We start from the raw sequence: 44,052 nt of genomic DNA, 5'->3' as shown, positions 1-44,052 counted from the left end.
GTGCCGGTCCGGGGTGCGACCGGACCGGCACCCCGACCGGCGCGATCACTCCCGAACGGCTCCGGGGTCCCGGGGCGCGAGTGTCGCGAACGCCTGGTCGAGGAGGTCGGTCAGGTTCACCCGGCCGTCCATGTCCGTCCACTGCTCCACCGCGATGTTCAGGCAGTCCATGGCGGCGGCCGTGAGCACCAGGTAGCGGATGTCGGCCTCGCCCGACCGCCCGGCCCGCTCGGCGAGGACGCCCGCCAGGATGTTGCGCCAGTGGAACATCATCTCCAGCCGCCGGGCGCGCAGCGCGGCGGACTCACCGATGAGACGTGCCAGGGCGAGGCTGTCGGTCGCGTTCTCGTAGTAGGGCTGGACGAAGGCGCCCATCCCGTGACGCAGGACCGTCCAGTCGTCCTCGCCGGCGGGACGGGCGCGCAGCATGGTGACGGCATCGTCGCAGTTGGTCTCGAACGCGCTCAGGACGGCTTCCTCCTTGGTGCCGAAATAGCGCAGGAACGTGCTGCGCGACACCCCGGCCGCGGCGGCGACCTCACTGGCGGTGACCTTGTCGAAGCCTTCCCGGCGGAACAGTTCCACGGCCACCCGCGCCAGCCTGTCTCGCACGGCGGCTCTCGCGATGTCTCTCGTCGTCGTCATCACTGGTGCTTCGGTCACTCCTCGATCGTATCTCTGCGTGAGCACTGCCTCCATCGGCGGTCACTTGACTCATGCGTGGGACAATGTGTCACACTTGCGTAGCCGATTCCATCTCGGAGCACAACACTTTGAACAGCGTGGAATTCCAGAAGGAGACATCTGACATGAAGATCAGCGTTGACGAGGAGAAGTGCTGCGGCGCCGGACAGTGCGTGATGATCGCGCCGGAGGTCTTCGACCAGCGCGATGAGGACGGCATCGTCATCCTGCTCGACGCCGAACCCCCCGCGGACCAGTACGACGTCGTCCGCGAGTCCGCCGACGTGTGCCCCGCCGCCGCGATCCGCCTGAGCGAGAACGCGTGACGGCGCCCGACAGTGTCCTGGTGGTCGGCGCCTCGGCGGCCGGCCTGGGCACCGCCGAGGCGCTGCGCCGCAAGGGCTACCAGGGCCGGCTCACCGTGCTGGACGCGGAAGCGGGGCTGCCCTACGACCGGCCGCCGCTGTCCAAGCAGGTGCTGTCCGGAGCCTGGGAGCCCGAACGCTCGCATCTGCGCGCGCAGGACGCGCTGGACGCGCTGGAAGCCGAGTTCGTGCTGGGCGACGCGGCCGTCGCGCTGGACGTGGCCGGCCGTACGGTCCGCACCGCCTCGGGCCGGGAACTGAGCGCGCAGGCCGTGGTCCTGGCCACCGGGCTGCGCGCCCGGGCCCTGCCGGGACAGGAGGACGTGCGGGGCGTCCATGTGCTGCGCACTCTCGACGACTGCGTGGCGCTGCGCACCGTCCTGCGGGAGGCGAAGCGGGTCGTCGTCGTGGGCAACGGCGTCCTCGGCTCCGAGATCGCGGCGACCGCCGCGGGGATGGCGCTGGACACCACGCTGGTGGGGCTGCAGCCCGCTCCCATGGCCGAGCAGTTCGGGCCCCGCGTCGCGCGGACGCTGGGAGAACTGCACGTCCGCAATGGCGTACGCCTGCTCAACGACACCGGCATCGGCAGCCTCGCCCATGCCGAGGGCCGGGTCACCGGTGTCCGGCTGGCATCGGGCGAGCACCTGCCGGCGGACGTGGTGGTGGTCGCCATCGGGTGCGTCCCCGCCACCGACTGGCTGGCCGGCAGCGGACTGCGACTGGACGACGGTGTGGTGTGCGACGCGCGCTGCCGCGCCGCGGCCGGCATCTGGGCGGCCGGTGACACCGCCCGCTGGTACCACGAGGAACTCGGCACGCACGTACGGCTGGAGAACCGGACCAACGCCACCACGCAGGCCGCCGCCGTGGCGGCGGACATCCTCGGTGCCGAGGTCGCCTACACCCCCACTCCCTACTTCTGGACCGACCAGTTCGACGTGAAGATCCAGGTCTTCGGCACTCCCACGGACGACGCCGAGGTGACCATCGTCGAAGGCGAGGAGGGCGGGCGTTTCGTGGCCCGCTACGACCGGGGCGGCCGCGTCAGCGCGGTGCTCGGCTGGAACATGCCCAAGCAGGCCCGCCTGCACAGCAGGTCGCTCGGGCAGCCGTCCCCCGCCCTCGCGCCGGACGGGCCCTCGTCGGCCGTCATCGCACCGACCACGACCGCCTGAACCGTTGCTTCCCCCACTGTTACGTGGCGCACAGCCGCCATCACATGACCTGAGGACGAACATGAGCACCCCACAGCAGGCCGACGCCCTCTCCACGGACCTTCCCGACTTCCCCCACCCCCGCTCCTCCGGCTGCCCCTTCAGCGTCTCCCCCGACATGCGCGCCCTCACCGACCGCGGCACGGTGACCCGGGTCAAGTCCTGGGGCGGCACCACTCCCTGGGTGGTCACCCGGCACGCCGAGCAGAAGCTCCTGGCGGCCGACCCCCGGCTCAGCGCCGACATGACCCACCCCGGATTCCCCAGCCCCGTGGACCCCGCGGTGACCGGCCACGGCTCCACGGACCTGAGTTTCATCGGGATGGACGACCCGGAGCACGCCCGGCTGCGGCGCATGGTCAGCGGCGTCTTCACCATCAAGCGGGTCGAGGCCATGCGTCCCCTGGTCCAGAAGATGGCCGACGACTTCATCGACCGGATGCTCGCCGGCCCCAAGCCCGTCGACCTGGTCCAGGCGCTCGCGCTGCCGATCCCCTCCCTGGTCGTCTCCGAACTCCTCGGCGTCCCTTACGACGACCACGAGTTCTTCCAGGTCAACAGCAAGACCCTCGTCTCCTCCGTCGCCACCGGCGAAGAACGCGGCACCGCGCACGCCAACCTCGCCCAGTACCTCGACGACCTGGTCGGCCGAAAGATCGCCGAGCCCGGCGACGACCTCCTCTCCCAGCTGGGCGAGCGCATCAAGGCCGGTGAGCTGACCCGGTCCCAGGCCGCCACCATGGGCGTGCTGCTCCTCCTCGGCGGGCACGAGACCACCGCCAACATGATCACCCTGGGTACGCTCCTGCTGCTGCAGAACCCCGATCAGCTCGCGCTCATCCGGGACACCGACGACCCCAAGGTGGTCGCCTCCGCGGTGGAGGAACTGCTGCGGTACCTGTCCATCGTCCACATGGGCCGGCGCCGGACCGCCGTCGAGGACATCGAGATCGCCGGCGAGACCATCCGCGCCGGTGAGGGTGTCATCCTCCTCAACGAACTCGCCAACCGCGACCCGGAGGTCTTCCCGGACCCCGACGCCCTCGACATCACCCGCAACGCCCGCAACCACCTGGCCTTCGGCGCCGGCACCCACCACTGCGTCGGCCAGCCCCTGGCCCGTCTGGAACTCCAGGTGATCTACCCGACCCTCTTCCGCCGCATCCCCACCCTCCGGGCGGCGATCGACACGGAGAAGGTGCCGTTCAAGTACGACGCCGTCATCTACGGCATCCACGAGCTGCCCGTCACCTGGTAACAACAACCAGGCACACCAGTACCGCTGCCCGGTACCGCACCGGGCAGCGGTTCCTTCTGTCCCGGGCCGGAGTCAGTCGCCGAGCAGGTCCCTTGCCACCTCGACATCGGTGATCAGAACATTGATCCAGCCGCCCCGGACCGCCCCCCGGACGGCACTCACCTTCTCCTTGCCGCCCGCCACACCGATCCGGCGTTCGACCGCACGCAGGTCGTCCGGATCGATCCCGATGAGGCGGTCGTTGAAGGGCGCCTCCACGGGAACGCCCTCGGCGTCGAAGTAGCGGGCACAGACGTCGCCCACCGCGCCCAACGCCCTGAGTCGCCGTTGGTCCTCGGCGGTGATCGCGTTGCCCGAGCGGCGCAGCAGCGGCGACGGGTCCAGACTGCCGATGCCCAGCACGGCCAGGGTGAGACGGGACCACGCCCGCATCGCCTCCAGCATGGCCGGTTCCTGGAAGAGCAGGTCGCGCAGTTCAAGGCTGCCGACCAGGGCCGCGGACGGGGCGAAGACGGGCCGCGCCCCGGTGAGTTCCGCCAGGCGGCTGGTCAGGCGGGTGGCGTGCAACTGCACCTCGGGGCTGCCCGATCCACCCACCATCTGCACCACTTCCTGGGCCACCGACGAGGTCTTGGCCCGCATGACCTTGACCGATTCCAGCAGGGTGGCGCTCCAGGAGGACACACCGATGACGTCTCCGCCCTTCAGTGTGGTGTCCAGATAGGTCGCGGTCGCGGCGGCGAGGGCGGGGATGACGTCGACGCCCGCGCCCTCCACCTCGACCACCACCGCGTCGCGCAGGCCGTAGCGCTCCACGAGCGCGTCCTCCAGTTCGGCGTGCACGCCTTCGGGAGAGACCACCACGGTACGGACCACACCGCGGTCGACGGCTTCCTTCAGCAGCCGGGAGACACGTGGCTGGGACATGTTGAGATGCGCCGCGATCTCCGGCTGCCGCACGCCGCGCTCGTGGTACATGCGGGCCACCTTGACCATCAGCCTGATGTGATCCGGGCTGGGAGTGGACGACGCTGCCGCCACCATGCCTCCAATCCTGCTCGATTCCGGCGGCCGGGTAGGCGCCGGACCGCGTATCACCCTATCCTCGGGGGCGTGCCACCGGTCGCGGGAGGCGACGTCCGGACGGGCTCAGCGGCTGGCGAAGACTCCGCGCCCGGTGTCGGAGGTGTGGTGGCATGGTGTGCTTCACCTTTCGTGTGTCCCGAGGCCGCGAGCGGCCGTGAGCGTCTGGTGCCAGCGGGCGAGGGCGCCGCGGCGCCGTTCCTCCTTCCAGACGGGTGCGAAGATCCTCAGGTCGCTGTCGGCGCGGCGTTCGAGCTCGTCCGTCGTCCACAAACCGGCTTCGAGACCGGCCAGGTGGGCCGCTCCCATCGCGGAGAGTTCGTGGTGTGGAGTGCGGGCCACGGTCACGTCGCTGACGTCGGCCTGTAGTTGCATGAGCGGGTCGCTGCGGCTCAGGCCCCCGTCGGCGACGACCTGGCGCAGCCCGGGCAGGACCGCGAGGACGTCGCCCACCTGGAAGGCGACCGACTCCAGCGCCGCCCGCGCCAACTGTGCCCGGCCGGTGCCCAGGCCGAATCCGGCGAGCACGGGCACGGCCCGGGCGTCCCACCAGGGTGCTCCGACACCGCCGAAGGCCGGAACCAACGTCGTACCGCCGGCGTCCGCGTCGGACGCGAGCCGGAGCAGGTCTTCGGGTGTGGTGCCGAGCAGGTCGGCCAGCCAGGTGACGGTGCGCCCGGTGGAGCGGATGTTGGCCTCGTGCGCGTACGTCGTCCGGCCGGTGGACCACGCGACGGTGCCGCACGCGTGTTCCGCGGGCCGGCAGGAGTCGGTGACGGTCATGACGGAGGAACCGGTCCCGTAGGTGGCCTTGACGATCCCCGGCCGCCAGCCGGCGTGGGCGAACAGCGCGGCGTGCGAGTCGCCCAGCACCGCCAGCACGGGGGTGCCGTCGAGCAGCGGCCGCAGTCCGCGGATCTTCCCGAAGGGTCCGTTGGAGCGGACGATGTCGCCCAGCGCCGTCCGTGGGACGTCGAACACGCCGAGCAGTTCGTCGTCCCAGTCGCCGGTGGCGAGGCTCATCAGCTGGGTCCGGGAGGCGTTGCCGATCTCGGTGACCGACTCCCCCGTCAGCGCGTGCAGAAGGTAGGCGTCGACGGTGCCCAGGGCCAGGCCCCCGGAACCGCTGCGTGCCCGGGAGGGATCGTGCGCGTCGAGAAGCGCGGCCATTTTCAGTGCGGAGAACATCGGGTCGAGCGGAAGGCCGGTGCGCCGGCGGATCTCCTCGCCCTGCCCCTCCCCCACGAGACGGGCCGCATGTTCGACGCCGCGCTGGTCCTGCCAGCTGACCAGGGGGGCGACGGGCAGACCGGTCACCGGGTCCCACGCGATGACCGACTCGCGCTGGGTACTCAGGGCCACCCCGGCCACCGTGCGCGGATCGATGTCCCGCAGGCAGTCGGCGACCGCCGCGCGCACGCTGTCCAGGAGGGCCGACGCGTCCTGCTCCACCAGCCCGGGGCCCGGATGGGACTGGGCCAGGGGGGCCACGCCGCGGGCCGCGATGCGGCCGGCGGCGTCCACGAGCAGTGCCTTGGTGGAGCTGGTGCCCTGGTCGACGGCGAGAACGTACGGGTTCGTCACATCCGCCCCAGAACCTCGCGCGCGGCGCCGGCGATGCCCTCGGCGCTCAGACCGAAGTGGTCGAGCAGGAAGGACGCGCTGCCGGTCGGCGCGAAGCCGGGTACGCCCAGCATGCGCACCGCCACGGGGTGGTGCTCGGCCACCACCTTGGCGACGGCCGCCCCCAGACCACCGGAGAGGAGCCCTTCCTCGGCGGTGACGATCGCCCCGGTCTCCCGTGCGGCGGCCACCACGGCCGCCACGTCGAGCGGCTCGACGAACGTCATGTTGAGCACCCGGGCCGAGACGCCGTCGCCCGCGAGGAGGGCGGCGGCGCCGAGCGCACGCGAGACCATGGTGCCCACCGCGATCAGGGTGATGTCGGTGCCCTGGGCCAGGCAGGTGGCCCGGCCCGTCTCGAACGGGGTGCCGGCGGGCACGACGGCGGGCACCTTGAAGCGGGGCACCCGGAGGTAGGTGGGCCGGCCGGAGGCGGCGGCATGGCGCACGGCGGCCCGGGTCTCGGACGGGTCGGCGGGCACGATGATCTCCAGGCCCGGGACGGCCCGCATCCAGGACAGGTCCTCGATGGAGTGGTGCGTGGGACCCAGCTCGCCGTAGGCCATGCCGGGACTCTGGCCGCACAGCACCACATGGCGGTGGCTGTAGGCGATGTCGGCCTTGATCTGTTCCAGGGCACGCCCGGTCAGGAACGGCGCCGCCGCGGAGACGAAAGGGATGAAGCCGGCGTTGGCCAGCCCCGCCGACACTCCGACGAGGTCCTGTTCGGCGATGCCGACGTTGATCAGACGGGTGGGGAACTCCTCGCGGAACCTCACCAGGTTGCTGGAGCCCACCGAGTCGTTGCAGACCGCGACGATCCGCTCGTCGGCGCGGGCCAGCGCGGCGAGTTCGTCGGCGAAGTCCACCCGGCAGTCGTACACGGGGGAAGCGGATGCCTGTTCGGCCACTGTGGTCACCGGTTCAGTTCCTCCAGCGCGAGACGGACCTGTTCGTCGGTGGGCACCTTGTGGTGCCACTCGACGCGGTCCTCGATGAACGAGACGCCCTTGCCCTTGACGGTCTCGGCGATCACCGCGACCGGGCGTCCGGTGGTCGACGGGGCGTATGCCTCCTTGATCGCCCGGTGGTCGTGGCCGTCGATGACCCGGACCTCCCACCCGAAGCTCGCCCACTTGGCGTCCAGGGGTTCCAGGGCCTTGGTGTCCTCGGTACGGGCACCCTGCTGGAGTCGGTTGCGGTCCACCACGGCGGTCAGGTTGTCCAGCCCGTAGTGGGCGGCCGTCATGGCGGCCTCCCAGTTGCTGCCCTCCTGCATCTCGCCGTCGCCGAGGACGACGACGGTCCGCCAGGCCTCGCCGCGCAGCCGCGCTCCGAGCGCACACCCGGTGGCGACCGGGAAGCCGTGCCCGAGCGGCCCGGTGTTGGTTTCCACGCCAGGCACCTTGAGCCGGGCGGGATGGCCGTTGAGCGGTGACAGCGGGGCCATGAACTCGCTCAGGCGGGCGCGCGGGAAGAATCCGCAGGAGGCCAGCGTCGAGTACAGGGCCGCGGCACAGTGCCCCTTGCTGAGGACGAAGCGGTCGCGCTGCGGGTGGTCCGGTTCGGCCGGTTGCATCCGCAGGGTTCCCCACAGGGCCGTGACCAGCAGGTCGGTGACGGAGAGGTCACCGCCGACGTGGCCCATGCCGGCCGACTGGATGGTGGTGAGGATGTCACGCCGGACGGAGGCGGAGAGGTCGGCGAGCTCTCCGGCGGCCTCGGCCGGCGTGGCCGCCCGCAGCCGGGCACTGCGCCGATGGTAGGTGCGGGCGGCCTCCTCGTCGCACCGCAGCGGGGCGCCGGCCTCCAGGGTGGTTCTCACTCGGACTCGCTTTCCGCGAGCGCCCGGAAGAGCGCCCGCTTCGCGATGCGCTGCGCCTTGAGGGCGTCCTGCGCGGCCTGCGCGGCGGCCAGTTCCTCGCGGTCGAGGTAGGTCAGCGCACGGTGGAAAGCGCGCATGGTGCGGATGCCGGTGCGGGCGGCTTCGACCGGGTCCTCCCGGAAGGGGAACTGGTCCAGCTGCCAGACACCTTCCCAGCCGGCGTCCCGCAGGGCGAAGAAGAACTCGAAGGTCTCCAGCAGGTGCACCGAGCCGACGACCATGTCGTCGTCCCAGCCGCGGAAGTTGTCGTTGACGTCGATGGCGAACAGCTTGCCGCGGGCGATCGCCATCCGTGCCGCCTCGGCCGGCGTCTCGCCCCCGTACAGGGAGTGGCCGAAGTCGAGCAGGACGCCGACGTTGTCGACTCCCATGTCCTCGATGGCCAGCAGGGTGCGGGCGACGGAGGAAAAGACCATGCGGTTGCGCGGCTCGCGCGGCTTGTACTCGATGGCGAACTTCACGTCCGGGAAGCCTTGCGCGAGTTCGCGTACCGCGTCCACCGACTTGCTCCACAGGTCGGTGTAGTCGGCCTGGAAGGGGTAGTCGTACCCGTCCTGACCGGGCCAGAGCTTGACGTAGTCCACGCCCAGTTCACGGCCCACCTCGGCCGAGCCCGCGACCAGGTCGATCGCCTGGCGGCGGATCGCCGGATCGGGGTTGGTGAAGCCGCCCTTGGCGAACTTGCCGGTGTAGAACTCCGGGGTCACCGCGATGGCGCGCAGGTTCTGCTCGGCGAGGGCGTCCTTCACCTGGGCCGTGCTGATACCGCCCGGCGGGAAGGGCCAGTTGAGGTCGAGGACGGACAGGTCGCCCACCGCACCGGCCAGCTTGATGGCGTCCAGGACGGTACGCGGATCACCGTATCCGTCCGTCGCGTAGCGGTCGACGTAGGTGGCGAAGTGCCAGACGCCGGCGCCGTACACCGGTTCACCGGGATCCGCCTCTTGAATGTTTATGCGATGTTGAGTCGACATGCACGCCAAGGTACGAACCGGGACCGCGACCGTCAACCCCTCAAGCCCGCCCGCATCCGGGAGGCATCCGTGCGTGAGGGCCACCGAAGCGTTCAAGTACGAGCAGTGCCAGGCCAATCCGCAGGACGCGGTCGTCCTGTCCCATGTCAACGACTGCACGTACGAGGCACACACCCGCCCTCGCCGGCATTCCTCACGGTCCATGACGAGGGAGAGCCCCCGCATCGGTCCGCCGGTCAGCGCGCGCGGCGCCTCGGAAGCATATGCGGAGGTACTCGCCCACCGGGGTGACCGTGGGCAACGAGCGACGTGCGTTCACGCCCACGAGGTCAGACAGACGCGGTCGGACAGCCATCGGTCCCCGCCTGCGCCCTCACCCTTGAGGCATCACCTCGGTGAACACGCGCACATCCCAAGGGCCCAACGACAGCTCCGCCCCGGCGGCCTACCGCGAGGAACCGGCGACGTCCTCGAGCGTGGACGGCAGCCGCAGGCACACGGACTCACCGGACCAGTTGTGCGGTACGCGCAGACGTCGGCCGTTGCGGGCCGTGGCCCCGGTCGCGGTCACCGTCCGGCCTGAGCCTCGGCCGTCAGGTCGAGGTCTTCGTCGAGCCGCTCGTAGCGCTGGTACTCGTAGGAGTAGGCGGCGCCGAACAGGACACGCGGCGGCAGTTCGGGAGAGGCACGGCCGGTCATGTGCGGGGCTCCCCGTGGTAGCGGAAGTCGGTGAAGTGAACGGTGCCGTCCTCGGCGTACATCCCGGTCACCCGACCGGTGAAGAAGGGGGCCGACTCCACGGACCACAGCCGGCCGTCGAGTTCGGCGAGGTGCGACTCGGCTCCGGTGGCGTCCACCACGCTCAGCCGGATGCGGTCGCCGGACGACAGCCACGGCGCGCGTCCCGGTGGCGGGGTCCGCGTGGTGATGCGCAGCAGGACCCGGTCGTCCGGTACGTCGGTGCTCCAGGACTGCGTCATCGTCGGCACGTCGGCCCGTGCCGTCACGCGCAGACCGCCGCCGATGGGCGATCGCTCCGCGAGCAGGACGACCGCGAACTCCTCGTCGAAGCGCAGGCAGAGGCCGCCCCTCCCTGCGGCGGGCTCGACCCGGGCCTCGACGACGCTGTCCAGGTGGCGCTGTCTGCGGCCGACGAAGGCGGGCCTGAGCGTGTCGCTGCCGTCACCGGCGGCGGTGAGGGTGAGTGTGCCCGGTCGCCCTGTGAGCGATGCGGCCTCGCCGGGCGTGCGGCGGACGGCCAGCCAGCCGGGGTCGGCGAGGGCCGCGGGGTCGGTGAACGTGAAGTGTTCGTGGAGCGGTTCGGGCCGGGGCGCGAGCTCCACGGGGGCCGGGCAGGGCCAGCCGTCGGACCAGCGCACCCCGGTGACGTACGTCTCGCGGCCCAGCGGCGAGAACCGGCCGGCGCGTCGGGTGCCGAGCAGCACCATGAGGTCCTCGCCGTGCGGACCGAGTACGAGGTCGCCGTGGCCGGTGCACTGGACCGGGCGGTCCGTTCCCGAGGCGGACAGCAGCGGGTTGTGCGGGGCGCCCTCGAAGGGGCCCTCGATGCTCGGGCCGCGGGCGACGCTCACCGCGTGTCCGGACTCGGTGCCGCCCTCGGCGATCAGCAGGTACCAGTGGCCGTCGCGTGCGTACAGGTGCGGCGCCTCGGGGGCCACCAGGCCGGTCCCGGACCACAGTTGTCTCGGCTCCTCCAGCACCCTGCCCGCCGCGAGGTCCACTCTGGCCTGGAGGATGCCGCGGTTGGCGACCACGGTGGTGCCGTTCAGGTGGAGGCCGCTGTAGGTGACGTACGGCCTGCCCGTCTCGTCCCAGGCGAGGTCGGGGTCGATGCCGTGGACACCGTCGATGACCGTTCCCTCGCTCCAGGGGCCGGCGGGATCGGTCGCGGTGAACACCAAGCAGCCGCGCGGGCCGGTCGCCACCGAGACGATCACGTGGAAGAGACCGTCGTGGTGGCGGATGGTGGGAGCCCATACACCCCCGGCCGACGGTACGTCCGCGATGCCCACCTGTTCCCCACGAACCGCGACATTGCCGATGTGCTCCCAGGTGACGAAGTCGGCGCTGCGGTACACCGGTAGCGCCGGAAGGTACTCGAAGGTCGAGGTGACCAGGTAGTAGGTCCCGTCGACGAGGACGCAGCTGGGATCCGGGTTGAAGCCCGGGATCAGGGGATTGGGGTACGCCGTTCGCTCATCGGGGACAGGCATGGACGACTCTTTCTCGTGGGTGGGGTTCGGGTCGGGTCATTCGGTGGCGGCGTCGCGCACGCCGCCCGACCACGGCTCGCAGATGAGGGCGGCGACGAGCGCGAGAGCGCACGCCGCCCCGAAGGGCGCGGCCGCGCCGTACGCGGTGATCAGGACGCCGCCCAGCGCGGAGCCCGATACGTTGCCGACGGCGAACGCGCTGCCCATCCAGCCGAACGCCTCGGCCACCATTCCGGCCGGTACCTGCCACGACAGCCGCTCGAAGAGCGCCGACATCAGCGGGGCGACGGTCATGCCCAGCAGGAAGAAGGCGACGGTCAGCACGCCGGTCCCGGGTGTCAACGGCAGGACGAGCAGCCCCGCCGCCAGCACCAGCATCAGGGGCCGAAGGCGCGCATGGTGGTGCTTTCGCGCACCGTGGATCAACCCGCCCACCAGGGAGCCGAAGCTCCCGCAGGCGAGGATCAGCCCCGCTCCGGAGGTCACGTGCCGGCCGCTGACCAGGGCCACGATCCCCATCACCTGTGCGGCCAGCGCGCCGGTCAGCAGGAACCCGACCGCGCACAGCCGGGGCAGGCCGGGGGTGCGCCATGCCCCGGCCCGGCTGCCGGTCCCGGCCGGCGCGCGGCCCGCCTCCACGTTGCGGTCGCCCACGTAAGCGAGCGTTCCGACGAGTACCAGCCCGGCGCACCCGCCCAGCGCGAGACGGGGTCCGCCGAGCACCGCGAGGGTCGACGTGATCACCGGTCCGACGACGAGGATCACCTCCTGTGCGGTCGCCTCGAGTGCGAAGAAGGTGCGTCGCTGGTGCGGACGGACGAGTTCGGGAAGTGCCGCCCTGACCGCTGCCGTCATGGGCGGCGTGCAGAGTCCGGTCAGCAGGGAGAGGACGACGAGCAGTGCCGGGCGAGGCGGACAGACCGTCATGCCGCCCATGGCGAGGGTGTGCAGTACGGCGGTGACGGTGAGGACCCGGCGCCGGCCGTGGGTGTCGGCCAGTCTGCTGGCCAGCGGCCCGGAGACCAGCAGGCCGATCACGGAGGCGGCCGACACCAGGCTGTAGACCGCGTAGGTCGACCGCTCGGTCGTGATCATCATCAGGGCAAGCCCGCTCATGCCCTGGTTCAGGCGGGCCAGGATCGAGGTGCTCATGAGCCGGCCGACCGACGGAGTACGCACCAGCTCCCGGTAGGAGTTCGTCGGCATGATCACTTACCCACGATGCGCTCGGGGACCGCCCGGGCACGCTCTCTCCCCCGCCGGTGACCGCCCCGGGCCGGAGCCGAGGCGGTCGGGGGCGGCGTGGCGGACCGGTCACACACGTTCGACCAGGGCCTTGGAGAGGAAGGAACGCTCCGCGCTCGCCAGTACCCGGGCCTTGCCGGTGACCTCGAACGAACCCTCGACCCGCCGGTCGTCGGAGTCGAAGCCGAGGAAGAAGTCGACTCCAGCGGGTTCGACGGCGAAGTTCCTGGCCAGGTTGGTGTATCCGAGCTGTGCGGCCGCCACTTCGAAGGTCACCCGGCTCGACTCCCCCGGTGTGAGCTGCACCCGGCTGAAGCCTGCCAGCTGCTGGGCGGGCCGAGTGACCCCGGAGGTGTTGACGCGCAGGTAGAGCTGGACGACGGCGGCGCCCTCGGTGCTCCCCGTGTTGGTGAGGGTCGTGGAGATCCGGGCGACCCCCTCGGTGTCGATCTCCGCAGTGGAGGACAGGTCGTCGAGGGTGAAGTCCGTGTAACTCAGACCGTGTCCGAACGAGTAGAGAGGTGTGGCCGGCATGTCCAGGTACAGCTCGGTGGTGCTGGGCGGCAGTGGGTTGCGGAAACCGGTGCCGGTCTTCTGGTGGTGGTAGACCGGGATCTGCCCGCTGTGCCGCGGAATGCTGTACGGCAGCTTGCCGCTCGGGTTGACCGCGCCGCACAGCACCTCGGCGACGGCCTTGGGCCCGAACGGGCCCCCGTAGGGCGCCACCACGATCGCGGCCGCGTCGCGCACCGCTTCCGGCAGGGCGTAGGCCCGGCCCTGGAAAAGGACGACGACGTACGGCGTGCCGGTGGCGGCGACCGCCTCGACCAGCCGGGTCTGCTCCCGCGGCAGGGTGATGTCGGCGGTGTCGCTGCCCTCGCCCTCGGTGCGTTCGCCGTTGAACCACAGGCTCGCCCCGCCGAGGGCCAGGACGACGACGTCCGAGCGCCGGGCTATGTCGACGGCCCGGTCCATCGCGTCCTGCCCGCACGAGCGGGTCAGCGTGCAGCCGCGCTCGGTCAGCACGGTGCCGGCGAATTCGCCGATGGCCTCGTGCAGCGGGCGGGCTCCGTACTGCTCGCGGGCGAAGGTGTGAGAGTCGGCGTCCGTGAAGATGGACTTGTTCCAGGCGGTCTGCGGGGTCTCGGCGCCGACCATGGTCATCGCCTCGCCGAGGTCGACGGCCTTCACCGCGTCCCGCCAGGACGGATAGGCGTACGTCGAGAACTGCAGCCAGGCGGCGTCCGCGTGCGGCCCGATCACCCCGACCGTCCGTCCCTGCGCCGCCAGCGGCAGGATGCCGTCGTTCTTGACCAGGACTACCGAGCGGCGGGCCAGTTCGGCGGAGAGCTCCCGGCCCTCACCGGCGATCGCGGCGACGTCGATGTGCTCCTGCGGATAGGGGTTCTCGAACAGACCGAGCTCGAACTTGGCCCGCAGTACCCGCAGAACGCAGACGTCCACCGCCGCCTCGTCGAGACGCCCGGAGCGCACTTCGTCGACGAGTGCCTCGCCGTACGCGAAGGGGGTGGGCAGTTCGACGTCGAGGCCGGCGGTGATGGCCAGCCGGGCCGTCTCACCGGGGGTGGCCGCGGCCCGCTGCCGGGTGACGACCTGCTTCAGGGTGTCGTAGTCGGAGGCGACGAAGCCGTCGAAGCCGAGGGTGTCACGCAGCAGATCGGTGAGGACCTCGCGGGACACACCCACGGGGACGCCGTCGACGTCGGCGTAGGAGTTCATGACGGACTTGAGCCCGGCGAGGTGGATCGCGGCCTCGAAGGGATAGCCGAACAGGTCGCGGGTGCGCCGGTCTCCGCCCTCGTAGGCGGAGAGGTTGATGCCGCCGGAGGCGAGGCTGTAGCCGAGGAAGTGCTTGGCCGTGGCGACGACACCGTCGGCGAGGCTCTCGCCCTGGAGTCCGCGGGTGTAGGCGACGGAGAAGGCGGCACACAGGTAGGGGTCTTCCCCGTACGTCTCGTGCACGCGGCCCCAGCGTGGGTCGAGGGCGACGTCCATCACCGGTGAGAGCGCCTGTCCGTATCCGAGGCGTCGCATCTGCCGGCGCGTCAGATCGGCCATGTCGCGTACGAGTTCAGGGCTGAAGGTGGCAGCCAGTCCAATGGCTGTCGGGTACACCATGTGGCCGCCGACCATCGGACCGTTCAGGGCCTCCTGGTGGACGAGCGCGGGGACACCGAGCCGGGTCCGCGTCATGAACTGGCGCTGGATGGCCCCGATCAGCCGGGCGACCCGGGCCGGGTCGTCGGCGGAGAGAGCGGGGATGTGTCCGGGCGGCGCGTCCTTCAGCACCTCCTGCGCGCCGTCGGCCTCCGCACCCTCGGCGTCGATCAGTTTCCAGGGCCAGACGGCGGTCAGCTGGGCGCACTTCTCCTCAAGAGTCATCTCCCGCAGCAGGAGGTCGGCGCGTGCGCCGGGGGGCAGGTGGGCGTCGCGGTAGGTCTCGGGATGCGTCGGCATGGCGACGTTTCGTCCTCATCGTTCGACAGTGGGGGAAGCCGCTGGACGGGGTGGCCGCGCGGTCATGCGCCATCGGTGCCGAGAATGCGGTCCACGTGGTCCTGGAAGACGTGCGCCAGACGGAAGTGCTCCTCCGGTGCGAGCGTCCGGACGACGGTGCCGACGGGCTTGTCGAGGTAGGCGGCCAGTCCCTGCGCGACCTGCGGTTCGCCGCCCGGCGCGACCTCGGTGTCGACAGCCGCCTTGACCAGGGCGGCCCACGCCTCGTGGTCGTCGAACAGGTCGCGGACGATCCGCGCGGAGTGCCGTTCGGCCGGCGCGGGGCACGGGTCGGGCACCTCCCACCGGTGCTCGCCGTGGCCGACGGTCTCCGCTTCCGTGGCGCCGGGCAGCAGGACCTGCGCGGTGACGCCGACGGGAACCCGCGCCTCGAGACGGAACCGGCCGTCCTCGCGCGTCCACGCCACGCGGGCTTCGCCGTACGGCGTCAGATGGCGGGCCGACGCGGAGGTGAGCGCGGCGTTGGGTACGGGCGCGACGCGGATTTCGCGGTATCCGGGAGCGGCGGGGGCGAGGCCGGCCACGCGGCGGTGCAGCCAGTCCGCGACCGCGCCCAGCGCGTAGTGGTTGAACGACGTCATGTCACCGGGGTTGATGCTGCCGTCGGGCAGCATGCTGTCCCAGCGCTCCCAGATCGTGGTGGCACCCATGGTCACCGGGTACAACCAGGACGGGCAGCCCGTCTGGAGCAGCAGCCGGTAGGCGACGTCGGCGTGTCCGGTCGAGGTCAGCGCGTCGGCCACCAGGGGGGTGCCCACGAAGCCGGTGCCGATCCGGAATCCGCCCGCGCGCACGAGGTCCGCGAGGCGGCGGCCCGCCATCTCGCGCTGCGCCTCGCCTGGCAGCAGGGCCCACTCGAGTGCCAGGGCGTACACGGTCTGCGCGTCTGACAGGACCCGTCCGGCCGGGGTGACGTAGGCGTCGGCGAAAGCCGCGCGGACCTCGGCCGCCAGGGCCGTGTAGCGCTCCGCGTCCTCATTCCGGCCCAGCACCTTGGCCGCCTCGGCCACCACGTCGGCGGACCGCGCCAGATGCGCGGTGGCCACGACATCGGGATCGGCCTTGGCACGGCCGGGGAACTCCGGCGGCGCGGTCGGGTCCAGCCAGTCGCCGAACTGGAAACCGCCCGCCCACAGCCGGTCAGGACCGGCGAGTTCGGTCATCCGGTCCACCCAGGCGCGCATGCTGGGCAGTTGCCGCTCCAGCACCTCGCGGTCGCCCGAGCGCTGGTACAGCACCCATGGCACGAGTGTCGCGGCGTCTCCCCAGGCGGCCGCGGACGGGGAGTCCTCGTGCAGGATGTCCGGGACCACGAACGGCACGGATCCATCCGACTGCTGGTCCACCACCAGGTCGGCCAGCCACGAGTTCAGGAACCCCGCGGTGTCGAACAGGAAGGTCGCGGTGGGGGCGAAGACCTGGATGTCGCCGGTCCAGCCGAGGCGTTCGTCGCGCTGGGGGCAGTCGGTGGGCACGTCGACGAAGTTGCCGCGCATGCCCCAGACCACGTTCTCGTGGAACTTGTTGAGGAGTTCGTGCGAGGAACTGAACCAGCCGGTGCGCCGCAGGTCCGAGCCGATCACCACGGCCTCGATGTCGTCCTCACGCAAGCCCGTCACACCCGAGACCTCGGCATAGCGGAAACCGTGGAAGGTCAGGGACGGCTCGAGGACCTCCTCATTGCTTCCCGTGACGAGGTAGCTGTCGGTGGCCCGGGCCGCGCGCAGGGGCCGGGTGCCCAACTCCCCGTTCTCCAGCACCTCCGCGTGCCGCACGGTGACCTCGGCCCCCGGCGCCAGACCCCGCACCCGCAGTCGCACCCAGCCGACGGCCACCTGCCCGAAATCGACCAGGACCCGGCCGGAGGGCGAGGTCCATACGCGCTGCGCGGCCAGCAGGGAGGTGACGCGGACGGGCGGCCCTTCGGGGGCGACGAGCCGGCCGAAGTCCGCTTCGACCTCCTCGACCCCGCCCACGGCCGGGCGCCAGTCGCCGCCTCGCCGGCGCAGGTCGGTGCGCTGTCCGTCGTACAGGTCGTCGACGAGGACTTCGCTCTCCCGCGAGGTCCACGAGCCGTCGGTGCCGAGGACGTGCACCGTGCCGTCGGCGGTGGTGACCTCCAACTGGGCGAGCAGCGCGAGCCGGTCACCGTAAAGAGCCCGCCCCCCGTAGAAGCCGAGCCGGCCGCGGTACCAGCCGTTGCCCAGCAGCACGTCGAGGTCGTTGCGTCCCTCGCGCACCAGGTCGGTGACATCGTGGCTCTGATAGCGCAGACGGTGCTCGTAGGAGGTCCATCCCGGTGACAGGACGTGGTCGCCGACGCGGTGACCGTTGAGCGTGGCTTCGTACAGGCCGTGGGCGGTGGCGTACAGCCGGGCCTTGACCACCTCGCCCGGGACGTGCAGCGAGCCGCTGAGGACGGGCGCCGGCGCGTGCAGTCCACCGAGGCCGACCGGACTCACGAACGCCGCGCTCCAGTCGGAGCGGTCGAACAGGCCGGCCTCGATCACGGCCGCCTCGCTCCAACTGCTCCACTCCTCCTTGTGCGCGACGCGGACGCGGACCACGGCGGACTCCCGGGACGCCAACGGTGGCGCGGGCCAGGGCCGCAGTATCTGCTCACCGCTGTCCACCCGGTAGGTCTCCGTGCTGCCGTCCCGGACGACCTCCACCTCGTACGCGGTCTGCTCATAGCCCTCGTCCGCCTCCCGTACGGTCCACGACAGGCGGGGGGTACGGGTGCCTACACCGAGGACAGGGGTGGACTCGGTGTGATGCTCGAATCGAGGCGCACTGGGGGCGGCAGAGGCAGCCATGCAAGTCTCCAGACTTCTCACCACGAAGGAACCGGGTCCGAGCGAGGTGCCGGCGCTGCTGCGCGGGAGCACCCGTACCCGCACGCCCAGGTGAAAGGGGGGTGCGTGAGGACCGACGGCGTCTGTAACGTTCCAGAAACCGGAATCTAGGTGTACCCCAAAGAGGTGTCAAGAGGGTCGGAGACCGGTCCGACGGCGCTCCGCGGGCGTCCCGGTAGCATGAACCACGTGGACAGAGGCCGTAATAAACCTGACCTGCAAGAGAACGCGGACACGCCGGTGGAGGACGATGCGGCTCCACGGCGGTCCGGTGCCGCGAGCCGGGTATCGCACACCAAACCGCGTCGTGTAACGATCCAGGACGTTGCGAAGCACGCGGGGGTCTCGGTCTCCGCAGTCTCCAACGTCCTCCGGGACGACGGCGTCAGTGCCCAGATGCGGGCCAAGGTCACCGCGGCGATCGACAAGCTCGGGTACCGGCCGCAAGCGGGCGCGCGCGCCATGCGTGGCCGCTCCTTCACGATCGGGGTGATGCTCACGGAGCTCTCCTCACCCTTCCAGCCGCAGGTCGCGGAGGGGATCGCGGACGAACTGCTGCCCACTGCCTACCAGGAGATCCTGATCACCGGCGGGAACTCCGCGCAGCGCCAGCAGCGCGCCGTCGAGGCGTTCATCGACCGGCAGGTCGACGGAGTCATCGTCATCGCGCCGACCATGAGCACCAGCTGGCTGGAGCAGCTCGGAGCCAGCCTGCCCACCGTGGTGCTCGCGCGCCACGGCGGCTCCGCCCACTACGACACGGTCGTCAACGACGACCATGGCGGCGCCCGCCTGATAGTCGATCACCTCGTCTCGCTGGGCCATGAGCGCATCGCGCACACCAGTCATCCGTCCGGCGGCCTGGAGCGGCCGCACATCCTCTCCCACACGGCACGCTGCGACGGCTACATCGCCGCGATGAAGCGGCACGGACTCAATCCCGATGTCATCGAGAGCACCTACTCGGACGAAGGCGGCTACCGGGCCGCCCTCGAGCTCCTGGACCGTCCGTCACCACCGACGGCCCTCTTCGCCGGCGCGGACATCGCGGCACTGGGCGCCCTGCGGGCCATGGAGGAACGGGGCGTGCGGGTTCCCCGGGATCTCAGCCTGACCGGGTACGACAACATCTACGCGTCCGCGATCGGCCGCGTCTCGCTCACGACGATCGACCAATCCGGCCATCTCACGGGTCAGATGAGCGCACGACTGCTGCTGGAGCGGCTCGGCGGCCGCACCCAGCCGGTGCACTACGTCGTCGCCCCCCGCCTCATGACGCGCGGCACGAGCACCGCGCCGACCCGACGCACGGCGCGGCGGAAGGTACGCCAGCCGTAACGCGTGCGCAGCATGGTGGCCTGAAACGGTACAGAGGCTCAAGACAGCGCAGACCGGGTAACACCGCGCGCCCAGGCCGCCCCACCCCCGCGCTCAGGTGACCTCGCACGGAAAGTGCGAGGTCACCTCCGCTTTAGCTCCCGGCATACACCTGAATCACAGCCACGTTGCCGAAACGTTACCCTGCGATGACCGTGCGGTCTCTTGACGGGGTCAGACCCCCTACCTAGCCTCCAGTCTGGAACGTTTCACTCTTTGTTTCGTCCGATACGCGCCCCTTGATCCGGGTGCGCGGGACGCTCCCGCGCGGCCTGCGAGCGCCAAGCCGAGGCCACGCCCCATCCGCGTCCTAAGGAGCCAACGATGCGGCGCACCACACGACTCACCCTCTTCGCCCTGCCGACGACCATGATCCTGGCCGTCGGCGCTCTGAGCGGCTGTACCAGCGCGGGCTCGGCCAGCGGGGGCGCAGCCGGGCAGAAGGACACACTCACCCTGGGCATGACCGCCGACATCCAGGGCTGGGACCCCTCCAACCAGCCCAGCTACCAGGGCTGGGCCGCTGAGGCGGTGTACCAGACCCTGGTCCAGTGCGACAAGAACGGCGATCCCCAGCCGGACGCCGCCCAGAGCTGGGAGTTCAAGAAGGACAACACCGGGGTCACCGTTCATCTGCGCGCCGGTGCCAAGTTCTCCGACGGGACCCCCGTGGACGCGAAGTCCGTCAAGGCCTCCTTCGAGTACGGGGCGAAGCACAACGGCGGCGCCGGCCGGCTGACCGGGCTGAAGTACTCCACTCCCGACTCCCGGACCTTCGTGATCACCTCGCCGAAGCCGAACCCGCTGCTCGCCCTGCGCCTGTGCGAGGTCAAGCTGGCGAGCGCGAAGTTCCTGGCCACGGGCCAGGTGAACAAGGCTCCGGTCGGCTCCGGCCCGTACGTCCTGGACGAGTCCGCGACCACCAACGGCTCGGTGTACGCCTTCACCAAGAACAACGCGTACTGGAACGCCGACGCCTACCCGTACAAGAAGCTCCGGGTGAAGGTGATCACCAGTGAGACGGCCTCGCTCAACGCCCTGAAGACCGGGCAGATCGACGGCACCCTCATCACGCAGGCCACGTACAGCGAGGCCAAGGCGTCCGGCCTCAAGGTCATGACACTGCACGGCAAGACCACTCGGCTGCTGCTCACGGACCATCTCGGCAAGAGCGTCCCGGCACTGGGCGACGTGCGGGTCCGCCGCGCCATGAACATGGTGTTCGACAAGGAGTCGATAGCGAAGAGCCTCTACAACGGGCTCGCCCAGCCGGCCACGCAGATCTTCCGGCCCGGCAGCGACGCCTACATCAAGGATCTCAAGGACCCTTACCCGTACGACGTCGCGAAGGCCAAGAAGCTGATGGCGCAGGCCGGGTACGCGAAGGGATTCACCATCCAGATCCCGTTCATGCAGGGCCAGGGCCTCGAAACCCTGATACCGGTCGTCAAGCAGCAACTGGGACTGCTCAACATCAAGGTCAAGCAGGTGACGCTGTCCGGCCCCACCGCCATCACCGAACTGCTCAGTGGCAAGTACCCGATGCCTCTGTGGCAGCTCGGCAACTACGGTGAGTCCCGCCAGGACATCTTCGACTACGTCCTGACCGACGGCATCTGGAACGTCATGCACCAGCCCGACGCCACGGTGGACAAGCTCTACCAGAAGGTCGTCACCAGCAGCGGTGCGGAAGCGACCGCCGCGCAGCAGGAGATCAACCGCTACATCACCGAGCAGGCCTGGTTCGTCCCGATGGTGTACGCGGACGGCTTCTACGCCTACAGCTCCAAGATCAAGGTGCCCACGATGAGCGACTTCGCCGCCCTGCATCCGCTGCTGCGGGACTTCAAGTAGGCCGGCCGGTACGGCGATAGGAGCCCCAGTGCTGGGTGCATTTCTGAAGAAGATCGTCCGAGCCGTCGCCGTACTGCTCGTGACCAGCTTCGCCACCTTCATGCTGATGTACGGCAATGGTCCCGGGATCGCGCGTTCGGTCCTGGGGGTCCGGGCCAGTGCAGCCGACGTCCATCAGAAGATGATCGAGCTCGGTCTCGACCGGCCGCTGCTGACGCAGTACGGGGACTGGCTGAAGGGCGTGGTCACGGGCGACCTCGGGGACTCGTTCTTCACGGGACAGTCCGTGGCGTCCACGCTGACGACGCGCGTGCCGGTGACGCTCACGCTGATCGTCCTGACCCTCGTCCTGACCGCGGTGCTGAGTGTCCTGCTCGGCGTCACCGCGGCCGTGCGCGGCGGGTGGACCGACCGGATCGTCCAGTTCCTCACCGTGCTCGGTTCAGCGGTTCCCGGGTTCATCGTGGCGATCGGACTCGCCCTCGCCTTCGCCGTCTCGGTCCGCCTCTTCCCCGCGACGGGGTACGTCTCCCCCGACGTGAGTCCGACGGGCTGGCTGAAGTCGGTCACCCTTCCGGTGCTCGCGCTGCTGGTGGGCTCGGTCGCCAACTCGGCCTCCCAGTTCCGTGGCACCGTCATGGACACCCTCTCGCAGGATTTCGTCCGCACGCTGCGGGCCCGCGGAATCAGCGAGTCACGGATCATTTTCCGACATGTGCTGCGCAACGCGGGCGGCCCCGGCCTCACCGCCCTGAATCTGCAGACGATCGCCCTCATCGGCGGTGCGATCTTCATCGAGCAGGTCTTCGCCCTCCCCGGTCTGGGAGACCTCAGCAACACCTCCGCCCAGCAGGGCGACGTGCCCGTGGTGATGGGGGTCGTCCTGGTGGTCATCGTCATCGTGCTGGTGGTCAACCTGCTGGGCGACCTCGCGAACGCCGCACTCAACCCGAAAGCGAGGACGCGATGACCACATCCGAGCCCGCCGAGGCCATCGGGTCACGGCCGGAGCCCACCGCGAAGGTCCAGTCGGTCTCGCGCCGGCTCCTGGCCAGCCCCCTGGCGGTCTGCTGCCTGGTCTTCCTGTTCCTGGTGCTGGTCACAGGGCTCGCCAGTTCCTGGCTGGCGCCGGTGGGGCCCAACGTCACCGAGCTGAGCGCGGTCAACGCGGCACCGTTCACGCCCGGACACTTCCTGGGTGGCGACGCGGCGGGCCGGGACATCCTGTCGCGCCTGATCTGGGGCACCCGGCAGACTCTGCTCGCCTGTGCGGTCGTCCTGGTCGTGTCGGTGCTGCTGGGGGTGACCAGCGGGCTCGCCGCCGGCTTCTACCGGGGGCGGACCGAGGCCGTCCTCAGCTGGGTGTCGGACGTCGTCATGACGATGCCCGCGATCGTGCTGCTGATCGCCCTCTACGCCCGGACCGGCCCCAATGTCGTCGCCGCCATGAGTGTCTTCGGACTCCTCATCGCACCCTCGTACTTCCGCCTCGTCAGGTCCATCGTGGTGGGTGTCCGAAGCGAACTGTACGTCGACGCGGCGAAGGTGGTCGGCCTGTCCGACCTGCGGATCGTCGGACGGCACGTGCTCTGGGCGGTCCGCTCCCCTGTGATCATCCACAGCTCGTTCGTCCTCGCCGCGGGCATCGGCCTCGAGGCCGGCGTCGGCTTCCTGGGACTCGGTGACGCCGACAAGGCGTCCTGGGGCGGAGTCCTCCAGGACGCCTTCAACAACCTCTACACCAGCAAGACCGCAGTCCTGTGGCCGGCCCTGCTCATCAGTCTGACCGTCCTGGCGCTCGTCCTGCTCGGCAATTCACTGCGCGACGTGCTCCAGTCGTCCCAGCACACCACATCGCGGGCGCCGGGCCGACTCCGGGAAGCAGTGCGCCAGGCCCGTGAACGGGTCTCGGCGGACGCCGCCGAGCCGGCTCCGCCAGCCCCGGACTCGGTCCTGTCCATCCGGGGCCTGCGCGTCGGGTACCCGGACGGCGAAGGCGGCGTGCGGGAGGTCGTCCACGGCGTGGACCTGGACGTACGGCGCGGAGAGATACACGGTCTGGTGGGCGAGTCCGGCTCCGGCAAGTCACAGATCGCCTTCTCGACGTTGGGCATCCTGCCCCGGGAGGCCGTCGTTCTCGGCGGGAGCATCATCCTGGACGGCGAAGACCTGCTGGCGAGCACGGACCGCATGCGCGCGGCCCGCGGCCGGCGCATCGCGTACGTACCGCAGGAGCCGATGTCGAACCTCGACGCGTGCTTCACCATCGGTACGCAGCTGGTCCACGGCCTGCTCGCGGTGAAGCAGATACCGAAGCGTGAGGCGGAGCGGGAGTTGCTCGCCCTGCTGGCGCGGGTCGGCATCAAGGACCCCGAACGGGTCTTCCGGCAGTACCCGCACGAAATCTCCGGCGGGATGGCGCAGCGGGTGCTGATCTGCGGTGCGATCGCCTCCGGCCCGGATCTGATCGTCGCCGACGAGCCGACGACCGCACTCGATGTGACCGTGCAGGCCGAGGTACTGGAACTGCTGCGGGAACTGCGCGACGAACGCGGCCTCGCGATGATCCTCGTGACCCACAATCTCGGTGTCGTGGCGGATCTCTGCGACACGGTCAGCGTGATGAAGGACGGCCGGATAGTGGAACAGACCGACGTCGACACGCTCTTCGAGGCGCCCGACCAGGCTTACACGCAGGACCTGCTGGCGTCGGCTCGCCGCGTCGAGATCGTGGAGGTGTGACGGATGTCGGAGACGGTTCTGGAAGTCGAGAACCTTGTCGTCCGGTACGGTGTCCGGCGTGGTGTCCGCACCACGGTGATCGACGGCGTGTCCTTCGACCTGAAGGCCGGTGAGACGCTGAGCCTGGTGGGCGAATCAGGATCGGGAAAGACGACGATCGGTCGTGCCGTCCTCGGTCTCGCGCCGGTCACCGAGGGCCGCGTCCGCTACCGCGGCGAGACGATCAGCAACATTCCAAGGGCCCGTCGGCGCAAGGTCGCCGCCGGCATCCAGGTGGTGTTCCAGGACCCCTACTCGTCGCTCAACCCATCGATGACCGTCGAGGACATCCTGGTCGAACCCCTCCTCGCCGCCGGCACGACGGGCGGCCGGCAGCGGGTACGGGACCTGCTCGACGCCGTCGGTCTCCCCGGTGATTCGGGGGGCAGGTATCCACGGGAGTTCTCCGGTGGACAGCGGCAGCGCATCGCCATCGCCAGGGCGCTCGCCCTCGACCCCGCGGTCATCATCTGTGACGAGCCGACCAGCGCCCTGGACGTGACCACGCAGGCCCGGGTGCTCGCCCTCTTCCAGGACATCCAGCGGGAGACCGGTGTGGCGTATCTGTTCATCAGCCACGACCTGGGTGTGGTCAACCAGGTCAGCGACCGGATCGCCGTCCTCAACCAGGGCCGCATCGTCGAGATCGGCGCGGCGCGGCAGGTCTCGACGGCTCCGGACCACCCGTACACCCGCAAGCTGCAGATGGCGGCCCCGGTCGCGGATCCCAAGAAGCAACGCGCCCGGCGCGCCAAGCGGCTCGAACTCGCCGCCCAGGAACGGCGCTCCGCCGTCCCGGAGAAGTCCGACGCCCGCTGACGGTCTTGCCGGCTCGAGTGTCCGTCCGCACGAGGAGAAACCCATGAAGGAAGAAGGCAAGGACCGCGGCACGTCGACCGACAGCGCCGTACCCGGTCCGCGGTCCGCTGCCTGGTCCAGGCGACGCTTCGTGCAGGGCACGACGGCAGGTGTCGTGGTCGTGCTGGGCAGCTCGTCGATGACGACCGCCCGGGCCGCCGACACCGCGGCATCGCAGTGCACGGCACGGGAGACCGGCGGGCCGCTCCAGATCACCGCCGACTGTGCGGATCCCTTGTACGGCAAGCCTGTGATCGACAGTGAACAGGATGTGACCGAACCGGTACCGCACCACAAGGTGTCCGGCCACTTCGACGGCACGGACAAGAAGTTCACCTTCTGCCTGCCGCCCAAGAAGCAGTGGCAGGGCCGGTTCTTCCAGAAGGTGTACCCGGAGTACGACGAGAACCCGTCCGCGACCGACATCGCCTTCGGCGCGGACAGCGGTGCCTACACCGTGCAGACCAACGGGGGCGGGGGCTACCGGGTCGACGCGGCGGCGGCCAAGTTCTCCAGAACGGTCGCGGCCGAGTACTACGGGTCGAGCCGGCGCATCCACGGCTACCTCTACGGCGGCAGTGGAGGCTCCTACCAGACCATCGGCGCCATGGAGAACACCCGAGGTGTGTGGGACGGCGCCGTGCCCTTCATCCCCGGCACACCGGCGTCCATCCCGAACTCCTTCACCGTGCGCGCCATGGCCCGCCTGGTCCTGGCGGAGAAGGGTCCGCAGATCGCCGCGGCGGTCACGCCCGGCAGCGACAGCGATCCCTACGCCGGCCTCGACGAGGTGGAGCGGGACATGCTGCTGGAGATCACGCGGATGGGTGTCCCCCTGCGAGCCTGGGAGGACCACGAGTACGTGCTCGGCATGTCGGCGGCGGACGGGCTCCTCGGCTTCACCGAAGCGCTGCGTTCGATGGACCCGACCTACGCGGACGATTTCTGGGGCGAGCCGGGCTACCTCGGCACCGAGCAGTCGGCGCTCGGCGACATCTTCCGGGCCGCGCGGATCGATCACACCGCCACGATCGTGAAGGTCCACAGGGACGCGCGGAACGTGCCGACCGGCCTGGTCCTCGACAGCGTGCCTGCCAACGACAGCTCGGAGGGACTCACGCACACCGTCTACGACGCCGCCGGGACGACCGCGGCCGGGACGGTGTCCGGTGTCCTGGACCGGGCGACCCGCACCCTGACCCTCGATGGCGGCACGTCGGCCGAGGTACTCGACGCGATCGGCACCGGGCGCGGGCTTCGTACCGACAACCGCTGGACGCTCGCGTTCCGCGCCTACCACCGGTACCAGGTCCCGGAGCGCCCTGGCTTCTACACCTATGACCAATACCTCGGCCGTGACGGGCAACCGCTGTACCCGCAGCGTGACGTGCAAGTGGGGCCCCTCATCTCCACCGGTGTCAGCGACGGCGGCACGCACACCGGCAAGATCGGCGGCAAGGTCATCGTGGTCGCCAACCTGCTCGACTCCGACGCCTGCCCCTGGCCCGGCGACTGGTACCGGTCCCGAGTGCGGGAAGCTCTCGGTGAGCGACGCCTCGACGAGATGTTCCGGCTCTACTACAACGACTGCGCCGACCACCAGGAGGGCGCCGTCACCGGTACCCGCGCCGCTCGCCTTGTCGAGTTCAACGGCATGCTCCAGCACGCCCTGCGCGAGCTGAGCGACTGGGTCGAGAAGGGCGTATCGCCCGCTCACTCCACGGCCTACACCGTCTCCGCCGACAACCAGATCAAGGTGCCGTCGACTGCCAGGACGCGTCTCGGGATCCAGCCCGTCGTGCGACTGACGGCCGACGGTACCGACCACGTCCGCGTCACCGCGGGCCGGCCGGTGACGTTGCGGGGCACGATCCAGCTTCCCCCGGGAGCCGGCCGCATCGTGTCCACCGAGTGGGACTTCGCCGGGCAGGGAACGTTCGCGGAACGGCCCTTCGGCCCCGGGGGACGCAGTGTGGAGGTGCGTGCCACCTTCACCTACACCGAGCCCGGTACCTACTTCCCGGCCCTGCGCGCCACCACCCAGCGCGAAGGCCGTGAGGACTCACCGTTCGCCAGGGTGCAGAACCTCGGCCGAGTGCGGGTCGTGGTGACCTGACGCGACAGCCGCGCGCACGAGGACGCCATGCTCCGCGAGCGTGGCGCTCTCATGCGCGGGCCCCCTCTCGCCCGTCCTCACCCCCACCGCGATTCAGCAGGAAGTAACAGATGCCCTACGGTCCCGCTTCCATTCTCCGCGACGTGCTGCGCAACGAGCGGGCAGCAACCGTGATACGCGAACACCTGCCCGGCATCGAGGACGACTGGACCCACGTCCAGTTCCGGCACGGAACACTGCGGCAGGTGACGGGCGTGGCGTCGGCCACGCGCGCCAACCCCGCCGCCGTGGAAAGGCTGTACGCGGCGCTGGCCTCCGTCCCCGAGACGCCCGTCACCGGCGAGTACGTCGAAGAGCCGCCGATTGTCGTCTCCGACGACTACGAGGCGGCGGACATTCCACTCGGGAGCGCCCATGCCGAACAGCCGACGACAGTCCCACGATGGCGCGTCTTCGAGCTGGTGCTGCACGGGCCCGCACATGGGAACCCCTTCACCGACGTGGAGCTGAGCGCGGAGTTCCGCCGCGGTGACCGCACCCTGACCGCAACCGGCTTCTACGACGGCGACGGGGTCTACCGGATTCGGCTGATGCCGGACGAGGAGGGCGACTGGTCCTACCGCACCAGCAGCAACGCCCGGTCTCTCGACACGATCAGCGGCACCTTCGACTGCGGTGCGGCGGTGTCCGGGGAGCACGGTCCGGTCCGCGTTCACGGCCGCTTCCACTTCCGTTATGCCGACGGCACACGGTATCTGCCCGTGGGCACGACCGCGTACGCCTGGACCCACCAGGACGAGAAGGTGGAAAGGTCGACACTCCAGTCCCTGGCGGAAGCACCGTTCAACAAGATCAGGATGGGCGTCTTCCCCAAGTCCTACGACCACAACACCGAGGAGCCCGAGCGCTACCCGTTCGAGGGCTCGCCGGCCACCGGCTGGGACTTCCGGCGCCCGAATCCCGCCTTCTTCCGTCACCTCGAAGGACGCATAGAGCAGCTGCGCGACCTCGGTGTCGAGGCCGACCTCATCCTGTTCCACCCGTACGACCGCTGGGGCTTCTCGGACATGGGCGCGGACGCCGACGCCCGCTATCTGCGGTACGTGGTCGCGCGGCTCTCCTCCCATGCCAACGTCTGGTGGTCGTTGGCCAACGAGTACGACCTCATGTGGGCGAAAGATGCCGCGCACTGGCACCGGGCTGCGGCCGTGATCGGGGAGAGCGATCCGCACGGGCACCTGATGAGTGTGCACAACTGGGTCGATCTCTACGACAACAGCGCGGACTGGGTCACCCATTCCAGCATCCAACGGACCCCTGAGGGCACCAGCGCATGGCGGGAGCGCTGGGGCAAGCCGGTCACGATCGACGAGCTGGGATACGAGGGAGACATCGACTGGGGCTGGGGCAACCTGACACCTCAGGAACTGATCCGCCGCTGCTGGGAGGGGGTGGTACGCGGCGGATACGTCACCCACGGCGAGTGCTATCTCGACGAGGAGGACGCGCTGTGGTGGTCGAAGGGTGGCACGCTGAAGGGCGAGAGCACCGCCCGCTTGAGATTCCTGCGATCCGTACTGGAGCAGACCCCGGCCGACGCCCCCGGTATCGACCCGCTTGCCTCGGACTTCGACTTCCCGACCGGTGGCGTGGACCAGCGCTACTACCTCACGTACTTCGGCGTGAGCCAACCCCGCCGTCGCTCCTTCCTCCTCGACGAAGGGATCCGCTGCCGGGCCGAGATCATCGACACATGGAACATGACGATCACCGAGCTTCCCGACGTCTACGAAGGGTCTTTCACCCTCTCCCTGCCGGCGCTACCCTACATAGCTGTTCGCCTGCGAACCGTCGCGGACGGCGGCCAGTGACGAAGCCGTCCGGGCTCGGCCGCTTCATACCGGCGCAGCAGCGTGCGGCAGACACATGGCCTCGGAGCGCTCCATGAGCTTCACAGCAGCCAGGCCTCTCCGGAAATCCGCGAAGGGTCACGATGCGCGCCGCCCTGTCGGCGTCAAAGACGTAGCGCGTGCAGCCGGTGTGTCACTCGGTACTGTCTCCAATGTGCTCAACCGCCCGGAGATCGTGGCGGAAGCCACCCGGGTCCGCGTCCTGGAGGTCATCGAGACACTGGGTTATGTGCGCGCCGAAGGCGCCAGGCAATTGCGGGGGTGGGCTTCCCGGGTGCTCGCGGTCATGGTGCTCGATCTGACCAACCCCTTCTTCAGTGCCCTGACCGCCGGCGTCGAGGAGGTCGCTCACGAACTCGACCTCGGTGTCATGGTGTGCGCCGGCACACGTGCTCCCGCCGAAGCCGCTCGGCACATGACGCTCATGTCCTCGCATCAGGTCCGCGGGGCCGTGCTGGCATCCGGGGAGGGTGTGGGGAAGACTGTGGCGGCATTCCGTCGCAACGCGATCCCCTTCGTCATCGCCGATCAGAACGCCCCTCAGCCATCCGCCTGCTCTGTCGGGATCGACGACTTCGCGGGCGGCCGGGCTGCTGTACAGCACCTGATCGAGCTGGGGCACCGCCGCATCGCCTACGTCAGCGGACCGGACCGCCTCCAACAGGTGCGGGACCGGCGCCAGGGAGCCCTCAACGCGGTGTGCAGGGCAGGTCTGCCCGCAACGGCCCTGCGGGAGCTGCCCTGTCACGATCTGACCGTTGCCGCCGGACGGGACGCCGGTCAACGCCTCATCGCCCTGGACGCACGACCAACTGCAGTCTTCTGCGCCAACGACCTGCTCGCCCTGGGGGTCATGCAGGCCCTGTACACAGCCGGGCTGCGCATGCCCGAGGACATCGCTGTGATCGGCCACGACGACATCGACTTCGCCGCGACCTCCGTCGTGCCCCTCACCTCGGTCAGACGACCGGCTCGTGCCATGGGACGTGAAGCGGGGCGGCTCCTCATCGAAGAAACCACCAACGGCGTGCCTCATGAGCACACCCACATCGCTCTCCAGCCGGAACTCATAGTTCGACAGTCCACTGTCGGACCCACGAGCAGTCCTCCGGGATCACCGTGATCTACGCACCACCGGCACAGCGGGGGGAGCACGGCCGCGCGTCTTGGCCGGCCGACCCGAGAACGCACAGTCAGTGCGCCATCGAACTGGCCATCATCGTGCGGGCGACCCTGAAGACCTGGCGCTTCCGTCTCAGTAGCCTCGGGCAGAGTGTGAGGACGTCCACGGGCGCGGGTTTGAGTTCCGCCCACAACGCTTCACCGAGGGCGTTCAGGTAGACCTTGGTGGCTGAGTACACGGCCGAGTAGGGACACCCCATCAGGCCTTCGACCGAGCTGGTGAAGAGCACACCCCCCGCGGCCTCGCGACTTCAGCCGGGGGGCGAGTCCGTGCGCGAGCAGCATCGGCGCCAAGCAGTTGACCCTGCATCGACGAAAGGACGTCAGCGTCTCCCTCCTCGAACGTTCCCTTCGCCGAACCCGGCGTTGTTGACCAGCAAACCCACGTCCAGACCAGCCACGGCCTCGAGGATCTGGTCAGGCGCCGCCGGATCAGCGAGATCGGCCCATACCACAGTGACGTCCACCCGGTGCGCGTCCCGCAGCTCCGTGGCCAGTTGCCGCAGTCGACCGCCGCGCCGGGCGACCAGGACCACATCGAGGCCATGGCCGGCCAAGTGGGTGGCGAACGAACGGCCGAAGCCCAACGAGGCCCCAGTGACGACCGCAACCGGGCCGTACCGCTGCACGAAAACAGTCGTGCCGCATACTCCACGTCCTCAATGGTGCCTATGCCGGCTAGTGGCCGCCGCCCCGCCTGTCGGCAGCCACGGGCAATCGGTTCTAGGCATGTTGGTGCACCGTCGAAGCACAGCAGGTGGTCGATGACGAACGCAGCCTGCTCTTATGCCAGAAAGACCACGGCCGCACCCTCGATGGAAGGGAATTCCTCGTCCCTCTCCGCAACCCATTCGGCGAGCCCGTCGAACGGGCATACACGACTTCCAGGCGTCCGCCGCACCGCGTTCAAACAACTCTGAGCAGACCTTGCGCTCTTGCCCCTCGCCGCGTCCCACGATCCCGACCGCCGCCGCTTCCGCAGCGAAGGCCAGTGCCGTTTGCTGACCTGAGCGACTCCATCATGCCTCTGACCTGCGCAAATGTCCAAATAGTAGATCTTGGACTTGAACATGGTACGCATCATCGGGGCACTCCCAGAAGTAGGCTCCCTGCCTGCGTTTTTGCAGGTCAAGGGCTGTCTCGACACTCTACATCGAGTCGCCGGGAGGGGCCTTGGGGGTCGCCCTCACGCCCCCCGGCACTCCTCGCGAACGGCCGCGATCAGCGTACGCAACGGCTTCCGAGGACTCTCGTGACGCTCACCACAGCACGACTCGATCACTCGACCATCAGATCGGACACCAGCCGACCTCACTTGACTGACTAACCACTCTCCTACATGCTGTTCTCATGCCCAGACCGAGGAGCGACGACAAGCGCGCGGCAATCATGGATGCCGCCACCCGGATCATCGCCGTTCAGGGACTGGGCGCGGCGACGGCGGCGATCGCGAAGGAAGCCGGCGTTTCCAATGGGTCGCTCTTCACCTACTTCGACACCAAAGCGGATCTGCTCAACCAGCTCTACCGGGAGCTGAAGGGCGAGATGGCGGCAGCCGCGCTCGGCGGCCTGCCCGCGGCCGATCCGCGCACCCAACTGCTGCACGTGTGGTCACGATGGATGGACTGGGCGACGGCCGATCCCCACAAGCGCCGCACGCTGGCGCAACTCCAGGTCTCCGACGAGATCACGGCATCCGCCCATGAGTCCGCGAGCCGGACCATGACAGACATCGGGGAGATCCTGGAGCGCAGCCGGGCGAACGGCCCCATGCGCGACGCCCCGGCGACCTTGGTGTTCACGCTGTGCAATGCCCTGGCCGAGGCCACCATCGACTACATCATCGGCGACCCGGACGGCTCCGAGGAGCACAAGCAGTCCGGCTTCGACGCGCTCTGGCGCGTGATCGGCTGACCCCGCCCCGGGCCCCCTTCCCCCTATCCACCCACATCCATTAATGACTGACTAGTCAGATTCCTTCAGGAGTGCCATGCCCGACAAGGCTTACGTCATCACCGGCCCGACCTCCGGCTTCGGTCGCCGCACCGCCCTCGAACTGGCCAAGCGCGGCACCGTCGTGCTGGTCGGGCGCGACGCCGCCAAGCTCGATGACGTGCGCGGGAGCATCGAAGACAGCGGCGGAAAGGCCGTGTCCGTCCTATGCGATCTCGCCGACCTGACCAGCGTGCGACGCGCCGCCGCCCAGATCGTCGGGCTCGGCCTGCCGGTCACCGGCCTGCTCAACAACGCCGGCGTCTTCCCCAGCCGCCCCGGTACGAACGCCCTCGGCTGGGACATCACCTACGCGACCAATCACATCGGGCCGTTCGTACTCACCGAGACGCTCGTGCCCCACCTCGAAGACGGCACGCACGTGGTGTTCATCGTCTCGGCCGTGGAGGATCCGGAGCGCAGGCCCGCCACCATGTCGGGTTTCCGTGGTGCCCGGTACCTCTCCGCCGAGGCGAGTGCCCGTGGCGAGTGGCAGCCCGGCGGCTCGAAATTGCCCGGCGGAGACGCCTACGCCACGTCCAAGCAGTGCGGCCTGGCGACGGTGTTCGCCTTCGCCCGCGAGACACCCCGACTGCGGTTCAACGCCATCGAGCCCGGCTTCGCTCCCGGCACCGATCTCGGCCGTGACGCCAACCTGTTCCTGCGTCTGCTGTCGAAGTACGCGCTCTCGCCATTGGCCCCGCTCATCAAGTACTGGACCAACCCGGGCACCGCCGCTCGCCTGATCACCCGGGTACTCACCGACGAATCGGACGCCACCGGCGTCTATTACGACGAGAAGGGACGCCCCATGCGAGGTTCCGCACAGGTGCACGACCCGGCGTTCAACGCGCGGGTGGTCGCCGAGACCCGTGCGCTGCTGCGCACAGTTCCCGCCTGAGAGCCGGCTCCTGCCCGGGACGAAGACCGTGCAGGTCGTCGTCGACCTTGCTTCCGCCGGCGCTCGTCCTTGAGACAGCCCGAAAACGGTCTTATCCGCCGGGTGCCGGATGCACTATGACATTCGGTGTGGTCCGCCACCGCACCGCCACCGGACCACCCGCCCCGCCCCGCCCGGCAGCGTCCGTCGAAGGGAACGCGAGTGTCCGAGCAGCGGAAACTCGTCCTCGACCCCACCGCCCGCGACCATCACGCCGAGTACCGGGCGCTGCGCGCGCGGGGGCCGGCCACCCGGGTGGACGTCCTCGGGCTGACCGCCTGGTCGGTGGGTGACCCGCGGCTGCTGCGGCAGTTGCTCACGAGCGAGCAGGTGTCCAAGGACGGGCGCGCGCACTGGCCCGCGTACGCCGAGACCCTCGCCACCTGGCCGCTCGCGCTGTGGATCGCGGTGGACAACATGTTCACCGCCTACGGCGGCGATCACCGCAGGCTGCGCCGGATGGTCGCGCCGGCCTTCACCGCCCGGCGCGTCCAGGCGCTGCGGCCGGACGTGGAGGCGATCGTCGGCTCCCTCCTCGACGAGCTGGCCGCCCGGCCCGCCGGAGAGGTCGTGGACCTGCGCGAGGAGTTCGCCTATCCGCTGCCGATCGCCGTGATCGGGCGGCTGATGGGCGTCGGGGACGACCACGGCAAGGGGTTCCGCGCCATGGTCGACGCCGTCTTCGCCACCACGCTGACCGCCGAGGAGGCGGCCGCCAACACGGCCGGGCTGTACGAGTCGCTGGACCGGCTGATCGCGGCCAAGCGGGCCGCGCCGGGCGACGATCTGACCTCGCTGCTCATCACCGCCCGCGACGAGGAGGGCGACGGCAGGGGTTTCACGGACGGCGAGTTGCGCGACACGCTGCTGCTGATGATCAGCGCCGGGTACGAGACCACGGTCAACGTCATCGACCAGGCGGTCACCGCCCTGCTGACCGATCCCGAGCAACTCGGCCACCTGCGGGCCGGGCGGGCCGGCTGGGGCGACGTGGTGGAGGAGACGCTGCGGTACGAACCCGCGGTCAAGCACCTGCCGCTGCGATTCGCCCTCGCCGACATTCCGCTGCCGGACGGGCAGACCATCGCCCGGGGGGACGCGATCCTCGCCTCCTTCGGCGTGGCGAGCCGGGACCCGGGCTGGCACGGTGCCACGGCCGACCGCTTCGACCTCACCCGGCAGGTGAAGGACCACATGGCGTTCGGGCACGGCGCGCACTTCTGCCTCGGCGCCCCGCTGGCCCGCCTGGAGGTCGGCACCGCGCTGAGCGGTCTCTTCGACCGGTTCCCCGGCCTCGAACTCGCCGTACCGGCCGAGGAGTTGCTGCCGCTTCCGTCGCTGATCAGCAACGGCCACCAGGCCCTGCCGGTACGGCTGCGGCCGGCCGACGGCTGATCGCAGCCTCGGGACCGGCCCCAAGGGCAGGGCGCCGTTCCGTCAGCGATCCTCCGCTCCGCCCCGGTCGCGCAGGCGCACGCCGAGCAGCACCACGGCCAGGGACGCGGCGCCGACCGCCGCCGCGCTCCACACGCCCGCCCGGACGCCGAGCGGCAGCAGTACCGCGGCGGCGAGTGCGGCGCCGAGTTCGCGGCCGCCCGCGGTGACGCCCGAGGCGACGCCCTCCTTGCCGCGCTGGGCGCGGGCCAGGCCGGCGGCGGAGGTGGTGGGGACCAGCAGGCCCCAGCCGGCGCCCATCAGGACCAGCGGGGCGACCAGCGCGCCGTAGTGGTCGAAGACCAGCGGGATGACGGCCAGGGCGGCGATCAGCAGGGCCGACCCGAGGACCATCGCGCCCTGGACACCGAGCCGGCCGATGGTGCGGCCGGCCGCGAGCGCCGCGACGATGTTGCCGCCGGCCAGCGGCAGCAGCGCCACTCCGGCGACGAAGGGCGTCATGCCCAGTTCGTCCTGCAAGCCCATGCTGACGATGTAGAGGGTGCCGAAGAACGCGGCGGTGCCCACCACCGTGACCACGGCGTTGGCGCTGAACGGCACGTCCCGCAGCTGGCTCAGCGGCAGCATCGGCGCGGACGCCCGCCGCTCCACCCGGCCGAACAGCCACACCGCCGCGCAGGCGAGTACGACACCGGCGGCCAGCGCGGCCGGGGGCAGCGAGCGCCAGTCGTGGGCGAGGAAGGCCACCAGGCCGAGCAGCACCACCATGACCAGCAGGCCGGGCAGGTCGAGGCGGGCCCCGCCGCCGCGCAGCAGCGGCAGTACGGGCCGGCCCACCAGGGCGAAGACGACGGCCAGGGCGGCGACGGCCAGGAACATCGCGCGCCAGGACGACACCGACACCAGCGCGCCGCACAGCACCGGGCCCAGGGCCGCGCCCAGCGCGTTGGCGCCGGCCCAGATGCCGATGGCCCAGGACAGCCGGCCGGGGACGTCCTGGTACACGAACTGGATCAGCGCCAGCGCGGACGGCAGGACGAGGGCCGCCCCCACCCCTTCGCCGAAGGTGCCGACGACCAGCAGGCCCACGGTGGGGGCGGCGGCGGCCACCAGGCTGAAGACGGTGAAGATCCCCAGCCCCGCCAGGAAGATCCGCCGGGCGCCGAACCGGTCGGTCAGCGCGCCGCCGGTCAGCGACAGCATGGCGAAGGCCAGCGTGTAGCCGGAGAGCACCCAGCCGATGGCCGTGCCGCCCGCGTCGAAGGTGGTGCGGATCTCGGGGGAGGCGATGTTGAGGCCGGAGGTCAGCAGGATCACCAGCAGGGTGCCCAGGCTGGTGCTCGCCAGCACGATGCCCGGGGAACGGCGCCGGGGGGCCAGCGCGTCGCGGGCCGCGGTGTCGGACGGGGCCGGGGCCGGACCGGAAAGACTCTCACTACGCATATCACCGAGAGTATAGGTAGTTCGCGAGCGAAACAAATGCCGAGCGGAGACCGGCGGGCGTGCGGGAGTAGGGTGAAAGAACAGCCACTGGGAAGGAAGCGAACGAAATATGAGCGCTGACGCCGTCGATGCCGCGGCGCAGGAGTGGGCGGCGGCCTGGCCGCGGCTGGACGTCTCGCCGGGCGAGGTGCTCGCCCGCGTCCAGCGGCTGGCCCAGCTGATCGAGGAGGCGCAGAGCCGGCGGCTGCGCCGGCGCCCCGGCATGGTCGTCAACAACCTCGGCGACTTCGACGTCCTGCGGGCGCTGCGCCGGGCCGGGCCGCCGTACGCGCTGACGCCGACCCGGCTGCGGCAGGCCATGCTGGTCTCCGGCGCCGGGCTGAGCGGCCGGCTGAAGCGGCTGGAGCAGGAGGGGTGGATCGCCCGTACGGCCTCGCCGGACGACGGGCGGTCCTCCCTGGTGAGCCTCACCCCGGAGGGGGTGGCCGACCTGGACCGGGATCTCGAGGGGCACTACGCCTTCGAGTCCGATCTGCTGCGCGCCCTGGACGTCGAGGGGCGGCACCGGGCGGCCGGTGACCTGCGCACCCTGCTGCTCGACCTGGAGGCACGTCTCTGACGTGCCCGGCGCGGCCTCAGCCGCCCGTGCAGCGGCGGGCGAAGGCGACGGTACGGGCGTAGCAGTCCGCCACGTCCGCCTCCGCCAGGCCGACCCACAGGTGGTCGCCGCCGCCGACCAGCCGCAGGTCGGGGTGGTGCCCGGCGGCGCGCAGGGCCTCGGCGAGGCGGACGGACTGCCGGGCGGGGACCAGGGAGTCGTCGGTGCCGTGCAGGAGGAGGAAGGGCGGCGCGCCGGGGCCGGCGTGGGTGACCGGACTGGCGGCGCGGGCCGCGCCGGGCCGGTCGGCGGGGGCGCCGCCGAGCAGCAGCGCCTCGAAGGAGGCCGGGTCGTGGGCGTCGTAGGTGCCCTCGGGCCGGTCCTCGGCGAGGCCGGGCAGGTCGGTGGGGGCGTACCAGGTGACGCACCCGGCGACGGTGCCGGCCGGCTGGGTGAGCGCGGTCAGCGCGGCGAGGTGGCCGCCGGCCGACTCGCCCCACAGGACGGTGCGCGCGGGGTCGACGCCGAGGTCGGCGGCGCGGGTGCGCAGCCAGGCCAGTACGGCGGCCAGGTCGTCCTGCTGGGCGGGGTGCGGGGCCTCGCCGCTGAGCCGGTAGTCGGGGCAGACGACGGCGAATCCGGCCTGCGCGAGCCGGGCGAAGGGGCCCGGTGTCCAGTCGCGGAAGCGGGGGCCGAGGTCGTCGCGCAGCCCCGTGTGCCAGGCGCCGCCGTGCACGAAGACGACGACCGGCAGTGGGCCGGCGGCGTCCGCGGGCCGCCACACGTCGGCGGTGAGCGGGCGGCTGCCGTCCCGGACGGCGTACACCGCGCCGCGCAGCAGCGTCACTCCGTCTGCGGGGCGGGCCGGGTGCGGCAGCGGCAGTGTCGCCGGGTCGGGCGGGGCCAGCAGGTGGAAGGGGAAGGTCACGGCGGTGCCTTACGTCAGGCGGTACGGGGCAGGATGCGGCGCGCGTTGGCGGTGGTGAGGGTGCGCCAGTCGGGGTGGCCCTCGGGGGCGGGCGCCGCGTCCAGGCCCGCGATGTGCGCCTCCACCCCGGCGGCCGGGGTCCAGCAGTGGTCGCTGCCGTACAGCAGGCGGTCGGTGCCGACCAGGTTCAGCAGCGCGGGGAGCTGGCGGGGCAGGGCGGGGCCGGCCAGGTCGTAGTAGAGGCGCTGGAGCTGGGCGACGGCGTCGGGGGCGTCGGTGCCGGCCGGCATGAACATCTTCATGAAGCCGTTGATCCGGTCGGCGAGGACCGGCAGGGCGCCGCCGCAGTGCGGGACGATCACCGTGAGGTTCCGGTACCGGTCGAGGGTGCCGGACATCAGCAGGTCGGTGACGGTGCGGGCGGTGTCGAAGATGAACTCGACCATCGGGCGCGGGCGGCCGAGCGCCGACTGCTCCCAGCACACCGGCGAGGTGGGGTGCAGGAAGACCACCGCGCCGCGCCGGTCCAGCTCGGCCCAGACCGGTTCCAGGTCCGGGTTGCCGAGGTAGGTGCCGTGGGTGTTGGTCTCCAGCACCACGCCGTCGGCGCCGAGCGTGTCGTAGGCGTACGCGAGCTCCACGAGGGCGCCGTCGACGTCCGGCAGCGGCAGGGAGGCGAACAGGCCGAAGCGGCCGGGGTGGGCGCGTACGGTCTCGGCGCCGTCCTCGTTGACCTCGCGGGCCAGTGCGCGGGCGGCGGTGTCGTCGCCGAAGTGGATGCCGGGCGAGGAGACCGACAGCATCGAGGTCTCGATGCCGCAGCGGTCCATCAGCTCCAGGTGCGCCTTGGCCGACCAGGTGGGCCAGGCGGGCACGCCGTCGGGCAGCTCGTGGCCGGCCGCGCGGGCCTGGCGGACGTAGGAGTCGGTGACGAAGTGGGCGTGGACGTCGAGGTATCCGGGGGTGCTCATGCGCCGCTCCTCACTTTCCGGTGCGCCACTTGTGGTCCGGCAGGAAGTTCACGTCGTACTGCTGCGGCACGGCGGCGAACTTCTGCGGCTCGGGCACGTACGGGCGCTGCGGCGGGGAGAGTTCGTCGGTGGGGGTGCCGAGGTTCTCGAAGAACCGCTCGAAGGTGCCGCCGGGGCCGGCCGCGACGCCGACGATGCGGCTGTGGTGGCGCTCGATGCGGTAGGCGTGCGGGCAGTTCTTCGGGACGAAGCCGAAGTCGCCGACCGTGAGCAGCTTCTCGTACTGCTCGCCCTCGGTGTCCTCGACGAACAGCCGCACGGCGCCGTCGGTGATGTAGAAGACCTCGTAGGTGTCCGGGTGCGAGTGGGCCGGGATGATGTCGCCCTTGGGGCCCTCGCAGGTGAAGAAGTTGAACGTGTTCTCGGTCTGCTCGCCGCCGGCGTAGATCGTGAACATGTCGGTGAAGAGGTGGGCGCGGTCGCCCATGCCCTTCTCGATGAAGTACGGCTTGCCCGGCTCCGGCGGGATGTGGGAGCGCTGGCGGTAGCGGGTGGCGAACTCGATGGTCATGGGTGATCGGTCCTTCCTGCGGCTCGCGGACGGCTCCCGCCAACCTAGGACCGGCCGGGGAGGGTGGTCGGCATACACTCGGGCACGCGATGAAGAAAAACGGACAGTTCGCGGCCGGCCGTCCGACGGGCGGCGTTCCGACCGTGTCCTACCACCCGACGCCGGGCCGGCCGCCGGGCCTCGAAGTGCTCGATCTGCCGGGCCTCGCCGCCCGCGCCGAGGAGCGGGAGCGCCCGCTCACCGCGCCGGTGCGGCCCGCCTTCCATCTGGTCGTCGCGGTCCGGGGCGGGCGGCTGGTGTGCGCGGTGGACTTCACCACCTACACCCTGGGCGCGGGCGACTGGCTGTGGGTGTGGCCGGGGCAGGTGCTCCAGTTCCCGGACGGCCCCGGGGCGAGTGCAGACGTGACCGCCGGTTCCGGGACGGGTGCAGACGCCACCGCCGGCCCCGGGGCGGACGCCGACGCCACCGTGCTGGTCTTCCCGACCGGCTTCCCGAGCGCCGCGACGGACGCCCTGATCCGGGACGGCGAGCATGCCCCCTACCGGCTGATCACCCCGGACCCGGCGCGCCAGGCGGCGCTGCTGCGGCTGCTTGACGCGCTGGTGGCGGAGCACGCCGGGCTCGGTGACCTGACGCTGGAGGCGTACGTCGAGACACTGCGCGACCTGCTCGCGGTGATCCTGGTGCGGCTGGTCCACCTCGCCGACCCGCGCCGCCGGACGCGCGGGGCCGGCCGCGAGCCGTTCGACCGGTTCCGGCGGGCGGTCGAGGAGGACTTCGGGCGCACCCACCGGGTGGAGGACTACGCCGCCCGGCTGGGCTACAGCCCGCGCACGCTGACCCGGGCCACCCGGGCGGCCCTCGGGGTCGGCGCCAAACGCTACATCGACGACCGGGTGCTGCTGGAGGCCAAACGCCTGCTCATCCACACCGCGCTGCCGCCGGCCGTGATCGGGGAGCGGATCGGGTTCGGGTATCCGACCGTGTTCAGCGCGTTCTTCCGGCAGCACACGGGGATGACACCTACCGAGTTCCGGTCCCAGACGAAGCCCTGACGGCGGCGTCGGCCGGGCGGTCCGCGAACTGCGTACGGTACAGCTCGGCGTACCGGCCGCCGGCGGCGAGGAGGGTGTCATGGGTGCCGCGTTCCACGATCCGGCCGGCCTCGACGACCAGGATCTGGTCGGCGCTGCGGACCGTGGACAGGCGGTGCGCGATGACGACGGCGGTCCGGCCGGCCAGCGCCTCGGTGAGCGCCTCCTGGACGGCCGCCTCCGAGGTGTTGTCCAGGTGGGCGGTGGCCTCGTCGAGGATGACGACGCGCTGCCGGGCCAGCAGCAGCCGGGCGATGGTCATCCGCTGGCGCTCACCGCCGGACAGGCGGTAGCCGCGTTCGCCGACCACCGTGTCCAGGCCGTCCGGCAGGGACCGTACGAGGTCGTCGAGGCGGGCCCGGCCGAGGGCGGTCCACAGGTCGGTGTCGGTGGCGTCGGGCGCGGCCAGCAGCAGGTTGGCGCGGACGGTGTCGTGGAAGAGGTGGCCGTCCTGGGTGACCATGCCGACGGTGGCGCGCAGCGAGGCGGCGGTCAGCTCGCGGACGTCGACGCCGCCGACCCGGACGGCGCCCGAGCCGGCGTCGTAGAGGCGCGGCAGCAGTTGGGCGACGGTGGACTTGCCGGCGCCGGAGGAGCCGACCAGGGCGACGGTCTGGCCGGGTTCGGCGCGGAAGGAGACGCCGTGCAGCACCTCGGCGCCGCCCCGGCCGTCCAGGGTGGCGACCTCCTCCAGGGAGGCGAGGGAGACCTGGTCGGCGGCGGGGTAGCCGAAGCGGACGTCGTCGAACTCGACGGCCACCGGCCCGTCGGGGACCGGGCGGGCGTCGGGCTTCTCCTCGATCAGCGGCTTGAGGTCGAGCACCTCGAAGACCCGCTCGAAGCTGACCAGCGCGCTCATCACCTCCACCCGGGCCCCGGCCAGCGCGGTGAGCGGCGCGTACATCCGGGTGAGCAGGAGTGCCAGGGCGACGACGGCGCCCGGTTCCAGGGTGCCGCGCAGGGCGAGCCGGCCGCCGATGCCGTAGACCAGGGCGAGGGCGAGCGCGGAGACCAGGGTGAGCGCGGTGATGAACGCGGCCTGCGCGGTGGCGGTGCGCACCCCGATGTCCGCGACCCGGCGGGCCCGCTCGGCGAACTGCGCCGACTCCTCGCCGGGCCGGCCGAAGAGCTTGACCAGGGTGGCGCCGGGCGCGGAGAAGCGCTCGGTCATCCGGGTGCCCATCGCCGCGTTCAGGGCGGCGGCCTCGCGCTGCATCCGGGCCATCCGGCCGCCCATCCGGCGGGTCGGGATCACGAAGACCGGCAGCAGGACCAGCGAGAGCAGCGTGATCTGCCAGGAGAGGGTGAGCATGACGGCGAGGGTGAGCAGCAGTGTCACCAGGTTGCTGACGACTCCGGAGAGGGTGTTGCTGAACGCCCGCTGGGCGCCGATGACGTCGTTGTTGAGCCGGGAGACCAGCGCTCCCGTACGGGTCCGGGTGAAGAACGCGACCGGCATCCGCTGCACATGATCGAAGACGGCGGTGCGCAGATCGAGGATGAGGCCCTCGCCGAGCCGCGCCGACAGCCGCCGGGAGAGGATGCCGAGCGCCGCCTCCGCGACGGCGATCGCGGCGATCAGCAGGGCGAGGCGTACGACGGTGCGCTCGGCGCCGCCGGACACGATCGCGTCGACGACGCGGCCGGCCAGCACCGGGGTGGCGACGGCGAGCAGCGCGGTCACCACGCCGAGCAGGACGAACCAGGCGATGCGGCGGCGGTGCGGGCGGGCGAAGGCGCCGATGCGGCGCAGGGTGGCGCGGGCGAAGGGGCGGCGGTCCCGCTCGGCGTTGAGGACGCTGTGCAGCTGGGTCCAGGCGGTGGTCTCCATGCTCATGCGGCAGACGCTAGGACCTCAAGCAATCTTGAGGTCAACGGCCGGCCGCTGTCCGCCCGTAAACCGCCGTCCGCGTGGCCGGCACCGGGAGTTGGGGCGGTGCGGGAACGCTGTACCGATGTGACTGCCGTAGACCTCCCCGCCGCTCCCACGGGACGCACTCCCCGGCGTCCGCGCCGCGTCCCGGCCCATCTGCCGCACCGCGCCCGCCAGTTCCTCTGTCTGCTGCCGCTGCTGCTGGTCGCCGTGGTCGCGGTGCGGCAGCGGTCGGTGCTCGCCGAGGGGATCGGGCATCTCGCCACGGCCCGCTGGCCCTGGCTGCTGGCCGCCGTCGCCGCGACCTGTCTGACCTGGGTCGCCGCCGCCTGCACCCGGCAGGGCGCGGTGGTGGAGCGGCTGCCCGGACGGCGGCTGCTCGCCACCCAGTTCGCGGCCGGCGCCGCCAACCACCTGCTGCCCAGCGGGCTGGGCGCGGGCGCGGTCAATCTGCGGTTCCTGACCGTGTGCGGGCTGCCGCTGGCCCGTTCCTCGGCGGCGCTCGCCCTGTATCTGCTGGCGGAGAGCGTGGGCCGGGTGGCGCTGCTCGGGGCGCTGCTGCTCGCGTTCCCCGGCGCGCTGCGGCCGGGGGAGCTGCTGCCCGAGGGGTTCCTCGGCCCGCTGCTGCTCGGCGCGGCGGCGGTGCTGGTGGCGGCGACGGCCGTACTGCTTCTGGTCCGGCGGCTGCGTACGGCGCTCGCCGGCTTCCTGCGGACGGCGCTCGGCGAGGCCCGCTCGGTGCACACCCGTCCGGCGCGGGCGCTGGCGCTGTGGGGCGGTTCGCTCGCCTTCCCCGCGTTGCAGGCGACCGCGCTGGTGCTGACCGGGCGGGCGCTGGGGCTGCCGGTGCCGGCCGCGCACATGGCGCTGGCGTACCTGGCGGCGACGGTCGCGGTGGCGCTGGTGCCGACGCCGGGCGGCCTCGGGTCGGTGGAGGCCGCGCTGGTCGTGGCGCTGGTGGCGGCGGGCGGCCCGGCGGCGGTGGCGACGGCGGTGGTACTGGCGTACCGGATCATCACCGTCTGGCTGCCGCTGCTGCCGGGGGCGCTGACGCTGGGGGCGCTGGTGCGGCTGAAGGTGATCTGAGGAGGCACCCCCCGGGTCTCAGATCATTCGGACACGGGTCTTGGATCGTTCGGACGCGGGTCTTGGATCGCTCGGACGCGGGTCTTGGATCGCTCGGACGCGGGTCTTGGATCGCTCGGAACAGGTCGGCGGCGGCGTGGACGTCGGTGAGGTCGTCGATGGAGCGGAGGTTGTCGCACAGGGCCGCCAGGACCGAGCCGGTCCCGGCCGCGTCCGGGACGCCGATGGCCACGCCGAAGAGGCGGAAGTCCAGCCAGTGCTTGGCCTCGTTCCAGCCGCGCGTCCACTCCTCGCCGACCTCGCAGGCGTCGTCGGTGATCAGCACGATGTCGCCGCGTGCGCGGGCGGCGTCGTCGAACTCCTCGGCCAGCAGGTCGACAGCGGCCGACAGCGGGCGCTGGAAGTCGGTGCCGCCGCCGAGGAAGGTCTCGGCGAACTCGACGACCTGGGCGGTGCCGGCCGGCCGGTCGGCCGGGAAGCGGAAGACGCGGAGCTGGTCGGCGGCGGAGAACAGGATGCCGACGAAGTCCCGCCGCGCGGCGCGGGCCTGGTCCAGCAGCGCCAGGGCGCAGCCCTTGGACCACGCCTCCCGGGTGATGCCGCCGGGGCCTTCCGCGTACATGGAGTGCGAGGTGTCGACGCAGGCGATGACCGCGCCCCGGCCGGTGCGCTGCTCGCCCTGACTGTCGTAGAGCATCAGTTCCCCGGCGGCGTAGCGGGCGGCGAACACCGCGCGCAGGCCGGGCAGGCCGAGGTGGGCCAGTTCGGAGGGGATGAGACGGGAGAGGTCGTCGCCGAGGGTGACGCCGATCAGCTCCCCGGTGGTGTTCTCGACCTTGCGGGCACGTTCGCCGTCGGCCAGCTGCCGGAAACGGCCGATCAGTTCGGCCCAGCGGGCGAGCCGGCCGGTGCGCAGCCGTTCGGCGAGCCGGGCCCGCTCGTCGAACGGCATCCGTTCCAGTTCGCCGGGGCCGACGCCCCAGGTCCGCAGCAGCGCGGCCTCCTCCCGTACGGTCCGGGCCGCCGTCGCCACCGCCGTACGCGCGGCGGTGCGGGCCTCGCCGGCCGCCGCCGCGAGGGCCTGCCCGGCGGCTTGCCCGGCCTGCCGCGCGGCGGCCC

General features: G+C 71.0%; 34 protein-coding genes and 1 pseudogene. 17 read left to right on the top strand and 18 right to left on the bottom strand.

What is annotated here, in order from left to right; translation table 11 throughout:
- Window positions 1-45: 45 nt before the first annotated feature.
- Window positions 46-663 carry a TetR family transcriptional regulator gene (locus tag ACTT8P_RS24510; protein ID WP_442833882.1) on the bottom strand — a complete coding sequence of 206 codons (618 nt, stop codon included), beginning with the start codon at window positions 661-663 and terminating at the stop codon, window positions 46-48.
- Between the two features lie 146 nt (window positions 664-809).
- On the opposite strand from ACTT8P_RS24510, the gene ACTT8P_RS24505 reads away from it, so the two are divergent.
- The 3 genes from ACTT8P_RS24505 to ACTT8P_RS24495 all read left to right on the top strand — a co-directional run bounded on the left by ACTT8P_RS24505 (window position 810) and on the right by ACTT8P_RS24495 (window position 3,524).
- Window positions 810-1,010: a ferredoxin gene (locus tag ACTT8P_RS24505; RefSeq protein WP_442833881.1), complete on the top strand. Its 201-nt coding sequence runs from the start codon at window positions 810-812 to the stop codon at window positions 1,008-1,010.
- The gene (locus ACTT8P_RS24500) at window positions 1,007-2,227 is read left to right on the top strand and encodes an NAD(P)/FAD-dependent oxidoreductase (RefSeq protein ID WP_442833880.1); all 1,221 of its coding nucleotides are present in this window, start codon (window positions 1,007-1,009) and stop codon (window positions 2,225-2,227) included. The genes ACTT8P_RS24505 and ACTT8P_RS24500 overlap by 4 nt, the downstream gene beginning before the upstream one ends.
- 61 nt (window positions 2,228-2,288) lie before the next feature.
- Window positions 2,289-3,524 (top strand): cytochrome P450, encoded by a 1,236-nt coding sequence (locus ACTT8P_RS24495; protein WP_442833879.1) that lies wholly within the window; start codon window positions 2,289-2,291, stop codon window positions 3,522-3,524.
- Between the two features lie 72 nt (window positions 3,525-3,596).
- On the opposite strand, the gene ACTT8P_RS24490 is transcribed toward ACTT8P_RS24495, so the two are convergent.
- The 10 genes from ACTT8P_RS24490 to ACTT8P_RS24445 form a co-directional block, all read right to left on the bottom strand.
- Window positions 3,597-4,520: a sugar-binding transcriptional regulator gene (locus tag ACTT8P_RS24490; RefSeq protein WP_442833886.1), complete on the bottom strand. Its 924-nt coding sequence runs from the start codon at window positions 4,518-4,520 to the stop codon at window positions 3,597-3,599.
- A gap of 210 nt (window positions 4,521-4,730) precedes the next feature.
- Window positions 4,731-6,191, bottom strand: coding sequence for an FGGY family carbohydrate kinase (locus tag ACTT8P_RS24485; RefSeq protein ID WP_442833878.1), 1,461 nt, complete (start codon window positions 6,189-6,191; stop codon window positions 4,731-4,733).
- Window positions 6,188-7,150 (bottom strand): transketolase family protein, encoded by a 963-nt coding sequence (locus ACTT8P_RS24480; RefSeq protein WP_442833877.1) that lies wholly within the window; start codon window positions 7,148-7,150, stop codon window positions 6,188-6,190. The genes ACTT8P_RS24485 and ACTT8P_RS24480 overlap by 4 nt, the downstream gene beginning before the upstream one ends.
- On the bottom strand, window positions 7,147-8,055 hold the full coding sequence (locus ACTT8P_RS24475) for a transketolase (protein WP_442833876.1): 909 nt from the start codon (window positions 8,053-8,055) through the stop codon (window positions 7,147-7,149). Before ACTT8P_RS24475 ends, ACTT8P_RS24480 begins: the two co-directional genes overlap by 4 nt.
- Window positions 8,052-9,089: a sugar phosphate isomerase/epimerase family protein gene (locus tag ACTT8P_RS24470; RefSeq protein ID WP_442833875.1), complete on the bottom strand. Its 1,038-nt coding sequence runs from the start codon at window positions 9,087-9,089 to the stop codon at window positions 8,052-8,054. Before ACTT8P_RS24470 ends, ACTT8P_RS24475 begins: the two co-directional genes overlap by 4 nt.
- Window positions 9,090-9,656: 567 nt before the next feature.
- Window positions 9,657-9,788, bottom strand: coding sequence for a hypothetical protein (locus ACTT8P_RS24465; protein WP_442833874.1), 132 nt, complete (start codon window positions 9,786-9,788; stop codon window positions 9,657-9,659).
- Window positions 9,785-11,323: a family 43 glycosylhydrolase gene (locus ACTT8P_RS24460; RefSeq protein WP_442833873.1), complete on the bottom strand. Its 1,539-nt coding sequence runs from the start codon at window positions 11,321-11,323 to the stop codon at window positions 9,785-9,787. The genes ACTT8P_RS24465 and ACTT8P_RS24460 overlap by 4 nt, the downstream gene beginning before the upstream one ends.
- 36 nt (window positions 11,324-11,359) lie before the next feature.
- Window positions 11,360-12,529 carry an MFS transporter gene (locus ACTT8P_RS24455; protein WP_442833885.1) on the bottom strand — a complete coding sequence of 390 codons (1,170 nt, stop codon included), beginning with the start codon at window positions 12,527-12,529 and terminating at the stop codon, window positions 11,360-11,362.
- A gap of 108 nt (window positions 12,530-12,637) precedes the next feature.
- Entirely contained in the window at window positions 12,638-15,046 is a 2,409-nt protein-coding gene (locus ACTT8P_RS24450; RefSeq protein ID WP_442833872.1) for a glycoside hydrolase family 3 N-terminal domain-containing protein, read from the bottom strand.
- Window positions 15,047-15,108: 62 nt separating this feature from the next.
- Complete coding sequence (locus ACTT8P_RS24445) at window positions 15,109-17,922, bottom strand: family 78 glycoside hydrolase catalytic domain (protein WP_442833871.1); 2,814 nt, start codon at window positions 17,920-17,922, stop codon at window positions 15,109-15,111.
- Window positions 17,923-18,150: 228 nt separating this feature from the next.
- On the opposite strand from ACTT8P_RS24445, the gene ACTT8P_RS24440 reads away from it, so the two are divergent.
- From ACTT8P_RS24440 to ACTT8P_RS24405, 8 genes are all read left to right on the top strand, one after another.
- Window positions 18,151-19,299: a LacI family DNA-binding transcriptional regulator gene (locus tag ACTT8P_RS24440; protein WP_442833870.1), complete on the top strand. Its 1,149-nt coding sequence runs from the start codon at window positions 18,151-18,153 to the stop codon at window positions 19,297-19,299.
- A gap of 363 nt (window positions 19,300-19,662) precedes the next feature.
- A complete protein-coding gene (locus ACTT8P_RS24435) occupies window positions 19,663-21,192 on the top strand; it encodes an ABC transporter substrate-binding protein (protein WP_442833869.1) in 1,530 nt (509 codons plus the stop codon).
- 28 nt (window positions 21,193-21,220) lie between these two features.
- Entirely contained in the window at window positions 21,221-22,162 is a 942-nt protein-coding gene (locus ACTT8P_RS24430; protein WP_442833868.1) for an ABC transporter permease, read from the top strand.
- Complete coding sequence (locus ACTT8P_RS24425; protein WP_442833867.1) at window positions 22,159-23,934, top strand: dipeptide/oligopeptide/nickel ABC transporter permease/ATP-binding protein; 1,776 nt, start codon at window positions 22,159-22,161, stop codon at window positions 23,932-23,934. Before ACTT8P_RS24430 ends, ACTT8P_RS24425 begins: the two co-directional genes overlap by 4 nt.
- Window positions 23,935-23,937: 3 nt before the next feature.
- On the top strand, window positions 23,938-24,792 hold the full coding sequence (locus tag ACTT8P_RS24420; RefSeq protein WP_442833866.1) for an ATP-binding cassette domain-containing protein: 855 nt from the start codon (window positions 23,938-23,940) through the stop codon (window positions 24,790-24,792).
- Between the two features lie 43 nt (window positions 24,793-24,835).
- Window positions 24,836-26,947, top strand: a complete 2,112-nt coding sequence (locus ACTT8P_RS24415) for a PKD domain-containing protein (RefSeq protein ID WP_442833865.1) — start codon at window positions 24,836-24,838, stop codon at window positions 26,945-26,947.
- Window positions 26,948-27,057: 110 nt separating this feature from the next.
- Window positions 27,058-28,818, top strand: coding sequence for a DUF5605 domain-containing protein (locus tag ACTT8P_RS24410; protein ID WP_442833864.1), 1,761 nt, complete (start codon window positions 27,058-27,060; stop codon window positions 28,816-28,818).
- Between the two features lie 73 nt (window positions 28,819-28,891).
- Window positions 28,892-29,980 carry a LacI family DNA-binding transcriptional regulator gene (locus ACTT8P_RS24405; RefSeq protein ID WP_442833863.1) on the top strand — a complete coding sequence of 363 codons (1,089 nt, stop codon included), beginning with the start codon at window positions 28,892-28,894 and terminating at the stop codon, window positions 29,978-29,980.
- Window positions 29,981-30,050: 70 nt separating this feature from the next.
- On the opposite strand, the pseudogene ACTT8P_RS24400 reads toward ACTT8P_RS24405, so the two are convergent.
- Window positions 30,051-30,668: pseudogene (locus ACTT8P_RS24400) on the bottom strand (SDR family NAD(P)-dependent oxidoreductase).
- A gap of 721 nt (window positions 30,669-31,389) precedes the next feature.
- On the opposite strand from ACTT8P_RS24400, the gene ACTT8P_RS24395 reads away from it, so the two are divergent.
- The 3 genes from ACTT8P_RS24395 to ACTT8P_RS24385 all read left to right on the top strand — a co-directional run bounded on the left by ACTT8P_RS24395 (window position 31,390) and on the right by ACTT8P_RS24385 (window position 34,366).
- The gene (locus tag ACTT8P_RS24395; RefSeq protein ID WP_442833862.1) at window positions 31,390-31,953 is read left to right on the top strand and encodes a TetR/AcrR family transcriptional regulator; all 564 of its coding nucleotides are present in this window, start codon (window positions 31,390-31,392) and stop codon (window positions 31,951-31,953) included.
- Window positions 31,954-32,029: 76 nt separating this feature from the next.
- Window positions 32,030-32,932 (top strand): SDR family NAD(P)-dependent oxidoreductase, encoded by a 903-nt coding sequence (locus ACTT8P_RS24390; RefSeq protein WP_442833861.1) that lies wholly within the window; start codon window positions 32,030-32,032, stop codon window positions 32,930-32,932.
- Window positions 32,933-33,133: 201 nt separating this feature from the next.
- Window positions 33,134-34,366 (top strand): cytochrome P450 family protein, encoded by a 1,233-nt coding sequence (locus ACTT8P_RS24385; protein ID WP_442833860.1) that lies wholly within the window; start codon window positions 33,134-33,136, stop codon window positions 34,364-34,366.
- Between the two features lie 42 nt (window positions 34,367-34,408).
- Here the strand turns inward: ACTT8P_RS24385 and ACTT8P_RS24380 are convergent, their stop codons facing one another.
- Window positions 34,409-35,809 (bottom strand): MFS transporter, encoded by a 1,401-nt coding sequence (locus ACTT8P_RS24380; protein ID WP_442833859.1) that lies wholly within the window; start codon window positions 35,807-35,809, stop codon window positions 34,409-34,411.
- A gap of 109 nt (window positions 35,810-35,918) precedes the next feature.
- On the opposite strand from ACTT8P_RS24380, the gene ACTT8P_RS24375 reads away from it, so the two are divergent.
- Window positions 35,919-36,428 carry a MarR family winged helix-turn-helix transcriptional regulator gene (locus ACTT8P_RS24375; RefSeq protein WP_442833858.1) on the top strand — a complete coding sequence of 170 codons (510 nt, stop codon included), beginning with the start codon at window positions 35,919-35,921 and terminating at the stop codon, window positions 36,426-36,428.
- 16 nt (window positions 36,429-36,444) lie between these two features.
- On the opposite strand, the gene ACTT8P_RS24370 is transcribed toward ACTT8P_RS24375, so the two are convergent.
- From ACTT8P_RS24370 to ACTT8P_RS24360, 3 genes are read right to left on the bottom strand one after another with little or no spacing between them, the layout of a single operon-like run.
- Window positions 36,445-37,335 (bottom strand): alpha/beta fold hydrolase, encoded by an 891-nt coding sequence (locus tag ACTT8P_RS24370; RefSeq protein ID WP_442833857.1) that lies wholly within the window; start codon window positions 37,333-37,335, stop codon window positions 36,445-36,447.
- 14 nt (window positions 37,336-37,349) lie between these two features.
- Window positions 37,350-38,306: an amidohydrolase family protein gene (locus tag ACTT8P_RS24365; RefSeq protein ID WP_442833856.1), complete on the bottom strand. Its 957-nt coding sequence runs from the start codon at window positions 38,304-38,306 to the stop codon at window positions 37,350-37,352.
- 10 nt (window positions 38,307-38,316) lie between these two features.
- On the bottom strand, window positions 38,317-38,877 hold the full coding sequence (locus ACTT8P_RS24360; RefSeq protein WP_442833855.1) for a quercetin 2,3-dioxygenase: 561 nt from the start codon (window positions 38,875-38,877) through the stop codon (window positions 38,317-38,319).
- A gap of 89 nt (window positions 38,878-38,966) precedes the next feature.
- Between ACTT8P_RS24360 and ACTT8P_RS24355 the strand changes: the two genes are divergently transcribed.
- On the top strand, window positions 38,967-39,935 hold the full coding sequence (locus ACTT8P_RS24355; RefSeq protein WP_442833854.1) for a helix-turn-helix domain-containing protein: 969 nt from the start codon (window positions 38,967-38,969) through the stop codon (window positions 39,933-39,935).
- Here the strand turns inward: ACTT8P_RS24355 and ACTT8P_RS24350 are convergent.
- On the bottom strand, window positions 39,904-41,805 hold the full coding sequence (locus ACTT8P_RS24350) for an ABC transporter ATP-binding protein (protein WP_442833884.1): 1,902 nt from the start codon (window positions 41,803-41,805) through the stop codon (window positions 39,904-39,906). The genes ACTT8P_RS24355 and ACTT8P_RS24350 overlap by 32 nt on opposite strands.
- A gap of 228 nt (window positions 41,806-42,033) precedes the next feature.
- Between ACTT8P_RS24350 and ACTT8P_RS24345 the strand changes: the two genes are divergently transcribed.
- On the top strand, window positions 42,034-42,933 hold the full coding sequence (locus ACTT8P_RS24345; RefSeq protein ID WP_442833883.1) for a lysylphosphatidylglycerol synthase transmembrane domain-containing protein: 900 nt from the start codon (window positions 42,034-42,036) through the stop codon (window positions 42,931-42,933).
- Here ACTT8P_RS24345 and ACTT8P_RS24340 read toward each other — a convergent pair.
- Window positions 42,863-44,052, bottom strand: a 1,190-nt coding sequence (locus tag ACTT8P_RS24340; protein ID WP_442833853.1) for a VWA domain-containing protein, incomplete at its 5' end; no start/stop codon positions are given. The genes ACTT8P_RS24345 and ACTT8P_RS24340 overlap by 71 nt on opposite strands.

It is taken from the genome of Streptomyces sp. JW3, assembly GCF_052216785.1.
Lineage (GTDB): Bacteria > Actinomycetota > Actinomycetes > Streptomycetales > Streptomycetaceae > Streptomyces.
The sequence above is the reverse complement of the archived record's forward strand: the minus strand, read 5'-3'. Positions and strand labels throughout refer to the sequence as shown.

What these genes read in the sequence shown, in the direction of transcription:
- ACTT8P_RS24390 (WP_442833861.1), top strand. Translation starts at nt 32,030, where the DNA reads ATGCCCGACAAGGCTTACGTCATCACCGGCCCGACCTCCGGCTTCGGT.
- ACTT8P_RS24395 (WP_442833862.1), top strand. Translation starts at nt 31,390, where the DNA reads ATGCCCAGACCGAGGAGCGACGACAAGCGCGCGGCAATCATGGATGCC.
- ACTT8P_RS24435 (WP_442833869.1), top strand. Translation starts at nt 19,663, where the DNA reads ATGCGGCGCACCACACGACTCACCCTCTTCGCCCTGCCGACGACCATG.
- ACTT8P_RS24455 (WP_442833885.1), bottom strand. Translation starts at nt 12,529, where the DNA reads ATGCCGACGAACTCCTACCGGGAGCTGGTGCGTACTCCGTCGGTCGGC.
- ACTT8P_RS24460 (WP_442833873.1), bottom strand. Translation starts at nt 11,323, where the DNA reads ATGCCTGTCCCCGATGAGCGAACGGCGTACCCCAATCCCCTGATCCCG.
- ACTT8P_RS24495 (WP_442833879.1), top strand. Translation starts at nt 2,289, where the DNA reads ATGAGCACCCCACAGCAGGCCGACGCCCTCTCCACGGACCTTCCCGAC.
- ACTT8P_RS24380 (WP_442833859.1), bottom strand. Translation starts at nt 35,809, where the DNA reads ATGCGTAGTGAGAGTCTTTCCGGTCCGGCCCCGGCCCCGTCCGACACC.
- ACTT8P_RS24425 (WP_442833867.1), top strand. Translation starts at nt 22,159, where the DNA reads ATGACCACATCCGAGCCCGCCGAGGCCATCGGGTCACGGCCGGAGCCC.
- ACTT8P_RS24355 (WP_442833854.1), top strand. Translation starts at nt 38,967, where the DNA reads ATGAAGAAAAACGGACAGTTCGCGGCCGGCCGTCCGACGGGCGGCGTT.
- ACTT8P_RS24410 (WP_442833864.1), top strand. Translation starts at nt 27,058, where the DNA reads ATGCCCTACGGTCCCGCTTCCATTCTCCGCGACGTGCTGCGCAACGAG.
- ACTT8P_RS24445 (WP_442833871.1), bottom strand. Translation starts at nt 17,922, where the DNA reads ATGGCTGCCTCTGCCGCCCCCAGTGCGCCTCGATTCGAGCATCACACC.
- ACTT8P_RS24490 (WP_442833886.1), bottom strand. Translation starts at nt 4,520, where the DNA reads ATGGTCAAGGTGGCCCGCATGTACCACGAGCGCGGCGTGCGGCAGCCG.
- ACTT8P_RS24450 (WP_442833872.1), bottom strand. Translation starts at nt 15,046, where the DNA reads ATGCCGACGCATCCCGAGACCTACCGCGACGCCCACCTGCCCCCCGGC.
- ACTT8P_RS24420 (WP_442833866.1), top strand. Translation starts at nt 23,938, where the DNA reads ATGTCGGAGACGGTTCTGGAAGTCGAGAACCTTGTCGTCCGGTACGGT.
- ACTT8P_RS24465 (WP_442833874.1), bottom strand. Translation starts at nt 9,788, where the DNA reads ATGACCGGCCGTGCCTCTCCCGAACTGCCGCCGCGTGTCCTGTTCGGC.
- ACTT8P_RS24375 (WP_442833858.1), top strand. Translation starts at nt 35,919, where the DNA reads ATGAGCGCTGACGCCGTCGATGCCGCGGCGCAGGAGTGGGCGGCGGCC.
- ACTT8P_RS24360 (WP_442833855.1), bottom strand. Translation starts at nt 38,877, where the DNA reads ATGACCATCGAGTTCGCCACCCGCTACCGCCAGCGCTCCCACATCCCG.
- ACTT8P_RS24470 (WP_442833875.1), bottom strand. Translation starts at nt 9,089, where the DNA reads ATGTCGACTCAACATCGCATAAACATTCAAGAGGCGGATCCCGGTGAA.
- ACTT8P_RS24505 (WP_442833881.1), top strand. Translation starts at nt 810, where the DNA reads ATGAAGATCAGCGTTGACGAGGAGAAGTGCTGCGGCGCCGGACAGTGC.
- ACTT8P_RS24350 (WP_442833884.1), bottom strand. Translation starts at nt 41,805, where the DNA reads ATGGAGACCACCGCCTGGACCCAGCTGCACAGCGTCCTCAACGCCGAG.
- ACTT8P_RS24405 (WP_442833863.1), top strand. Translation starts at nt 28,892, where the DNA reads ATGAGCTTCACAGCAGCCAGGCCTCTCCGGAAATCCGCGAAGGGTCAC.
- ACTT8P_RS24415 (WP_442833865.1), top strand. Translation starts at nt 24,836, where the DNA reads ATGAAGGAAGAAGGCAAGGACCGCGGCACGTCGACCGACAGCGCCGTA.
- ACTT8P_RS24365 (WP_442833856.1), bottom strand. Translation starts at nt 38,306, where the DNA reads ATGAGCACCCCCGGATACCTCGACGTCCACGCCCACTTCGTCACCGAC.